Raw genomic sequence first — 56,511 nt, 5'->3', positions numbered from 1 at the left:
AGCCATGCCGGCTTAAAGTCATGGTTGGCACGAACTCCGCGGCTGCGGCGGAAATGGAGCTTGAGCTGGCTGTGACCGGGGATTAAGGCATCAAAAAGGCCGGTAAGTTCTCTTCCGTGCGTTTGAAGAGATAGATTCACTATGAACCTCTAACTACTTGCTTTATCGGCAGGAGTGGAGGTTCTTTTGTGTTTTTTGGTTTCCAGCTTATTTACAATATTGTCATCTCGTTGTTAATTTCCTGACAGTGCTATAAGGTAAAATTAGGATAACTGTGCGCTATCGGGGGCTGATTTTTTAATGATGAAGCATTCTTTTTGGCAGAAACTGCGCGAAAAGGCGGATACTGAAGCAAAACAGAGAAAAGGGTTTGTTACCAGAATGAACGTTTTTTTCTTCAGCTCATTCCTGCTTTTTACTGTCCTGATCGTGAGGCTGGCAGTTCTGCAGTTCGTTGAAGGAGAACAACTCAAGGAAGAGGAGACCGGTACGACTACGCGCAATGTGCCGCTGTCCCCGGTCAGGGGAACGATCTACGATGCGACAGGTAAGAACCGGCTGGCCTATTCCACTCCTGTGCAATCGCTTTATCTGACGCTGCAGAAGGACTACAGTAAAACCATGGAGGAAAAGCGCGACGAGGAGGACCGGATTCTTCCGGAGCTGGAGGCGCTGAGCCGGGATCTTGAGAAAGTATTTGCAGAATTTGGGGACAAAGATGCCGAGAAGCTGACGGCGAAAGAAATCATGGAGAGAATGGATAGAAATTATGTGACACATCGGGGTTTTACACCGCGCAAAATCAAAATGGGTTTAAGTCCTGAAGAAGTGGCCTACTTCCTTCAGCACAAGGACCGTTACCCCGGCATTGACATCGTGGAGGAGGGGCTTCGCCATTATGATCCCGATACAGTGGCTGTTCAGGCTGTAGGTTATATCCGGAGGTACAAGAACGCACGCACGAGTCTGGAGAAATATGGTGCCATTCATAATAAAGCAGATTCCCAGAACAATCCGGGCCGGGTGTACCAGGAAGAGGAGACGGTGGGTTATGACGGGCTGGAGCTGCAGTATCAGGATGAGCTGCGCGGCAAAAACGGCTTCAAAACCGTGACCATTAATCCACGCAATCTGCCGGATGGGGTTGAATCGGTCACACCGCCTGAAAAAGGCCATAATATCTACTCAACCATTCATAAGGAAATCCAATTGAAGACGGAGCATGCGATTCAGGAGCAGCTGCGATATTTGCAGACCCATGCCGTATCAGGCAAGGTTCACAGGGATGCGGTGACAGGTTATGCGGTCGCCATGGAGGTAGAGACCGGCAATGTGGTGGCGATGGCGAGCATGCCGGATTATGACACAAATGTGTGGCAGACTGGCGGAGTTGCCCCAAGTGTTATGGACGAAATAGTGCCAATGTACACAAACGGGACCATTAGGCCGGTGAAAGCGTATCGGCCAGGCGATCATCCGGAATCGGTGCTGCTGCTCGGTTCCACGATCAAACCGCTGTCCGTGTTGATTGGCCTGGAGGAAAGATTTTTTTCAACATGGGACACCTACTATGACAACGGTTCCGCTTATTATGGACGGAACAACTCTTCCCGTGTGGGCAACTCGGGCGGGCATGCCTACGGCCCCATGAGGCCGGCGAGAGCCATTGAGGTATCCTCCAATACCTTCATGGTCGACATGGTCGGCAAAAAGCTGTACAGCCAATACGGTTCTGAAGCCATTACGGTCTGGCACCAATATATGAAGCAGTTCGGACTTGGAGTTTCTACAGGTGTAGATCTTCCAAGAGAATATCTCGGATATCTGGAGTACAAAAAAGAGCATGAAAGTGTGCTGACACGCATGGTGCAGGGCTCGTTCGGGCAGCAGGGGAAATATACAACGCTGCAGCTTGCCCAATACGCCGCAACCATTGCGAACAAAGGAAAGCGAATGGAGCCGCATCTTGTGAGTGAAATCAGGGATGCTGATGGCAATGTGGTGCGGACCATCAAGCCCAAGGTGCTGAATGAGGTGGATTTTCCTGATGCTTATTGGAATGAAGTTATTCGTGGCATGAACACCAAAGTAGCGGCATTTAACGGATTTCCTTATGATTTTGCCCGCAAGACCGGTACCTCGGAGCAGTGGGTTAAAGGTAAAGGAATGGTGGATAACGGTGTATTTATTGCCTTTGCTCCCCGCCATAATCCCAAGCTGGCGGTAGCCGTTGTCATTCCTGAAGGGGGCTTTGGTGCGACAAGCGCAGCTCCTGTAGCGCGCAAAATCTTCGAGGCTTACGATGAGGTATACGGGCTTGACGGGGTGCCGAAGAAGACAGACGAGAATACACAAAATGAACAGCAGCAGCCTTGAATCAGATATGAGCAGAGAAAGCTTCCGGCCATTGATCCATTTAGGCGGGAAGCTTTTTTCTTTTGAGCTTCTTTTTATTTATGGTAAAATGTCGTTGGGCTGCAAAGCCTAACATAAGAAGAGATATAGATACATACCGGACATACAGGAGGAGAGGGACCATGGGAAAATACAAGCTGCTTGCACTGGATATGGATGGCACACTGCTGACGGATAACCACGAAATTTCACTGGAAACGACCAAATGGATTCATAAAGCGATGCAGGAAGGCATTCACGTCTGTCTGTCGACAGGGAGAGCGGCATCAAGCGCTCTGCCGTATGGGCAGGAGCTGGGGCTGGAAACGCCGATGGTCACGGTGAATGGCGGTGAGGTATGGAAATCTCCCCGTGAGCTGTGGCGCCGCCATCTGCTGGATAAAGAGCTGATCCGCCAGATGAAGGCAATAGCGGACGAGGCGGATTCCTGGTTCTGGGCCTACACCACTGAAGGGCTGTTCAATACAGAGAAGTGGCCTGATTCACTGGAAGGATTCGAATGGCTTAAATTCGGGTACAACACCGAAAATGATGAGCTCCGTCATGAAATTCTGATCAAGCTGCAAAATCTGGGCGGGCTTGAGATTACCAACTCCTCCCCTACCAATCTGGAAATCAACCCGCAGGGCATCTCGAAGGAAAGCGGAGTTAAGGAAGTATGCGGTCTGCTCGGCATTACGATGGAGGAGGTTGTTGCGGTCGGAGACAGCCTTAACGACCTGGCCGTTATTCAGGCCGTCGGCCTTGGTGTGGCGATGGGCAATGCCCAGCAAACGGTAAAGGAAGCCGCGGATCTGGTTGTGGCCAGCAATAACGATGACGGCATTGTGGAAGTCATCCGCGACCATATTCTCGTCTGATCCTGCCGGCCATGAACACTGGGTCATGGACAACCAGGCTATTATATTGAAGAGGAACGGAGGCCGCGATGGATATACTCGGTTGGGTGCTTGTTATCGCGTTGTTTGTCATCGGGATGGCAGGGGCGGTATACCCGGTTCTTCCGGGCGCGCTGGCAATTTATTTTGCGTTTTTTGTCTATGGATGGTTTTTCAGCTTTTCATCCTTTACGGTCTGGTTCTGGATTATCCAGACTTTGATCGTTGTTGTCCTCTTTGTGGCGGATTATATTGTAAATGCCTGGGGTGTGAACAAGTTTGGGGGCTCAAAGCTGTCCACCGTACTGAGTACGGTCGGTGTGATCATTGGTCCCTTTGTGATCCCGGCCTTCGGGCTTATTCTCGGACCGTTTATCGGTGCCGTGCTTGGGGAGCTTATTAACCGGCAGCCGCTGGATAAAGCGGTCAAGGTCGGATTCGGCTCACTCGTCGGCTTGTTCACCAGCACCGTGATGAAATTCATTTTACAGCTCGTGATGATTGTCGTATTCCTGCTTTATATATTCTAAATTACGGTTGGAAGGGAACATACATTGTCCAAGAAGGAAAGCTTTATTAAAGGCACATTGATATTGGCGGCGGCAGCCTTGGTGGCTCGGGTGCTGGGGCTCGTGCAGCGGGTTCCGCTGGAGCATCTGCTTGGAGATATCGGGGACGCGTCGTTCTCGATCGCGAACAGCGTATACCTCATGCTGCTTACAGTTGCAACCGCCGGCATACCAAGCACGCTTAGCAAAATGGTATCTGAGCGTTATGCGCTGAATAAGCCGCAGGAGGCGCGGCGCGTCTATCAGGCTGCTCTTATTTTTGCGGCCGGCGCCGGCATCGTTATTACAGCATTGCTGTATTTCGGCGCTCCATTTTATGCTCAGCATATTGCCAAGACGCCGGAAGCAGCGCTGTCGATCCAGGCGCTGGCGCCTGCCTTGCTGCTGTTTCCAACGATCGCGATGATGCGCGGGTATTTTCAGGGCAGAGGCAACATGACAGCAGGGGGCGTGTCGCAGATCGTGGAGCAGTTTGCCCGCGTTGGCGTTGCCATTCTGCTGGCATATTTCCTGCTGCAGGCCGGCTATTCGGATGCGCAGGTCGCGGCCGGGGCTTCCTTTGGCGGCGTATTCGGCAGCATCGGGGCATTTGCAATCATGCTGTATTATACGTTCAAGCTGCGGCGGTCCGATGCGGCGGACAGAATCAGGGAACCGCTGTCCGAGCAGCTGCCGCTTCTGCAAATTTATAAGAGCATCTTTACGCTCTCCATCCCGATCGTACTCTCTTCCCTTGCTGTTCCAGCGGTTAACTTTATCGACACCTCGATCGTCAAGACATTGCTGCTTGACAAGCTCGGTGAAGCAGCAGCTACGGAAACGCTGGGTATCCTGGGCAACAGGGCGCAGAGCATCGCGGGCATCCCGCCGATTCTCGCTATCGCGCTCAGTCAGTCCCTGCTGCCGATCATTTCCGCGGCCTTTGCACGCAAGGACAGCGATCATTTGCGCAATCAGATTACATCCGCCCTGCGTATTTCCATTCTGACAGGCATGCCGATTGTCATTGCGCTTTGTGCGGCAGCTTATTCAGTGAACGGTCTGCTGTTCAGCTCGTTGAATGGAAGCGGCATAATCGCTGCCTTGACCTTCGGCACCATATTCCAGATTACGATGATGACGACCAACTCCATTATCATCGGCATCGGCAAGCCGAATATTTCCATGATCAGCGTCGCAGCCGGACTGATCGTTAAACTTGCAGCCAGCTGGATATTGGCGACATGGTTTGGTATTTACGGCATTATTGCGGCTACGGCTCTCTGCTTCCTTGCCATCACCTATCTGAATCTGCGTGTATTGAAAAAGGTGGTTTCGTTTTCGATCCTGGGTGGCAGGTGGATGGGCTTTATCCTGACCGTACTTGCAGCAGGCGCTGCGGGCTACGGTGTTAATGCGCTCGTTCTGGCTGCAGCGGGAGCGACGCCGTCCAGAGTCGTTTTTTTCATGGCATGCATTCTATCCGGGCTGACCGTTGTCATCTCCTACCTCGTACTGCTTGTTCTGCTGCGCGTGCTGCGCCGGGACGAGCTGGGCAGCTATCCCCGGGTCATGCAAAGGGTGCTGCGCCCGCTGATGCGCCTTCAGCCGGGATCATCCGGCCAGCGGGGATAATATGGCTTCATTGGAATAGAAGTGCCTCCGTATCATGGCCGACGGCAGTCTTTTGAATGCCGAATTTGTGCTCATGGGTCATCTCGAACAAAAATGGCCGCCGGGGTTTGCTCAGATAAGACGGGTTCAGGTATCCCTCAAACCAGTCATACCTGGGAATGGGCTCGTAAGGAGTGTCTGACCAGACCTGCTCCAGTGCCGGACTGTATAGTTTGCGTCCTGAAATTGGCCATTCCCGGCTATGAAGCGCTGTGCTCTCGTGAGGAGAGTGCAGCGCTTTTTCAATGTCAGGCGTAAAGAGGCCGGGCCAGTATTCGCTGCGCGAGCCTCTGTGCGGAACCTTGCGGGCAAAGTCAAGGGTCCGGGTCAGCACTTGCTCGTAACCGAACAGCAGGGCATACAGGCATTTACCCAAGGCGATGCGCTCGCCCAAATCAGCGAATTGCTCGATAATGAGCCCGGCAAGCCCGCTGTCCTGACCAAGCGGAAACACAACCTGGTTCAGCTGGAGCCAATTGTGCATGCGAAAAGTAGTGCTGCGGGTAACATGTTTCCTGAAGTATGGGTTGCGCATAACCCTTCCCTCGATATAGTGCTGTTCGTTAATAATGAGCGCGACGGTCAGAAGCGGACTGTCCCGCAGCGTCCAAAACCGTTCCCAGAACGGGCTCATGAAAGCAGAGACGTGGAAGAAAGGCAGCAGGTGAAAGCAGCTGCGTCCAAGCCGGCGGCTGTGCGCGTACAGCAGCAGCTGGGGATACGCGTCTTGAAAAATGAGGGCATTGCATCTTTCGAGCAGGCGGTAGGTCCAATCTTTTTCTTTGCCGGTTACGAGATCAGCCATCAGGCCGCCCTTCAAATCGGTCATGTTATAACCGCCATTGCGGGATACCATGTGGGCCAGCAGGGCCCAATGCAGCTCCGGGCAGTTGTTATAACACTCCAGATATGCGGCTGTCCGTGTGACGTTGCTGCGGTTATGCTTGGCTGTCTCGCTGTGTATATGTTCCACGAGTTCCAGGTCTTCCTCGGAATGCAGGGTGTCCTCTGCCGGTGTGCGCATGCCGCGTCCGCTCATGGAAAGCATGCGTTCCGCTTCCGCCAGGGCCGCTGCGGCGGAGCCGGCGTTCCATGGCAGCTCCCGCAGCGGATGGCGGAGCTTGTTTGAGGCTTTCCATGCCGCATATTTGCCTCTCAACGCATCACCGGCCGTATGGGGCAGCGTTCCAAGCAGGCGCATGCCTGTGCGCAGCCAGTCTTCCTGCATAATGCCTTTCCTCCTTTCATAATATTCTTTTATTCAGTATGGCTCGCCAGCCAAAGTTCCAACCGAAAATCCAGGTGCTGTGCAAAAACCATTTTTCGGGTTAGAATAAAGACAAGCTTCGGTTTTAACAATCCTTGATGGCTGATTCATACATTGATTCGAAGGGATGGTGTGCAATATGCAGCAAATCAGAAACAAGGCGGAATTCGATCAGGCAGTGCAGGCTCCCGGGCTGACGGTGGCCGTATTTAAGGCTGACTGGTGCGGTGACTGCAAATTTATAGATCCGTTCATGCCGGATGTGGAAGAGAAATATGCGAATGCTTTGAAGCTGATCCAGGTTGATGTCGAGGAAGCGGAGGGCGTCAGCGAAGCCCATAACGTGCTTGGCATTCCAAGCTTCATCGCCTTCAGCAACGGCAAAGAAGTGGTGCGGCTTGTGAACAGATTGCGCAAATCCCGCGCGGAAATTGAACAGTTTCTCGACCGGGCCGTTGAAGTTCACACTGCATTAAAAGCATAAGCCGATCCAAGCGGAACGTCTCCCTTGTTATTCAAGGGGGACGTTTTTTTGTTTTCCGGAGACGTTAACATTTTGTCACAAAGCATTTATGTCAATGATGTATGTATCAGTTATAATTTTTAATAGCGAGAGGTTCTCAAGTAAAATATATGAAAACAGGTGAGATAGAGTGAAAAGTACACGGATTTTAAAATGGCTGGCCCTGGCGACCTGTATTGTCATGTTTTTGGCAACCTTTGGCGGCGGAGTGGTGACACGGACCGATTCCGGCCTGGGCTGCGGCAGGGAATGGCCAACCTGCAACGGCAAGTTCGTTCCGGCTCATACGATCGCTTCTGTCATCGAATTTTCACACCGTTCAGTCAGTGGATTGGCAGGGCTTCTGTCTATTGCTACTTTTGTCGGATTTATGATTTATTTCAAAAAGCGGCGTGATCTTCAGCTGTTCTCGTTTCTAACGCTGGCTTTTGTCATCATTCAGGGGATGATGGGAGCGCTGGCCGTCGTATTCTCTCAGTCCGCCGCAGTGATGGCGCTGCATTTTGGATTCTCTCTCATCGCCTTTGCGAGCGCGACGATGATGACGTTGGGCGCCTGGCAGGAAGATCGTGATACCCGTCGGGTACAATACCAGGATAAAAAGCCGGTCTCGCGCGGATTCCGCAATTTCATTTGGGCATCAACCGTCTATACGTATATCGCTGTGTATACGGGGGCATTCCTGAGCCACTCCACGGAGAACCGCATTAATTCCTTCCTCGGGATTGCACCGTTATCGCTGCACCAGATTGCAGCCGGCATCCTGTTTGTTGTCATTCTGGCGGTGGGGCATTTCTCTTATCGCAAGCATCCGGACCATGGGGATATCCGCGCCCTTGGCGTAACTTCCGTTATCCTCATTCTCCTTCAGATTGTTGTGGGGATTGCGCTGCTCTATACGGCTGGAAGACCGGAGCTGTACATGTTTGTCGTATTGTCGCATATGGTAATTATTGCAGCGCTGTTTGCAGTGTTGTGCTACATGAGCTTCCGGGTATGGCAGCTGTCGCCAAAGAAAGTTGCCGTACAGAACGCTTCCCTTCAGCGTACTTAAGGAGAACGCAATATCCTTGTTTTGCCCAAAAGGGGGTAAACCCCTATAATAAGATCAGAACAAGCAAAGTCCGCGGGCTGCTCGAGGGCTTTGTTTTTCTTAAGAAAAACTTCCGCTGTGCGCGGTCTGGCTTCCTTGGCAACTTCGTCGGCAGAATTTTTTCTTTAACCCTTAAAAAACCGGCCAGCCCCACCACCTGCGGCGGCTTTCAATATAGGAGGACTACATACCCGTGATCTATCAGAATCTGCGGCAGTTTATTGAAGCGCTGCGCAAAGAGAATGACCTGCATATCATTGAAGCACCAGTTGATCCTTATCTTGAGCTGGCGGAGATTCACCGCCGGGTGATTGAGCAGGAAGGCAAGGCTCTGCTCTTTACCAACGTGAAAGGAACGCCGTTTCCTGTCGTCACCAATCTGTTTGGTACCGACCGGCGGGTGGATATGGCTTTCGGCCCCCGTCCGGAGCAGTTGATGAAGACGATTGTCAATGCAACGAAGACGCTGCTTCCGCCCACTCCGAGAGCGTTGTGGAATGAACGTGGGCTGATTGGGGACATGATTAAGGTAGGGTTAAAAACGGTCTCCGGCGCAGAAGCTCCTGTGCTGGGCGTGCAGAGAACGGAGGCTCCGCTTGCGCCGCTGCCGCGTGTCACAAGCTGGCATGAGGACGGTGGCCCGTTTATTACGCTGCCGCTCGTGTACACCGAGAAGCCCGGCCAGCCTAAAGACCATAACCTGGGCATGTATCGGATTCAAATCTATGATGACTCTACAACGGGAATCCATTGGCAGATCCATAAAGGCGGCGGCTTCCACTATCATGAAGCGGAGCAGCGCAGCGAGCCCCTGCCTGTTACGATTTTCCTGGGCGGGCCTCCTGCGCTGATCGCTTCGGCGATCGCCCCCGCTCCCGAGAACCTGCCTGAACTGATGCTTGCGTCGCTGATTATGGGCGGCAAGCTGCCGATGGCCGAAGATCCCTTGGGCGGAAACCGCATTCCTGCAGAGGCCGAATTTGCCATCAGCGGTTATGTGCCTCCACATGTGCGGCGCCCGGAGGGACCGTTTGGAGACCATTTCGGTTATTATTCGTTAAAACATGATTTCCCGGTTTTTCATGTCAAACATATGCATCACCGCAAGGACGCCATCTATCCGGCGACGATCGTAGGCAAGCCGCGCCAGGAAGACTATTACCTTGGTGAATTCCTGCAGCGCCTGCTGTCACCGGCCTATCCGCTTGTCATGCCGGCCGTACGCTCTTTATGGGCCTATGCGGAGACAGGGGTTCACGCGCTCGCGGCTGCGGTTGTAAGGGAAAGCTACTCGCGTGAGGCGCTTGTATCCGCCTTTACGATCCTGGGACAAGGGCAGCTCTCGTTGACCAAGTTCCTGATGCTGACGGACAAATCGCTTGACCTGTCGAATTTTACGGTGCTGCTGGAGACGATTCTGGAGCGCTTCAATCCGGCGCAGGATTTGTTCATCATCAATCATACCTCGCATGATACGCTTGATTATACGGGGCGCAAGCTTAATCATGGGAGCAAGGCGGTGCTGATGGGCGTCGGCGAGCCGGTGCGTGAACTGCCGCGGGTGTATGAGGGCGGAGACCTGCCGGGCATCACCCGTATCGAGCCCTATTGCGGCGGGTGTCTTGTCATCTCCGGAGCCTCCTACGAGCAGGAACCCGAGCTGCCTGCTCAGGTGCTGCAGCGCATGTCTGCCTTGGAGCAAAAGTGGCCGCTCGTGTTTATTGTGGATCACGCCGAAGAGGTGGTGAAGTCACAGGCCTCCTTCCTGTGGACGGTGTTCACCCGCTTCAATCCGGCAACGGACATGTTTGCCGATCATGAAGTCAAGCTGCATCATTTGAATTACAAGCTGCCGATCGTAGTGGATGCGCGTATGAAGCCAGGCTATCCGGATGAGGTGCTGCCGCGTGAGGACATTGTCCGCCTGGTCGATGAACGGTGGAAGAGCTACGGTTTCTAAGCATAAGCAGGAACAAACTCCGGGAGGTTGAGCATATGCTGCGTGAGCTTTTGGGAGAACTGCCAAGGCAGGATAACGGAATACTGCTGCAGGCGATGAACAGTATGAAGGGGACGTTGGGCTTGCTGCAGCGCCAGATGGAGCAAAGCGGGGATCCGACGTTCGATTTCCGCAAGGCCGAAATATTGACACGCGGGCTGATGTCCTCCCTGACCGAGCTGGAAGAGAGCACGTTCGCTGCGGCTTTTTTCCGTAAGAAGGTGCATGCGAAGTTTTCCGAGGAAATGACCGAGCAGGAGCGTGCGGATTACGCCCGGTATGTGTATTTTTACAAAAACGGGTTTATCCGCGTGTTCTCCATGCTGGACAAGCTGGGCAATCTGCTGAATGACTTTTATGATATGAACACGTCCAGGGTCAAAGCTCATTATTCCTACTTTACCGTGCTGCGGCAGTTTCGGTATTTGAAAATCCACGACAGGCTTGCTGATTCTCTCTTTGAGCTTAAGGACCGCTTCAGGGAGCCCATTGGGCGGCTGCGCAAACGCAGAAATACGGAAGTGCACTACATGAATGTGGAAATGCAGGATGATCTGTGGCAAAAACAGCGGGCTTTGTACGGTAAAATCAAGCTTGAAGACCTGGATGAGCATCTTGATGATTTGCGGCAGGGTCTGGACATGGTATGCCAATCGGTAGCGGAAGCGTTTGATTATACGAATCAGCAGTGGGAAAGACATTCAGCACGCAAATAAAATCGCAGGAATGCAGCTGTTTTTTGCAACCGCCAGAAATTTTTCCGAATGTTTTCGCAAAATTACCTTTGACAAAGCTATGTAAAGTATCTATACTGAAATCTAGTTTAATGTCAGCTTTATGAGGATTATAGAACAGATATCCCGAACATAAAAAACTGAAACAACCATATATCTCTTATCGAGAGAGGCGGAGGGACTGGCCCGATGAAGCCCGGCAACCGGCTGCACCCCGGCGTGATTACACGCTTAGGGGCAGCGTCATGGTGCTAATTCCAACAATACCACTAAGATTAAGTAGTATTGGCAGATGAGAACCGGATTTTGCTGCACAGCAGGAGCCTTTTTCATTTGCGAAAAGGGCTCTTTGCTTTAATTGGACAAAATAGAGACAGACCCGGTGGGAAGGGGTAAAAGGAAGAGAAGGGGGACGTACCAACTTGATTGAAATCAGGAAGCTGACGAAGTTTTATGGCAAAGGCAGCCGGATGACACCTGCCCTGTCCAACCTGAACTTATCGGTCGGCAAAGGTGAAATCTTCGGCATTATCGGCCACTCCGGGGCGGGAAAAAGCACGCTGATCCGCTGTATCAATTTGCTTGAGCGTCCAAGCTCGGGTGAAGTGTGGATCGACGGAGTGAACATGACCGGCCTGAACCGGAAGCAGCTGCAGGCCAGACGTCGTAAAATCGGGATGATTTTTCAGCACTTCAACCTGCTGTCATCCGCGACGGTATACGACAATATCGCATTCCCGCTTCGTCTGGACAGCAGGCCAAAAGCGGATATCGACAAGAAGGTGAAAGAGCTGCTCGCGCTTGTCGGGCTGGAGCAGCATGCCAACAAATATCCGGCACAGCTGTCCGGCGGCCAGAAGCAGCGAGTCGGCATTGCCCGTGCGCTTGCCAGCGATCCGGATGTGCTGCTGTGTGATGAGGCTACGTCAGCGCTCGACCCGCAGACGACCGATTCCATTCTGAAGCTGCTGCTGGATATTAATCAGCGCTTCAATCTGACCATCATGCTGATTACCCATGAAATGCATGTGATACAGCGTATCTGCGACCGTGTCGCAGTTATCCATCAGGGCGGAATCGTAGAGCAGGGCCCGGTGGCTGAAGTGTTCATCAAACCGCAGCACCCGGTGACAAGGGAATTTATTATGAGGGAGACGGATCAGGGAGAAGAGCTGCGGGCGGCGATTGCCGCACCTCACCCGGCCGCCTCGCAGACCGTCAAAATTTCGTTCCTGGGCGATAAAACCTATGAATCGATTTTATCACGAACGGTCCGCCGGACAGGTGTGGATTTTGCCATCCTGCAGGGCACGATCTCCACGCTGAAAAACGTACCCTATGGGTTGCTTACCGTCCGCTTTGAGGGAGACGAGAAGGCGATCCGGGAAACGACACAGGAATTATTGGCACAGGGGCTTGATGTGGAGGTGATCGGCTGATGAATGGGCTTGATTTTTCACAAATTAACTGGAATGAGATCGGCTCCTCAACGGTGGATACGATCCAAATGCTGGTTATATCCGGACTGTTCACACTGATTCTGGGGCTGCCGCTCGGTGTTGTGCTGTTCCTGTCCAGCCGTTCTTCACTAGCCTTGATGAAGACGGTGTACACTGTGCTTTCATTTATCGTCAATATTCTCAGATCGGTGCCGTTTATCATTCTGATCGTGGCATTGATCCCTGTGACGAGGCTGCTCGTCGGTACCTCCATTGGCGTGACCGGCACGATTCCTCCGCTGGTGATCGGGGCGGCGCCGTTTTTCGCAAGGCTTGTGGAAACCTCCTTGCGTGAGGTGGATCGGGGCATCATCGAAGCGGCTCAAGCGATGGGGGCTTCGACTGGGCAAATCATCTTCCGGGTACTGCTCCGTGAAGCAAGACCGGGTCTGCTCGCCGCATTAACGATTACGATTGTCACACTCGTGTCCTATACGGCGATGTCCGGTATGATCGGCGGCGGCGGCTTGGGCGCGCTGGCGATCAACTACGGGTATTATCGCTACGACACGGCCGTCATGATCGTTGCCGTTGTGCTTATGGTTGTGCTGGTGCAGGTGCTGCAAATGGCGGGTGACCGACTGGTGCGGCATTATACAAGGAAATAAGGAAACATTATATATAGATCCTTATTCATACCCAATCTTTTAAAAATAAATTTTGGAGGGGTACATGTTATGAAAAAATGGTCATTTGCTTTGTTAAGCCTTGCATTGCTGCTGATTCTGGGCGCCTGCGGGAACGCTAAGACCAATTCCGGAGCAGCCGCGGACAATAATCCGGGAACACCGCGCAGCATTGAGTTGAAGGTCGGCGCATCCGCCGTTCCTCACGCCGAGATTCTTGAAGCGATCAAGCCAGAGCTGGAAAAGCAGGGCGTACGCCTGCAGGTCGTTACTTTTAACGATTATGTACAGCCTAATGTGCAGCTGTTTGACAAGCAGCTGGATGCGAACTTTTTCCAGCATCAGCCGTATCTGGACAGCGAGAACAAAGCACGCGGCATGAATCTGGTGCCTGTAGTTCCGGTACACGTCGAACCTATGGGTGCGTATTCGCAAAAATACAAATCCGTGGATGAAATTCCCGACGGCGCGATTGTAGGTATTCCGAATGATGCTACCAACGGTGGCCGTTCTCTGATGCTGTTGGCCAAGCAAGGTCTGATCACATTGAAAGACAATACGGATATTAACTCAACTATCGCAGACATCACTGCCAATCCGAAAAAACTGGACATCCGTGAAGCGGATGCGGCTATCCTGCCACGTCAGCTGCCTGACCTGGACCTCGCGATCATTAACACGAACTATGCGCTGGAAGCCAACCTGAATCCGACGAAGGATGCCCTGTTCATCGAAGACAAGGATTCCCCGTATGCGAATCTGCTGGTTGCCCGTCCGGACAACAAGGACTCCGAAGGCATTCAGCTGCTGGCTAAAGCTCTGCAGTCCGATGCAGTCAAAAAATTTATTGAAGATAAATACAAGGGAGCTATCGTTCCTGCGTTTTAATTGAACACACGTTATGCCTTATACCGCTGCTGCCTTCGGGCAGGGCGGTTTTTTGCATGCTGCGCTGCGGTAAGTTGAGGCATGAACCTAAATCTTTTATACTGATTCTGTGGCGTTCTCTTTGCAGAGGAGGAAGAAGTACGTTGAAACCAAAGGTTGCCCTGATTACAGGAAGCGCCAAAGGGCTGGGGAGAATGACAGCTTTACATTTGGCGGATCAAGGGTTCGATATTGCGATAAACTATGTGCACAGCCGCACGGAAGCTCTGGAGCTGGCACAAATTATTCAGGCCAAGGGTGTACGGTGTACGGCCGTTCAGGCGGACATTTCCAGGCAGCAGGATATTGAAAAGCTTGTGAACCAGGTGGAGCTTAAGCTCGGTGGTGTGGATATCATGGTAAATAACGCTGGGCCGTTTATACGCGAGCGCAAGCTGTTCGCGGACTATGCGCCTGCTGAAATTCATGCTATGCTGAATGGGAATCTTGTGGGCACGATGCTGCTTGACCATCTGGTGCTTCCGCATATGCGTAGTCAGCGATGGGGGAGAATTATCCATTTTGGTTTTGGACATGCTGCTGAGGGAAGAGCGTGGCCGCATCGGGCGGTATATGCAGCGGCGAAGGTGGGGCTGGTTTCTTTTACGAAAACATTGGCGGTTGAAGAAGCTCCGTCAGGAATTACGGTCAATATGATCTGTCCCGGAGACATTCGTGGTGACAATAAGGAGAAAACGATTGCCGAGGTCAGGGGGCTGCGGGATCATGAGACGCCCATGGGCAGACCGGGCAGCGGTGAGGATATCGCGCGCGTGATTGCCTATTTATGCGAGGATTCGTCCGATTTTATTACAGGCAATATTATGGACATTTCCGGAGGCCTTGATCCGATTCGTCCTTCGATATTGTAAATGAGCGGAAGTCTACAAAAAAGAGCCTTGGCTTCTTGCGAAGCCAAGACCCTTACATCAATATGCCTGAAGCATATTAGAATACCTGTATTACTTCTTGCACCCCGTCAACTTCTTCGAGAAGAGCGCGCTCGATACCGGCTTTCAACGTAATCGTCGAGCTTGGGCAGCTGCCGCAGGCACCCATCAGCTTCAGCTTCACGATGCCGTCTTCCACGTCAACCAGCTCTACGTCACCACCGTCACGCTGCAGGAACGGACGCAATTTATCCAAAACTTCCAACACTTCATCATACATGGTGATTGTGTTATCGCTCATTAGAACTCAACTCCTTTCCTATAAGGTTTATTATATTACAAACGAGAGCAAAATAAAATGCTCCCTTCAAAAGCAGGTGAAATAAAATCATGAGACCGATCATAGAATTTTGCAGCAGCAATATCAGCACCGAGGATGTCATGCCGAGACTTGAGGAGAATCCTGAATATGATGTTGTCGAGTACGGCTGTCTTAACAATTGCGGACAGTGTTATGCCCAGCCGTACGCGATGGTCAACGGTGAAATTGTGGCGGCGGATTCGCCCGAAGCATTGTATGATGCGATTATCGCCAAAATCAAGGAAGCCGAGGCATGGGAAAGTCTTGATATTGACTGATGGTCAGGAAAAGCATCACTACACTGTCGGATTAAAAGGGGGTGTCCCAAAAGGTCCATTGACCGGGGGCACTCTTTTCGTGCGTTTGTGAGACGCTCCGAGAACGAAGCATTCCTTCAATCTTCTGTTGACCCTCCGGGCCTGATAGGATAAATTTGGATGCCAGCGTAGTGTAATTCATTCATTAACTGAAGTGCGTCCCGGAAGCCTTGCAAATAGATTTCTCTTTCCAGGAGAGTTTGCATGGATAACTGGGTGTCTTCGTAAAGAAATATCGTATGGTTCAGCTTATCAGGCACTGCCTGGCGAATAGATCGGAAGTAACTGTCACATTCTTGGGTTAGTTGACTATAGTCTGGCTGCGAATGGGACAAATTATTGTATAATAGCTCTATGCGCGTTCGAATTAATGGTTCGGCCAAAGATTCGAGCGATTCTAGCATGTTCTCACCTCTTTAAAATGTCAGAATGTATAATCATCGCGGAGTCATCTTCCTGAGATCGCAAGAAAAACTACCGCTAAACGATAAACGTGGTATGTCTTCTTTGAATGTACGTCGATAGACGTTTATCTTAATAAAAGTTTCAAACATTAAGAAGTACAAAATGAACACTATAGTATTTGCTTTATCCACTTAAATATACATATCAGAGTGTGCATTGTCAACACTTTGGTGTTCATTTTTGTGAGGAGGGGAACGTATGATTAAAGTCCATTTATCTCGTCTTATGGGCGAAAAAAGAATTAACATTGCTGATCTATCCCGTTTAACCGGGTTACATAGAAATGGGATTGCCAAGCTGTACAACGAAGAAACAGATGGCGTAAAATTCGATACATTGAACAGAATTTGCGAGGCTTTGGACTGTGAGGTACAGGATATCATTGAGTATATTAAAGAAGAAAAAAATGATCAAAAATAAGAGGCTAAAAAAACAAACCTGCCTACAGAGGGCAGGTTTTAGTATGTTATATGGTACCGCAAGATTTACCCAAAATGACGCTTCGATTTCCAGAGGACACCGCTTTTGAGCAGACGTGGAATACGTCCGCGCAGGGCCGTTCCGCCAAGGAAGCCGTAGCCGAATCCGGCCTTTTTGCCCAATGATCCCAGGGTGCCGCGCAGCTTGATAGGGTGCACATGCGGCGACTCCCCTTTCCAGAGCGCCTGGACGATATGGGCAATCTGCTCGCCCTGGACTTCTGCCGCCTGCGCGCTCGGAGAATAAGGAAGACTTGCGCAATCCCCCACGACATATACCTCGGTATGATCCGGGATTTGATACAGCCCGTTCAGAACGATCCGTCCCTGCGGGTCCTTGGCTACCTTCAGATCCTGAACGATCTTCACCGGCTGAATCCCGGCCGTCCATACGACGGCATCGGTAGGAACGAGCTCATCACGGTTATAGATGGCGTTAGGTTCAACCCTTGTCACCGAGACATGGGACATAGCGTTCACATCATGCTCTTTGAACCATGCATGCACATAGGCGGACAGACGCTGCGGGAAAGAAGAGAGCACCCTTTCGCCCCGGTCCATGATGGAGATGTTCAGGTCCGGACGGCTCTCCCGCAATTCGGCTGCAATTTCCACCCCGCTCAGACCGCCGCCGACAATATGGACGCTTCCGTAGGGCTTGATTTCATTCAAGCGCATATAAGCCTGCCGTGTGCTGTTAAACGATTGGATTGTGGAGGCATACTCTTCAGCTCCGGGGGTGTTATGAAAACGGTCCGTACAGCCCAGGCCGATCACGAGCTGATCGTATTCCAGCGGCTCACCGTCTTGAAAGTGGACGGTTTTGGCATCCAGATCGATGGAGGTTACTTCCCCGTATCTGCGGGTAAGCTGATCGTGCTCCGGGAAGGTGACTCTCAGTTCAAAATCCGATACCGTTCCGGCAGCCAGCGCATAATATTCCGTTTTAAGTCCCTGAAACGGCATCCGGTCCACAAGCACAAGCTCGATATCTTTTGGCAGGGATTTGTCCAGCAATTCTTTTGCAATGGTGAGACCGCCGTAGCCTCCACCAAGAATGACGAATTTCTTCATGATAAGGTAACGCCCTTTCTAATCAACGATTGTGCCAACCTGAGTTGCTTGCAACAGATTACTCGTACACTTCAATTTCGTTATAGAAGGTGTCCCGCTCAACCGGAATGCGGCCGGCTCCCTTAACGAGCCAGATGAGCTCTTTGCGGGTCAGGCCGGCAGGCGTAAGCGCTCCGGCAGCATGGCTGATCTGCTCGCGTACGATTGTGCCGTGAACATCGGATGCGCCAAAGGAAAGCGCCACTTGTGTCAGCTGCGGACCAATGTTGATGAAGTAGGCCTTCACATGCTGGATGTTATCGAGCATGAGGCGGCTGATGGCGATCGTCTTGAGATCCTCGTAGGCTGAATTGCGCCGCATGATGCCGGCATTTTTGCTCTTCGGCTGCATGGACAGCGGGATAAACACCATAAAACCACCGGTTTCATCCTGAAGCTCGCGAATCTGCAGCATGTGATTAACCCGGTCCTCATAAGACTCAACCGATCCGTACAGCATGGTCGTATGGGTCTTCATGCCAAGCTTGTGAGCCGTCCGATGGACCTCAAGATAGCGTTCCACATTGGCTTTGGTGACTTTCATTTTCTGCCGGTATTGGTCTGATAAAATTTCAGCCCCGCCACCCGTCAGTGTTTGCAGTCCGGCCTTCCGCAGCTCCTGCAGCACTTCCTCTATGCTGAGTCCGCTGATGCGGGTGAAGAAATCAATCTCGGCAGCCGTATAAGCCTTAAGGGTAACATGAGGATATTTTTCATGGAGCGCCTTCAGCGAATCAACATAATATTGAAAAGGCACATGTTGATTATGCCCGCCAACGATATGAAATTCACGCACTCCGGGATGGATATGCTGTTCAACATAGTCGATCATTTCCTGACCGGACAATGTATAGGAGCCCTCCTCGCCCAGGTCCTTGCGGAAATTGCAGAACGCACAGCGGGCTTCACATACATTGGTGAAGTACAGGCTCATATTTTCAATGAAATACACTTTTTTGCCGTTCTTGCGCAAATTGGCTTCGTTAGCGAGCTGCCCCAAGGTCAGAAGATCGTCGGTTTCATAAAGGTACACGCCGTCTTCAAGCGTCAGACGCTCGCCATTGCGGACCTTCTCAACAATTTCCGCCATTCTTCGCTCTGTAAAGGGTGATACTAATGTGGACATACCTATTCCTCCTCCAAAATGCTGGGCGATCAGCCATTGTCAGCCGATACACACAGGATGTCCCGTTCCGTCGGTACGCTTCCGGCTTCGCGGAGCATGTTATGCTGTGAAAAATGTTACAAAACGAACGATATCGGTCTTATCTTTGACGAAATTCCGACATTTGTTTGTTACGCACCCATCTATTATAAACCTGACCTGCCGGGTGTTCAACCGGATCAGTGAGAAAAACAGTGCTTTTGTCCTTGGCGGACAGGCGCTTTCATGGCTTGAGGCCCTGCCGAAACTGGAGTATACTGAAGAAGTAGAATGCAAGGAAAAGGAGGAAAAGCAATGATTACAATTACAGATTCCGCTGCCGGGCGCCTGAAGGAAATGCTTGCACAGCAGGAAGTACCGAATATGTTCCTGCGTCTGGGTGTAACACCGGGCGGCTGCACAGGCTTCTCATATGCAATGGGTTTTGATGATCAGGAAAGCGATCAGGATATATATATGGACGTCCAAGACTTAAAGGTGGTAATGGAGAAGGAGAGTCTCCCCTACCTCAACGGTCTGGAAATCGACTTCGAGGAATCCGGCATGTCCGGTGGCTTCACCATCCATAATCCGAACGCCATCGCTACATGCGGCTGCGGCTCCTCTTTCCGCACACGCGACGACGCAGGCGCGCCGAATCCGGAGCAGTGCTGAGGCGGAGATGTAAGGTGTGCCTTGACTCTGTTATATAACGGTACAGTTAAAGACCTCCATAGCAGGATAGCACCCTATCTGCTTTATGGAGGTTTTTTGCGGCTACAAAGCTCTGTTGGACCATGTTATTCATAAGGAGAGGTAAACTTGAAAATAGTGATCACCCAGCAAATATCCGCCACAGGCGTAAAGGAATATACGAAGGTTGCCAGAACGTTCGAATCTTACAGTCTGCCAAGTACAGGACATAAAATAACCGATCCTGCCTTCGGGGATATGCTGTATTACGAGGTCGAGGATGTCTTGATCGATTACGCGGCGGACGAATGTCTGGTCGCCCTTCCCCCGGTCACGATCCATTCCGATGATGCGGAGGATTTGCGGGATGCGGTCCGGGAATACGAGTCCCACGGCTGGACATGCACCAAGCCTGTATAATGGAGATGTTTGGCCAAGTCTCCCTCAAGGTAAAAGCGATTGTTTTTCCGGCAATCGTTTTTTTCTTTACTAAAGGAGAACGAATAAGCGAACAACTTGTGGTGAAAAATAATGAAAATATTGATATAATTATGTAAGGTTCATCATAGGATTTCAGGTCGTCTCTTTTATGGGCCCATACGCAGCCAGAACAGCTTCCATGATTTGCACAAATTTTATGGTTGAACGAAAAGGGGACAGGACAAGTGAGAGTGAAACTGAAATTTACAAACAAAGGGAAGACAGCGATCGAAAAGTTCAGCAATGACGAGTTGATTGAAATTTTCTCCCGTTACAGCAACACGCTGACCAAAAAGTATGACGTAGAAGTCATGGTGCCCGAAGAAGCCAATCCGAGCATTATCGGCGATGGTTCTATAGAACTGCGGCTGGAGCGCGTGAACTGCGATGTGGAGACCTTTCTTAAAGAGCTGAGCCGGGATATCAAGGTCCCCTTGGTGAAAAGGCTGGGCGCAAAGCTGGACAATGTATTTAAACCGGAAGTAATAGAGGCCTAGTGAAAAATGGGATCAAGTCTTGGGTGCATCGCACGCTCAAGGCTTTTTCTGTATTGGTTAGGATGTGAGTCCAAATGAAAGTTAGCGTACTGGATCAAACGGTGCTGCGGGCTCAGGAATCGCCTGAGGAAGCTTTCCTGCAGACCGTGGAAACGGCGGTGCATGCGGACCGTTTGGGTTACGAGCGTTACTGGGTATCGGAGCACCACAGCACGGATGCGCTGGGAGGCTCCTCTCCCGAGGTGCTGATCAGCTTCCTGGCAGCCAGGACCGGGCGAATGCGCGTAGGCTCAGGCGGCGTCATGCTGCCGCATTACAGTCCGTACAAAGTGGCGGAGAATTTCCGCGTGCTCGGTGCACTGGCGCCGGGACGGATCGATCTGGGTGTAGGACGGGCTCCCGGTGGTGTTCCGCTGTCCACCAAAGCGCTGCAGGATTTGCAACTTCGTGATCCCGATACGTTTCCCGATCAACTGAGACAGCTGCAGGAATATTTGAAGGACATCCTTCCAGTGAAGCACCCGCTGCACGGTTTGATGACAACACCCAGAATCACAGTGAAGCCGCAGCTTTGGCTGCTTGGCACGAGCCCTTCCAGCGCCAGGCTGGCAGGGACGGCAGGCTTGCCTTACGCTTTTGCTTTCTTTTCCGAAGCCCAGCAGCAGAAGGCGCTGCTTTCCTTCCAGCGGTACAGGGACACGTTCCGCCCGTCGGATGTTATGGAACAGCCCTACAGCATGCTTGCCATACGAATCATTGCCGCAGATACAGACGAAGAAGCGGAGGAAGCGGCCGCAGGTTCGTTGCGTTTCAGCCTGATGCTGAATCAGGGGCGCATCGTGAGGCTGGCAGATCCGCAGTCAGCCAGAGCAGCGCTGGAGAACCTGTCCGCTGGCGAGCGGGAGGAGCTGGAACGAATCCGCAGCATTTACGTGATCGGCTCCCCTTCTACCATCCGCCGCAAAATTCGTGACATGAAGCAACTTTACCGCTTTGATGAGCTTATGGCGTTGTCACTGATTTATGATTTACAGCAGCGCAAGCGTTCGCTGGAGCTGCTGAAGGAAGCTGTTGATGATCTATAATTTTTAACGGAATATTATTTTTTCTGTATTTCGGGAAATTATTCATGAAAAACAAAAAAGACAGTTCGCGGCTTGTGAACTGCACCTCTACTGTTAGTCGTGTCTAACAATTTGGTGCAGTTCAAGCTTGGCGGACTGTCTTTTGCACATAGACTAATGAATGTTTAAACGTGAACCGGACGCAGCTTGGCGGGATCAAATGAAGGAACCAGGCCCTCGGCGGCAGCGCGGCCGAGCAGAGCCTCTATTGCGGCATAACCGCTCTCGCCAAGATCAGCCGTGAAATCATTAACGTACAGATTGATATGGGACTGCGCCACGTCAGGAGACATTTCCTGGGCGTGCGAAAGGACGTAATCGCGTGAAGCCTCGGGATGCTGCCATGCGTATTCTACGGATGTGCGGATCCAGTCGGCGATCGCTATCAAATCCAGATTGCGGCGGGCGATGATGGCCCCGAGCGGAATCGGCAGCCCTGTATCCTCTTCCCACCAGCTTCCCAGATCCACCTGCAGACTGAGCCCGTATTCCGGATAGGTAAAGCGCGCTTCGTGAATGACCAATCCGGCGTCCATCTGTCCATCCCGTACAGCCGGCATGATCTGGTCAAACGGCATGACAACGATCTCGCCCACGCCGCCCGGCACATGCTTGGCCGCCCAGAGGCGGAACAGCAGGTAGGCGGTGGAGCGTTCACTCGGCACAGCCACGCGCTTGCCGGACAGGGCCGCCGGGTCTGTGGAGCCGTCCAGCGTTAGCACGAGCGGGCCGCAGCCGCGTCCCAGCGCGCCGCCGCAAGGCAGCAGGGCGTAGTCGTCCAGCACCCATGGCAGGGCGGCGTAGGAGATTTTCATAACATCCAGGCCCTGGGGGGTTACGGCCAGATTGTTTGTAATATCGATATCGGCATACTTGACCTCAAACTCGGGTGCGCCCTCAACCAATCCGTGTACCAATGCGTGAAATACAAAAGTGTCGTTAGGGCAAGGTGAAAATGCAATCTTCATCTTATAAAACCTCCGTTAAAATCTTGAATGCAGCTTCAAGCGACTGCAGCGCCTCCTTGATCCGCCATTCGGCGCGGTTGCGGGGGCCGACGGCATTGGAGATGGCCCGCAGCTCAAATGCGGGCAGACCGGCATAGCGCGCGGCTATGGCGACCCCGTAGCCTTCCATCGCTTCGGCGGCGGCACCCGGTACCCGCTCGGCCAGCGCCGCCGCCGTGGCGGCTGTGCCCGTCACCGTAGACACGGTCAGCACCGGGCCGGCAGAGGCTTGCAGACCGCCGGCTGCAAGGAGCTGCGCCCAACGGGCGGCAGTCCCGGCGTCCACCGGCAGACGGCTGGAGCCGAAGCCAAGCTCGTCCACGCTGCTGAAACCTTCCGCCGTTTCGGCGCCAAGATCCGCAGCGATGATGGAGGTCGCCACCACGACCGATTCCACCGGCGCAACTCCGGCGAAACCTCCGCCGATGCCGGCGCTGATGACAGCGCGGTAGCCGCCAGCGGCCAGCCGCCCTGCCGTAAGGGCAGCTGCTGAGGCCGGGCCTACCCCGGCCAGCTGCACATCAAAGCGCGTGCTGCCGTTCAGGCCGCGCAGCACGGCCTCCCGCTCGGCTTCGACCGCCGTCATAATCAATATGCTTCCTTCCTGGACGGAAGGGTTAAAGGAAGATGTCTCTTGCACAAGTGATCCCTGCTTCCATAATTCGATTCGTTACTCATCATACACCTTTTGAAAGCAGCATTCAAAATAACCGCAGCTTATGAAAAAACAAAAAAAGCGCCTTCAGGCGCTTGCATAGCTGAAAAAAATCAGTACCCTAAAATTAATGAATACCCTGGAACATGGTGATGTCCCGGTCGAAATGACTTTTGCTGCCATCAGCATTGCGGACGCGTATAGTCGTATCCGAGAACATTTCAATAAGCCCGCTTCCGATCTCACAGTATACACCTGTCGGATCTTCCTGCCATACCGTAACGGGGGTTTGGGACAATGCGGCTATAAAAAAATCGATATTTTTTTGCAGAATGCGGGGTTTTTTCTTCGAATCCATAGATCGTCCTCCCGGATTTTGGCTTTGCTGGGCCAGTGACGCCACATAAAAAATTTGATTCAAGTAATGACTTTAACGTGTATAGGCTGTTTTGTAAAGAACAAAAGTTATGCGTTTACGCAGATTTTACATTTTGTTGATATACTGATGGTGAATGCAGACGGTACCGATAGTACAATAACCAGGTAAGATTTCGTTCTTCCGGCATTACAGGAACAAGCGGGAAACATTGAAGACTAAGACAATTCAATTATGGGGCAAATAATGGAGGTCACTATGATCAAAGAAGAAAGTCACGCCGAGAGCGACAAAGCAAGGGCAGCCCGTTATTTCAATCGTGATCTCAGCTGGATCGAATTTAACCGCAGGGTGCTGCAGGAAGCGCAGGCTCCGGATACTCCACTGCTGGAACGGGCCAAGTTTCTCGCAATCGTCTCCAGCAACCTGGACGAATTCATCTCTGTGCGCGTAGCGGAAACCCGGGAGAAAATCAAAGCAGGCTTCATGCAGAAGGATTTTACCGGCTACACCCCGTCAGGCTTGTACAAGCGGCTGATCAAAAGAATTTCGGAAATGGTATCCGAGCAATACAAGACCTTCCGCGAAGTGTCGCGCCAGATGGTCAAGAAAGGGCTTGTATTTCTGGATTACGAGGATTTGAACGCCACCCAGCGCAAGGCTTTGGACACCTACTACCATGACATTATTTTTCCGGTGCTGACGCCGATGGCGGTCGATCAGAGCCGCCCGTTTCCGCTTGTGCATCACAGATATATTTATCTCGCGGTTGTACTGCGGCGGAAGGGGGACGGCCCCGATGAGAAACCTTTTTTCGCCATTGTCCAGGTTCCTTCGAATATTCCGCGCGTCGTTGCCGTTCCGCGCCGCGCCAACAGTAAAAACAAGCATTTTATTCTGATTGAGGATTTAATCAAGCACCATATTCATACGTTATTCAGCGGTTACATCCCGGAATCTGTTCATGGCTTTCGGGTAACGCGCAATGCCGACCTGAGCATTAATGAAGAGGAAGCGGAGGATCTGCTGGAGGAGATCGAGAAGGAGCTGCGCAGACGGAGAAGGGGAGCCCCTGTAAGGCTGGAGGTTGAAAAGGGCATTCATCCCTATGCCCTGCTGGAACTGCAGACCGAATTCGAGCTGTTCGATCACGTATTCGAAACGGACGGGCCGTTGGATCTTGGATTTCTTTCCTCCTTTGCCGACGGTCTTGAAGGCTATTCGCATCTCCGCTTTCCGCAGATCAAGCCTCTGTATCCGCCGGAGCTGCTGCTGCGCGAGGACATGTTCGAGGTGCTGCGCAGCCGCGATGTACTGGTATACCACCCGTATGAATCGTTTGATGCCGTTACGGATTTTGTGCTGGAGGCTTCCGAGGATCCGGATGTGATGGCCATCAAAATGACATTGTACCGGGTAAACGGGGAATCCCGTCTTATCCCCGCTCTGGCGCATGCGGCCGAATCCGGTAAGCAGGTTACGGTAGTGGTTGAGCTGAAGGCAAGATTCGATGAGGAACGCAATATCGCTTGGGCGCGCAAGCTCGAAAAGGCGGGATGCCATGTCGTCTACGGGCTGGTCGGCCTCAAAACGCATGCGAAAATCATCCTTGTCGTAAGGCATGAGCAGAATTCCCTCAAACGCTACGTGCATGTAGGGACAGGCAATTATAATGCAAGCACGGCCAGAGCTTATACGGATGTCGGGCTGTTCACGTCCAATCCGGTCATCGGTGAGGATGCTTCAGGGCTGTTCAACGAAATCACCGGTTTTTCCACCGTTAAGCAGCTGCAGGCTCTTGCTGCCGCTCCGACAGGGCTCAAGCCGAAGCTGTTTGAATTGATCCGGCGGGAATCCGAACATGCCAGAGCAGGAAGGCCGGCTAAAATTATAGCCAAGGTAAACTCTTTGTCCAATCAGGAGATGATTGATGAACTGTATGAAGCGTCCCAGGCCGGGGTCAAAATCGACCTGATTGTGCGCGGAGTATGCTGTCTTCGTCCGGGGGTGCCGGGACTGAGTGAAAACATACGGGTAATCAGCATTGTTGACCGTTTTCTGGAGCATTCAAGAATTTTTTATTTTGAGAATGCAGGCCATCCGGAAGTGTTCCTGTCCAGTGCGGATTGGATGACACGCAATTTATCGCGCAGGATCGAGCTGATGTGCCCTGTGTTTGACGAAGGGCTTAAGCAGATGGTGGTTGACATTCTCCAGCTTTCCCTCAGTGACAATGTAAAAGCCAGACAACTGATGCCGAACGGAAGCTATCGTTTTGTGAAAAACGACAGCCCGCCCGTCCGCAGTCAATTTGAGGCGATGAAGGTCACGAATTGGAAGAAAGAAATACAGACCACGACAAAATAATGTCCCATGCTTTTTGCACATCCTTGGCCGCATTTTCCATGGCCTTGAGCTCCAGGATCGGCTCCTCGCGGCTGTACAGCCGCAAATGAAGCGATCCGTCATCGAAGGATGGAACCATCTTGTCCACCACACCGGTTTCACTGCGGTCCAGCGCGATCCCCAGCTGGAGCAGGGAACCGATGCGGTGGACTTTTTGCATGTCCAGCGGCTGCAGGATGTCTTTATGGGCATGAAGCAGACGCTCGGTCCGGTTTTTCGGATGGTAATCAGCAGCGATGGCAGCCAGAACCATCTCCCGGTGCGACAAGCCGCCCAATCCGGCACGCATGATCCAGTACACGCTGTGCTGCGTGTAATGATAATAATTCAGGGTGGTCCCGGCTTTGTAGAGCATGGCTGCGGTGCGGATCACCCGTTCATCAAGCAGGGAGCTCTCTCCAGTCAGAAGCCGGTACAGCTGCTGCGTATAGTTCAATACCCGGTCAAGGTGTTCCGGGGCGGCGGGAACGCCGAACTCCAGCACATTGCGCAGTGAGCTCTGAAGCGGATCAGGCAGCACGGGATTCGCCGGACGGATAAGCTCGTGAAAGAGCCCGTCGCGCAGGCCCGCCCCGCTGATCAGAAAGGATGCGCCCTGGGCTGCGCGGAAGATGGTCTGAAGTATAATCAGACCTGGAATAAAAATGTCGGCTCTGTCCTTGGACAGGCCGGCAATTTTTTTGCGCTGTCCGTTGCTGAGACGGGGCAGATGGGCGAACATCCGGTCAACCTCATCCGCTGCCATCTCATAATGGTGGGTCACCTGCAGGGAGTAATCCCGTGTCCGCTGGCTGATTTTGGCCAGTGTTCTCATCGTGCCTCCAAGACCGATAAAGGGCAGACCAGGATTCGAAGTGATCCATGGATGCTCCTCAAGGGCAGACTGAACATATTGTTCCAGCCTGGCGATCTGTTCTGCATCCCAGATTCCGTCCCTGCTCTCCTGGCCAAAGCGGAGGTTCATATTCACGGCTCCGAAAGGAAAGGAGAAGGTTTTGAGCCGTTTCCGCTCCCTGAACAGCGTAACCTCCGTGCTTCCCCCGCCAATATCAATGATCATGCCGTCGTGTACGTTCATCGAGTTGACCACGCCGAGAAAGCCTGCGTTACCCTCTTCTTCTCCTGAGAGCACCTCTATCAGCAATCCGGTTTCTTCTTCGATCCAGGCCACGACCTCTTCAGAGTTAACGGCATTTCGTATGGCAGCCGTTGCTCCGGCTCTAAGCCGGGACACGTTATTCTGCTCGCATATCACCTTAAATTGGCGCAAAAGGGGAGCGATGGCTAGCACCGCCTTCCGTCCCATTTTTCCGTCTGGTCCCACTTTCTCGCTTAGCCGTGCCGATTCCTTATATTCTCTCACGATACGGTAGGCCCCCGTATCCTTTATTTCATAGATAACCAGCCGGATAGAGTTGGAGCCGATATCCATGATGCCTATATTGCTGTGCATTATGTACATCCCCTTAACAGTGATTTGGCAGGTCGAAGGCTGGCGTGAAAGCCGCAGCCCTGTAGTGTCAAGCTGTAGCTTATATTGTACCAATACCGCAGCACAGATACTACTTTTTCAATTCTATGTGGACAAAACAGGCCCCAGCCTTGGACAAACATACAAGAAAGAAAGAGTCTATTTGAGTAGATATAGTATTAGGAGGACCGGAAAGGAGATTTGCTATGGCTAGACAGCTTGCAAGCAAATTGCTGAAGACGGAAGCGCTGCTGCAAAACGGACAGGTTGCTGCTCATATTCCCCAGACGGTTAAATATTCTCCTGAAGAGTTAAGACGGATGCTGGAGCGACACAGGTTCGTATTCATTAAGCCGGTGAAGGGAGGAGGAGGACACGGTGTCATCAAAGTCGGGCGGCACGCCGGGGGCTATTATTGTACACGTCTGTCCCAGACATACCGCTGTTCACGTTTTGAGGATCTTGTAAGGGTTCTGTCCTCCATTAAGCTAAAAAGATCCTATCTCATCCAACAGGGGATCGAGCTGGCAACCATTGGGGGCAGGCCGATCGATTACAGGGTCAAAACGGTCAAGAACGAAGGGCATTGGGAATTCCGCGCAATGGTGGGAAGGCTCGCCCGTCCAGGTCTCGTGGTCACCAATCTGTGCAAAGGAGGCACACTGCTTCCGGGCCGTGTAGGGCTGAAGAGATCATTGAGAGGTACTTCGGCTTCGGCCAAATTAAAAGAAATGAGGGCTCTTACCCGGCTTTGTATTTCTGTTCTGGAGACCCATTTTCCGGGTTTGGGTCAACTGGGCTTTGACTATGGCGTTGACCGCGGCGGAAGGATATGGATTCTGGAGGTCAATACACGTCCGCAGTAATAGCAGTATGGTGAGCTCGTTTATGGCAGCAGTTGCGAGGGTAATAGATTTCTGACAAGCTGATCCTAAAAATTTTTTTTATCCACATTTGCAATCGACAAGGTTGTGTATAATTTTTATCCACATTGTCCACTGTGATTTATCTAGCTTTGGACTACTTACCAACAAACTGTACACAGGATTTCCACAACTGCTTGTGGATAACAAGAACGCTTGTTCCTGTTTATCTATTTTGATAGAATAAGAGGCGAGGAAAAAAAAGGAAAGGTGTGTCGGAGATGGGTATGCTGACGGACGAGATGCTGCTGGAATCCTACCACTTGGCAATCGAGCTTGATCTAGAGGACGATTTTATCTCCTTGCTATTGGCAGAGATCTATAGAAGAAATCTGACCATTACGGATTATTCTCTTCAATAAGAAATCTTCAATGTTCTGTTGCTCAGGTAGAGGGTAGTCCGTTTATGCTGCCAGCCAGATGAACACCTAAATTAAAGGCGCTTTATTCCCAATGCTGAAAATGGGAGTAAAGCGCCTTTTCATGTCATATGCTAGGGTAACCCTGCTTTTAAAGCTTCATATTGCTGCTGTGTCCCGGAGACAGCTTGGCATCAGGATCAATATACACCTTGGCGTTATTTACGGCCGTAGGCGCTTCGCCAAAGCCAACGGCAATCAGCTTCAGCTTGCCGGGATAAGTTGTAATATCCCCTGCCGCGAACAGTCCGGGAATATTGGTTTGCTGGCGGGTATCGACCACAATGGAGTTGTTTTCGATTTCCAGCCCCCATTCGGCAATAGGCCCCAGCGAAGAAACAAAGCCAAAGTTGACGATCACATCATCTACATCAATCGTTTGCGTTTCCTTCGTTTTTACATGGGAGAGCGTAACCTTGGTAATCCGGTCTTCTCCGTGCAGCTCCGTAATCTCGGTAGGTGTAATCACCTGCACCTTGGATGCCATCAGATTTTCGACACTGTGCTCATGGGCACGGAATTTGTCGCGCCGGTGAATGAGCGTGACCTGCTCCGCAATCGGCTCCAGCATGAGCGCCCAGTCGACCGCCGAATCGCCGCCGCCGCTGATCAGCACTTTTTTGCCGGCAAAGCGGTTCAGATCGCTGACAAAATAATGAAGATTGCTCTTCTCGAAGCGGGCCGCTTCCGGAAGCTCAAGCCTGCGGGGCTCAAAGGCGCCTACGCCTGCTGTAATAATAACGGCTTTGCCGTGATATTCGGCAGCATCGGTCGTAACGACAAAGTGACGCTCCTCTTTCTTCTCTACGGACAGCACCTTTTCCTCAAGGCGAATCGTCGGTTTAAAGTGATTCATTTGCTGTACCAGGTTGTTTACAAGCTCCTGCGCAGTCACTTTTGGAAAACCTGCTACATCATATATGTATTTCTCAGGATACAATGCTGCAAGCTGGCCTCCGAGTTGGGGCATACTTTCTATCAAGGTGACGGATGCCTGACGCATGCCGCCGTAGAAAGCGGCGAATAAGCCTGCAGGGCCGCCTCCGATAATAATCAGATCGCTTATGTTAGCACCTGTTATTTGCTCTGTCACTGGTTCAACACCTCCACAATGTACATTGAATCATTCGTATATACGTTGTATCCGCCGAACGTTTGATTCAATTTCTATTATTATAAACGCACAACAGGCTGTTGCAAAGTTAACAGACTCACTGACAAAGAAAGCAAAACCGGAAGGGGTATCCGTATGGGCAGTGTTCCTAAAATTGTAATTCTCGGCGCCGGCTACGGCGGCATTTTGACCGCTCAGAGCCTGCAGAAGGAGCTCAGGCACAAAGAGGCCGAGGTGACGCTTGTAAACCGTCATGATTATCACTATATCACGACCCATCTGCATATGCCGGCTGCGGGCACAGACTCCATCGAGCACGCGAGAGTTCCCATTTCCAGACTGATTGATGAATTCAAGGTGGATTTTATCAAGTCTACGGTTCAGGCTATCAAGCTGGAAGAAAAGAAGGTGATGCTGGATCAAGGCTCGCTTGATTATGATTATCTGGTGCTGGGACTCGGCGGGGATCCCGAAACCTTTGGTATCCCCGGCATGCTGAAAAATGCATTTACGATCCGCAGCATCAATTCCGTACGGCTGATCCGGGACCATATTTCTTATCAGCTGGCCAAGTACAAAAATGACAACAATCCGGCCAGACTGACCTTTGTTGTCGGTGGAGCAGGTTTTACAGGCATTGAGTTTGTGGCTGAGCTGGCGGACCGGCTGCCGCAGCTGTGCAGGGAGTACGATATCCGTCCGCAGGACATTAAAATCATCAATGTCGAAGCAGCCCCGACGGCGCTGCCGGGCTTTGACACCGAGCTTGTCGAATATGCGATGGACGTTCTGAAGCGCAAGGGAGTTACCTTCAGAATCGGTATTCCCATTAAAGAATGTCTCGCAGACGGCGTCATCATCGGTGAGGGTGAGAAGATTCCTACGGGCATGGTTGTCTGGACCGGAGGCATCCGCGGCAATCACTTGATCGAGGAAGCTGGTTTTGAGGTCATGCGCGGACGGGTTAAGGTCGATGAATATTTGCGTGCTCCCGGCTATGATCATGTATATATGATCGGTGACAACTCCGTGTTTATGAACCCGGAAGGGCGTCCTTATCCGCCGACTGCCCAGATTGCGATGCAGCAGGGAGTCGTCTGTGCGAAAAATATCGCTGCCGCCATCCGCGGCAGGGAACTGCAAAAATTCAAGTTCAGCAATAAAGGGACGGTGGCTTCCCTGGGCCGTGGAGAGGCCGTTGCCGTCGTAGGCGGGAAAAAGATCAAGGGCTGGGTGGCGGCACAGCTCAAAAAAATGGTCGACATCCGGTATTTGTTCATCATCGGCGGCATTCCGCTGGTGCTGAAGAAGGGAAGATTCTTTTAAATGAATCTCTCTTCTGCAAGCTAAAAAGCCGTTCACGGTTAAATCTGTGAACGGCTTTTATGATGAACTTCGTTTTACAGCTTCATCATGTCTCCGAACGACTCCGTATCCAGCAGACTGCCGACGTAGAACGAGCCGAATTCGCCGAAGCGGGCACTGACTTCATCGAAGCGCATTTCATATACAAGCTTCTTGAACTGCAGCGCATCGTCGGAGAAGAGGGTAACGCCCCATTCCCAATCGTCAAGACCGACGGAGCCCGTAATAATCTGCTTGACCTTGCCGGCATAGCTGCGGCCGATCAAGCCGTGGCTGCGCATCATGCCTTTCCGCTCTTCCATGGACAGCATATACCAGTTATCGTTCAGATCGCGCTTCTTGTTCATCGGATAGAAGCAGATGTAACGGTTCTTCGGCAGGATCGGCTTCAGGCGTGCGACAATCTGCGGGTTCTGCATCGGGTCTTCGTCCTTGCCTCCAAGATAATTACTCAACTCTACAATACTTACATAAGAGTAGGCTTTTGTAGTATATTTGGCAAAGGTAGTTTTGTTGAACTCCGTTTCAAGCTTGTTCAAATCCTCAAGCGTCTCGCGCAGGTGCATCATGACGAAGTCGGCTTTCTGGCCGACGATAGCATACGCCGTCGAGCTTCCGGCAGCCGCTGCTTCCACATCGGACCATTCCTTCATAAAATCATTCAGCTCGTCCAACGCGCCAGCGCGTTCTTCATCATCGGCGGCCTTCCAGGCTGTCCAGTTGATGGACCGGAAATCATGGAGCGCATACCAGCCTTCCAGTGTGGCTGCCGCTTCATTTGTGGTAGATGCGGGTTGATTCATTCACGTTCACTCCTGTTCTTGGCATGTTTCACCCCTCCCATTCTATCCCATTTGAAAGCGGCGGGGCAAATGAAGTAATGGTGAACAATTCATATGGAACCGCAAAAAGGACGAATTCGTGAAATTTGACGAATGCGGGCGGCTGCGGCAGACAAAATACCGCAATTTTACCTTTATTTCCGCATCGAAGAGAGGCCCAAGTGTGATAGAATAGTAAAACATCTTGGAGAACGTGATGTGAGGAAAGGAAGAATGAACGATGCGCATGAAGAACCTGCTGCATTTTACCGAAAACCACCGTTACTGTGTATACCGGGAATTTGGCCTCGGCACCATGGATGAGGTCATGCTCGGCCAGGTATACCAGCCCCTTGTGGGCGCATTTGCCATCAGTCTGTACCGGCTGCTGTTCCAGCAGGTTCCTGCGGGCCGGATCGGCTATTCGCGGCCTGAACAGCAGCGCAGCCTGTTCCTGACGCTTGGCCTGGAGCCAAGCGAGAAGGGGCGCAAGTTCCTGATAGAGCAGACGTCCAGACTGGAAGCGGTCGGTCTTCTGCAGACTTCACGCCTGTACGTACCTGAAGCGGATGATTATATGTATGAATACGAGCTGCAGCCGCCGCTTTCGCCGCCGGAGTTTTTCCGCACTCAGCATCTTACACTGCTGCTGCGCGACAAAATCGGCAAATTTGCGGTACTGTCCCTGCGCTCCTCCCTGTGGAGCGAGGAGACGGCTGAATGGACGAGCACCACTCGCAGCAAGGAGAATATTTCTCTACCCTTTTACGAGCTGTTCGAGCTCAACACCCATGTTATCGATTATGAGCTGGAGCAGGCGCTGTCCGAAGTGTCCGTATCCCGACAAAAGGGAACGGTTCCCCTGGAAGAGGAGGAGAGCATCAATTATGCGGACATCATTCTCCGCTTTCCGCGGGAGTCGGCCAACCGCAAGCATGTGGAGCGGCTGCGTTTTGATCATGAGCAGTTCGGAGTCGTGAAGTACGTTGCCCGTAAATACTCGCTGACAGCCCAGGACGTCAGCCGCCTGCTGGACGAGGACGGAATATTTAACGCGCAGGGCGAACTGTTGCTGGACGAACTGCAGTATAAGGCCAGCCTGCAGTTCAGACAGGATTTGAAACGGCAGGAGGAGCAGCGGATCAAGGCGGCCAAAGTGGTTGCCCTCCGCCAGGAATTTAATGCCGTGACGGATGAACTGCCGGACGAGCAGCCTGTCGAAATGGAATTTTATGTGGAGGTACCTCCACAGTTTGCGGATAAATGTGACATTCATCAATATAATATGATGCTGCGCAATGAGCCGTATAACCGGCTGCTGCAAACTCTTTTCCCCGGCACAGTTCCGGGCAATCTCCTGGATATTTTCGAGAAGCTCGATTTAAGCTACAAGCTGCCCGGCGAGGTCATTAATGTGCTGATTCATTATCTGGTCACCCTGCTTACGACGGGCAATGAGCAGCGGATTAACCGCAATTTTGTGGAAGCAATCGCCTCCAATATGCTGCTGAAGCAGGTTCATACCTATGAGAAGGCGGTTGAATATATACGTGATCAAGCCAAGGTAAAAGGCAAGCAGACCGCCGGGGCTGCCCGCACTCGCGCGTATAAGGGAACATCGGGCAAACCGGCGATCCCCGTCATCCAGAATCAATCCGCAGGAGATACGGTATCGGAGGAAGAACTGGAGGAAGCCCTCCGCATGGCGGAACAGCTGCAGGCCGGACGGAAAAACAGTTAATGCAATAGATTAGAAAGGAAGATAGGTCATGGAATCGATGGGAGACTTGCTGCAGCAGATGCAGAGTCCCTCCTTCCGTCAGCGCTCCCGCAGCATTGCCGACCAGGTGATGAACGATCCGCTGGTTATGGAATTCCGCGCCGAGCACCCGGAACTGGAGGAGGAACTGCTGCGGCTTAACATGAGCCGGCTTTACCAGTATGCACGGGACCGCCGCAACTGCAGCCGGTGTCCGGGACTGGAACAGTGTCCGAATGATTTTCAAGGGCACTACTGCAAGCTTGCGGTTGAACAGATCAACGGACAAACGCAAATAGTGGATTCACGTACGCCGTGCGGTCTTCAGCTTGCGCATGAACATGAGCAGCAGGTTAAGCAGCGGATTCGCAGCTTTTATATTGACGAACGGGCACTGCGTGAAGGATATGATGCGGTGGAGATTGCCCGCAAGGATCCGCAGCGTGCTGCGGCAGTGACCCAGGTATTCCGTTATATTGCGGAAACGAAGGATAATGGGCTGCAAACGAGGGGCTTATATCTTGAGGGATCCTTTGGCACCGGGAAGACATACCTGATGGGATATATGCTGAATGAACTGGCTGCGGCGGGGTATAATGGAGTCATCGTCTATATGCCGGATTTTGTCGAGGACTTGAAATCGATGATCCAGGACGGACAGAAGCTGAAGGAAACAACGGAGCTTCTGAAAAATTGCGACCTGCTTGTGTTTGACGATATCGGGGCGGAAAATCTGAGTCCCTGGGTCAGGGACCATGTGCTGGGCTCCATCCTGAATTACCGTATGAACCGCAAGCCTACTTTGTACACCTCCAATTATTCGCTGCAGGATCTGGAGCGGCACTTGAGCTTTACGAGCCGGGACGGGGAGGAGCTGTACAAAGGGCAGCGCCTGATGGACCGGATTCGTCCTTTTGTGGATGTGGTTCCGGTGAAGGGTAAGAACCAGCGCGGCTCGCAGTAACCTTTGGAATACATTGATTGATATTTTTATTTCTATCGAAACAATTGTGTGCTATAATGTGTGAAGTGTCTTATCCGACACAACAGGTTATAATATACTTATACGACTTTTCCATAAGGAGGAATTTGCAATGGCTATTGTGAACGTGTCCGATCAGTCTTTCAATACAGAAGTTGAAGGTCAAGGAACAGTTCTTGTTGATTTCTGGGCTCCATGGTGCGGGCCTTGCAAAATGCTTGCTCCAATTCTGGAAGAACTGTCCACAGAAGTTGGCGACGACCTGAAGATCGCTAAAGTCAATGTGGATGAAAATCCGGAGTCCGCTTCCCGTTTCGGCGTGATGAGCATTCCTACCCTGATCGTTTTCAAAGACGGCCAGCCCGTTGACAAGGTTGTAGGTCTGAACTCCAAAGAAGCGCTGAAAAACATGATCAGCAAGCATCAGTAACAGCACCCGCATCCGGGGTCGGCATCGACCTCCGGTCGTCAGGGTCTGATGAATGCCCCCGGTGTTAGCCGGGGGTATTTTTTCGTATTATATAATAGAGGTAGTTCAAAAAGTCATCTTTTGATCACGAAGGAAATCAGGAGGCGGACTCGACATCGATTCTTGAATTCAGCCGGGACTTCCGGTGCTCACGTACCCCAAGTACGCTCCGCTCCTCAGTCCCTAGCTTCATCCAACCTTCTCGGTGCTGAAAACCTGACTTTTTGAACACGCACTAATAGAACAAGACCATCATGGGAGGAGAGACCGGGAGAATGGAATCCTATGCGGATGCCCTGCGGGAGCAGGAGAAGGCGCTGGAGAACATCAATAACAAACTGGCGCTGCTTCCGGACTCATCGGGCTGTTACCTGATGAAGAACCGGGAGGGCACCATCATTTATGTAGGCAAGGCCAAGGTATTAAAAAACCGGGTCCGCTCCTATTTCCGGGGCAGCCATAACGGCAAGACCCAGCGCCTTGTCTCCGAGATTCGCGATTTTGAATACATTGTAACCGCCAGTAACATGGAAGCCCTTATTCTTGAGTGCAATCTGATCAAGAAATATCAGCCGCGCTACAATGTGCTGCTGAAGGATGATAAAACATTTCCTTACCTCAAAATAACGAATGAACCGCATCCGCGCCTGGAGGTTACGCGGCGGGTGCTTAAAGATAAAGCGAAATATTTCGGGCCCTATCCCAATGCTTATGCGGCCCATCAGACGAAGAAGCTGCTGGACCGGATGTATCCCTTGCGCAAATGCGGAGCCATGCCCAAGGAGGTATGCCTGTATTATCACATGCATCAATGCCTCGGTCCGTGTGAATATGAAGTGAGCCAGGAGACGTACCAGCAAATCAGAGACGAAATCAGCTCGTTTCTCAGCGGCGGGCATGAGGAGATCAAGAAGGAACTGCAGCGCAAAATGCAGGAAGCGGCGGAGGAACTATACTTTGAACGGGCAAAGGAGCTGCGGGATCAGATCATCAGTATCGAAGCGCTTATGGAAAAGCAGAAGATTACGACCGCAGATACAAAGGACCGAGACGTGTTCGGCTTTGCCGTGGACAAAGGCTGGATGTGTGTGCAGATCCTGTACGTCCGCAAGGGCAAAATGATCGAACGCCATATGTCGACCTTCCCGTTTTATGGCGAGCCTTATAATGATTTTATCTCTTACGTGACCCAGTACTACAGCGACAATCCGGCGCTGCCGCAGGAAATTTTGCTGCCTGACGCGCCGTCCGCGGAGGAAGCTGCCTCCGGGGAAGAGCAGAGTGTGACAGGAGCAGAGTTGCAGCATGCTGATCAAGCAGCCGAATCGGCCGCTTCCTATACAACGGGTGAGAGCAAGCTGGCAGAGGCAGAGGAAGACCCGCAGCCATTGGCAGGCGGCGGGCTGGAGGACCCTCATACGGCGGCAGCCGCGCTGCAGCAATGGCTTGAGGTCAAAGTGCTGCTTCCGCAGCGTGGGCTGAAGCGCCAGATGGTCAGCATGGCAACAGAGAATGCACGGGTCGCGCTGGATGAGAAGTTCCGCCTGATCGCCAGAGATGAGGAAAGAACGTCCAAGGCGGCGGATAATTTGGGACGCGCCATCGGCCTGGAGAGCCTTCACCGTGTGGAGGCGTTTGATAACTCCAACATTCAGGGGGCCAACCCGGTATCTGCGATGGTTGTGTTTATCGATGGCAAGCCGGCCAAGAAGGAATACCGCAAGTACAAAATCCGCTCTGTACAGGGACCGGATGATTATGAAACGATGCGTGAAGTCATCCGCCGCCGTTATGAACGGGTGCTGAAGGAAAATCTGGAGATGCCCGATCTGATTGTGGTGGACGGGGGACGCGGCCAGATTTCGGCAGCGGTGGATGTGCTGCAGAACGAGCTGGGCCTGTTCATCCCGGTATGCGGCCTCGTCAAGGATGCCAAGCACAAAACGTCCCAGCTGCTGGTCGGCGATCCGCCGGAGACGGTGGCGTTGCCGCGCAACAGCGAGGAATTTTACCTGCTGCAGCGCATTCAGGAGGAGGTTCACCGTTTTGCCATCACCTTCCACAGAGAACAGCGCGGCAAATCCATGGTGACCTCAAGACTTGATGCAATTCCGGGCATTGGGGAAAAACGGCGTAAAATGCTGCTTAAGCATTTTGGCTCCATCAAAAAAATAAAAGAGGCCAGCGTTGAAGATTTCCGGCCTCTCTCCATTGGCGACAAGCTCGCCAGACAAATTATAACTGCCCTTCAGGATGAGGAGTCGTAATATACGGCTTCTCGTTTTTTTTAGGGTTAAAGAGGTACACCACGTAGCCGACAACAGCCGGCAGCACCATTCCGATGGCCCCTACGGCGATGTTGACGGGATCTCCCATCGACATCAGGCTGATTCCCATCAGAATGCTGTCGAATACGACATGACTGAACATTGCAGTAATAAAGCCGTATCTAAGGAAAATAAAGCTGAAAATCAGGCCAAGAAACAGAAGCTCGATCGGACGGGTAATGACAGGGTAAATCGGATACAGGGTATGCCCGAACGCCCAGATCAGCGAGCTGATGGCGCTTGCGGCCAGCGTGCTGCGCACGATCTTTCTCAGCATCGGGATGCCGAACAGCCTGTAAAGCGCCTCTTCCCCGATCCCCGCCATCCATGCCATGATCGGCAGCAGCCAGGCATAGGCCATATTATACGGCGACTGTGTCTCATCTATGGTAGACCAGCTGCCGATCAGCAGGTTGAGAATAACGAAGATGACGGACTGAACTCCCAGCAGGATGAAAGCCCACAGATATCCGGTGCCCATGCTGCGCAGCACATAAACTCCGTATCCGGGCTCTTTGGCCCGCGGCCACGGATTGAGACCAGCCTTTTTCCAAAGCCCGTTGCCTCCTACAAAGGAAAAATAAATGATAACCCCCATCATCAGATTAAAGATAATTTGCAGACCGATGCCGAAGATCAGAGCGTCCCTGTTGGCGGATTGAGCCTGCAAATAAGGCATCATGTTGAACAGAGTCAGCACCGAAATGGCAAAATAAATGAAGCTCAGCATAATACCGCGGGTAAATGAGGTATGACGCCGGGTCAAACTGCTGTATACCACGGCAAGCACGCCTAGCACAAAGGAAAACAGCATGTAGCCGATATAATACAGAAGGTTTGCAAGCTTTGTCTGCTGATCCACATATTCTGTTTGGGAAGGAGGCACAGCAAAGGAGGACGCTAGAGAGCGGACGCCCCCGTTTTCAAACGTCAGCCTGATCTGCAGCACGGCATCCCCGATCTTGCTTCCTTCATCCGAATAGGTGAGCCCTGGTTTGTCTTCGCGGCTTTCCACAGTCAGATTTTCCGTGTTATATCCCATCTGCTTCAGTATGGGCGCTGCCAATGCCTCTTTATCTGCAAGAGACAGGCCCGCTTCGTATGACCGCAGCAGCCCGCTTCGGGTTTCCCCTTCAGGAAGAGCTTCGGTGCTGTTATAAAATCCGTCGCTCATTTGAATAATAAAACCGGCAGGTTTTCCCGTCTGCAGCCCCACATCAACCATCACGGTACGATCCTGAGCCGGATCGGGCAGGCTGACCCGGTAAAATTCATAAGGAAATTTGCCGCTCCACACCCGGTTGTATTCGGGAAGCAGCTGCTCCCTGGAAAGGTAACCGTACAGCTCGGATTGTGCTTCATAGGCCGGGGCCGGAATTTCTTCCGCTGAGCTTTTATAACCCAAAACGGACTTGGCAAAAGCTTCAGCGCTCTCTATTGCCTGCTGTTTGCTGATTACCTCCCCTGGCTGATTCTGGTTTAAGGATGCAAGCACCGGCAGCAGCACCTGCAGCAGCAGAAACACGGCGAGGCCGACGATGCCCAGGATGCTCAGCTTTTTGAAATCAGCGGTTAATTTAACCGGTATTCCTATGGGATTCATCTAATACCTCCTTCATCTGAACCATTTAAAGATAACATAGTGTTCTGTTGACCGCCATCGCTTCATGAACGTGTGTAAATACGATGAAAAAGATGAAAGAATACAATAATGTAGGATTCATTGCAGCAGGACAGCATCTTTTGCACTGAATTGGCGTTATTTGAGTCTTTTTCATGAAAAGCCTCTTTTGTGATGTACAAGGAGAAGGTTTATAATTTGTTTGCAATTGCATAAATGCCGAATTTCGTTACGAAAACGGGGGAACCATTAAATTGGGGTGAATTTCGCACCTGGTCATGGCCGGGTCCGAATAGGACAATTCTGCAGTCCGAATCCGTCAGCTAACCTCGTAGGCTGCAGCAGGAACCTGGTCAGGCACTCGGTTTTCCGGTGTCTTTTTTTATGATTATGGAGCGGTCTATCTTTTGTGAGGTACATCGATGGACGTTTTTTTTATTGACTTTTTCTAGAGGTGTAGAATGATAATTCCAAAACTGAAGTGGCTGCATTTATCCCCACCGCGCATTCTTGTGTGCGGCTTTGCCCTTATTATTTTGCTCGGAGCGGGACTGCTTATGCTGCCCATCTCCAATACATCGGGGGTGCCGCTGCCGTTTATTGACGCCTTGTTCACCGCGACGTCGGCCACTTGTGTGACCGGTCTGGTCGTTGTGGATACTGGCACGCATTTTACCGTATTCGGCCAGATCGTCATCGCGCTGTTAATCCAGATCGGGGGGCTTGGCTTTATGACCATGGCCACCTTGGTGGCTCTCGTGTTCAAGCGCAGAATTTCACTGAAGGAAAGGCTCATTCTCCAGGAAGCGATGAATCAGACCTCCATGGAGGGCATCGTCTCACTGATCCGCAAGGTGCTGCTGTACTCGCTCATTATAGAAGCGGTGTGCGCCGTGGTGTTCGCGGCACGCTGGTCTTTTGACATGCCCGTGGGCAGAGCCATTTACTTCGGGGTGTGGCATGCCATTTCGATGTTTAACAATGCAGGCTTCGACCTGTTCGGTGAATTCCGCAGCCTGACATTGTACGTGAACGACCCGGTTGTCAACTTTACGGCCATGTTCTTGATTGTTACCGGCGGTATCGGTTTTGTGGTCATGTCGGATCTGGTGGAGTACCGCAAGAAAAGAAAGCTGTCCCTGCATACCAAAGTTGTGCTTACGATGACAGCAGTGCTTATTGTTACCGGCGCCTTGGTTATTATCGTCTTCGAATTCACCAATCCAAGGACGCTCGGCAGCCTGCCGTGGTCAGGCAAAGTTCTGGCTTCGCTTTTTCAGTCCGTTACGCCGCGCACGGCGGGCGCCAATACGCTGGATATCGCCGGACTCCGCCAGGCTACGCAGTTTTTCATTATTATACTGATGTTTATCGGTGCTTCTCCAGGCTCAACTGGCGGCGGTATTAAAACGACGACTTTTACGATTCTTGCAGGAGCCGTAGTGTCCATGGTGCGCGGAAGGGAAGATATCGTGATTTACCGTTACCGGCTGGCGCAGGAGCGTATTCTGAAGGCACTTACGATTACGATGCTAGCCCTTTTTCTGGTGATTACCGTTACGATGATTCTTACCACCACCGAGGATCATCATTTCTTGATGATTCTGTTTGAAACGACCTCCGCATTCGGAACGGTCGGGCTTTCGATGGGACTGACGCCGGACTTGACGGTGATCGGCAAAATATTGATCAGCTTCACGATGTTCGCGGGCAGGCTTGGACCGATCACGCTCGCATACGCTCTGGGAAAAAAGCAGGACAAAGAGCTTTACCGGCACCCGGAAGGCAAAATGATTATAGGATAAGGGAGTTACAGATCAGCAATGAAGACTCAGCAGTTCGTGATTATCGGTTTGGGACGTTTTGGCTCCAGCCTGGGATTGCAGCTTATGGAAATGGGATGTGAGGTGCTCGGCATCGACAGAGATGAAGATGTCGTGGAGGAAATGAGCGAGCATCTGACTCATGCGGTGGCCGGTGACGCAACCGATGAGCAGCTGCTCCGTTCCATTGGGGTCCGCAATATGGATTGCGGCATCGTGGCCATCGGAGATGATATCCAGATGAGCATTCTCGCCACCATTTTATTGAAGGAACTGGGCATCAAAACCGTGGTGGCCAAAGCGATCTCCAAGCTGCACGGAAGGGCGCTGGAAAAGCTGGGGGTAGACCGTATCGTATATCCGGAGCGGGATATGGGCATACGGGTCGCCCACCAGCTGGTCACCCCCAATCTGCTTGATTATTTGCAGCTTTCCAAGGACTACACCATCGCGGAGCTGAACGTGCCGTCATGCCTGGACGGCAAGACGCTGTCCGAGCTTAATACGCGAACCCGCTTCGGCTGCAGCATCGTGGCCATTCACACGAGCAACGGAGTACTGATTGCGCCTACGGCAATGGATAAGGTGCACTGCGATGACATCATGGTCATCATCGGCACAAACGATAATATCGGTCGTTTTGAAGAAGAAGTGGTCAACCGGTAATCATCCTGTCTATTTCTACTTGCAAAAAAGGTCAAGGACAAAATGCTGTCCTTGACCTTTTACTTCATACCATCCGGTAACCGGCAAAGGAGGCGCGGGTTTCCCCGATCCATTGTCTGGCCGCCGGACCGTGCTCGGCCGTTTCAGAATAGATGAGGCAGGTCGTGCGCCGGGTCTCCTTCAGTTCGGGAATATAGAGCGCCACCAGCCCGTTATCCCGCAGCAGCTCGGGGCGCAGATATGACTTCGGCAGCAGGGCTGCCGCCTTGCAGGTTGGAAGCAGCCGGACAATCGCCTCAAAGGAGTCGATTTCCATGCGGATATCGGGCATGATTCCGCTCAGCTGGAACAGTTCGTCGGTCAGCCGTCTGTACCAGGTGCCTTTGGAGAAGGTGATCATCGGCAGACTCTGCAGATGGGACATCCCGATCAGACCGTTTTGGGAAGTCAGAGGATGGCCGCTCGGAACGACCAGCTCCAGATGGTCGTCAAACAGGGGAACACAGCTCAGGCCCGGTTCTTCAATGGCGGAGCCGACAATACCGGCGTCGGCCTTCTTGTCACGCACAAAACCGACGATTTCATGCGTCTTGCCTGTCAGCAGCTTGAGCTCGGTGTGCGGATGCTTGTTCATGAAAGCTTCCACCAGTGTGGGCAGGGTCGTCTGAATCGTCGTGAGGCTCGCGCCAAGTGTCAATTCGCTGCCGCCATCGTTTTTATATTGCGACAGCTTTTGCAGGAAGCGGATTTGCCGCTGCCGCTGCTCCAGGGCAAAGGTATAGACGAACCGGCCGGGAGAAGTCAGCTCAAGGCGTTTTCCGCGGCGGTTGAACAGTTTGACACCCAGTTCCTCTTCGAGCTTGACGATTTTACGGGACAGGGCCGGTTGTGATAAATTTAACAGCTTTGAGGCTTTATTCAGGCTGGACTGTTCAACTACGATGGCATAGGCGTTCATTTCTTCAAACATAAAAACATTGCTCCTTTCTGCCGGATTTTCGGCTGTGCGGCCGGATTGGCAGGATTCAGAGGCCTTCTGGCCACATATGCATAAAAGGTATAAGTTTTAATAAATATATTGCAATTCCATTATAAGATAAAAAGGAGTAACATGTAAGCGACACAAGTTGTTCAAATTTGGACGTGTAAATTTATGGAACACTTTGTCGCATCCTCCCACCGGGGGTTGTTATAATGAATATGTCTTATGAAAACGCTGTTATTGGAAAGGGGTACACAACGTATGAAAGGGTATTATTCCCGCAAGATTCACTCCCTGCTTGGTGTCATTCCGCTCGCTCTGTTTTTCGTTGAGCATTTGATCACCAACTTTACGGCTGTGGAAGGCGGCAAGGAGGGCTTTAACAGGAGCGTGGCATTCCTGAACGGCCTGCCGCTCGTATTGGTATTGGAGATCTTCCTCATTTATCTGCCGCTGCTGTTTCATGGCATTTATGGTTTGTATATCGCATTTCAGGCCAAACCAAACGTAAACAATTACGGATACGAGCGGAACTGGAGATATCTCCTGCAGCGCATTACGGGAATCATCGCTTTCGTGTTTATCATCTGGCACGTGTACGATACACGCTTTCAGGTTGCGCTCGGCAATGTGACGCATGAGGAGCTTGGCGGAGTGATGCACAATATTGTGACCAATCCTCTGTACTTTACTCTTTATCTGATCGCTGTTGTATCCGTATCCTTCCATTTTGCCAACGGCCTGTGGTCCTTTTGCGTAAGCTGGGGCATTACGGTCGGACCGCGGGCGCAGCGTGTGTCCTCCTATATTTGCATGAGCATTTTCGCCATTATGTCGATTATGTTTATTGCAACGCTCTTCGCATTCCGCGGGGCGGAATTCCAGGAGGCAACGGCACTTGCGCAGTGGATTGGGACTTTTAAGGCTTAAATCCCGTTTCCGGGCAGGAAAACGTCCCGGAGCATATACCCATGCAATATTCAAGAAGGAGTGAGCAGTCATGGCAGCAACCAAAGTTATTATCGTGGGCGGCGGCCTGGCCGGTCTGATGGCGACCATCAAAGCGGCTGAGGCAGGGGTTCACGTAGATCTGTTTTCATTGGTTCCGGTAAAACGTTCGCACTCCGTATGCGCCCAGGGTGGCATCAACGGAGCAGTAAATACGAAAGGGGAGGGCGACTCCCCTTGGATTCATTTTGACGATACGGTATACGGCGGAGACTTCCTCGCCAATCAGCCGCCGGTCAAAGCAATGTGCGAAGCCGCACCCGGCATCATTCACCTGATGGACCGCATGGGCGTAATGTTCAACCGTACGCCAGAGGGTCTGCTGGATTTCCGTCGCTTCGGGGGGACCCAGCATCACCGTACGGCGTTTGCAGGCGCAACAACTGGACAGCAGCTGCTGTACGCCCTGGACGAGCAAGTTCGCCGCTGGGAATCGGCTGGTCTGGTCACGAAATACGAGAACTGGGAGTTCCTGCAGGCCGTCGTTGATGATGAGGGCATCTGCCGCGGCATCGTCGCTCAGGATTTGAAGACGATGGAAGTGCAGACGTTTCCGTCCGATGCGGTCATTCTTGCGTCCGGCGGACCTGGTATTATTTTCGGCAAGACGACGAACTCCGTCATCAACACAGGTACAGCCGCTGCAGCGGTGTACCAGCAGGGTGTACGCTATGCGAACGGCGAGTTCATCCAGATTCACCCGACGGCCATTCCAGGGGATGACAAGCTGCGGCTGATGTCCGAATCCGCGCGCGGCGAGGGCGGCCGGATCTGGACCTACAAGGACGGCAAGCCATGGTACTTCCTGGAGGAGAAATATCCGGCCTACGGCAACCTTGTGCCCCGCGATATCGCTACCCGCGAGATCTTCAGCGTTTGCGTGGATCAGGGGCTGGGCATCAACGGCGAGAACATGGTGTACCTGGATCTGTCACACAAGGATCCGAAGGAGCTGGACGTCAAGCTTGGCGGTATCATCGAAATCTATGAGAAGTTCGTAGGGGACGACCCGCGCAAGCTTCCGATGAAAATTTTCCCTGCGGTTCACTACTCCATGGGTGGCATGTGGGTTGACTACAACCAGATGACCAACATCCCTGGACTGTTCGCCGCCGGCGAATGCGAGTACCAATATCACGGTGCAAACCGTCTGGGAGCGAATTCCCTCCTGTCCGCCATCTTCGGCGGCATGGTTGCGGGGCCTAAAGCGGTCGAGTATATCAAAGGCCTGAAGAAATCGGCCCAGGATGTGTCCTCTTCCGTATTCGAAGGCTACAAAAAGAGACAGACGGATAAATACGAAAAGATTCTGCGCAACGAAGGCAACGAGAACGCTTATGTTATCCATAAAGAGCTTGGCGAGTGGATGACCAACAATATGACGGTTGTTCGTTATAATGATAAGCTGGAAGCGACGATCAACAAGATCAAGGAATTGAAGGAACGCTACACGAAAATCAATATTAACGATGCTTCGCGCTGGAACAACTCGGGCGCGGCCTTCACACGTCAGCTCTGGAACATGCTGGAGCTGGCCGAAGCGATGACCAAAGGTGCGCTGCTGCGCAACGAAAGCCGTGGCGCGCATTACAAGCCGGATTATCCGGACCGCAACGACGAAGATTTCCTGAAAACAACGATTGCTGACTGGACGCCTGACGGACCGGAAATTTCCTATGAGCCTGTTGACGTGTCGCTGATCCCGCCGCGGATCCGCGATTACTCCAAGAGCAAATAAGAGCTAAGTATTTAATAGCCTGTTTAATACATGCAGCCAAGCTGCCCGGTCCTGACCGCACTGTGCGGGAGACAGGGCCGGAGAGAAAGGATGAAGAAGCGATGTCCACAGTGACCAAAACGGTGAAATTTAACATTACCCGCCAGGACACACCGGAATCGGCACCGTACAAGGAAGAATTTGAAGTGCCGTATCGTCCGGGCATGAACGTGATCAGCGCGCTGCAGGAAATTCAGCGCAATCCTGTCAACAGCGGGGGATCCAACACGTCTCCGGTCTGCTGGGAGTCAAACTGTCTTGAGGAGGTGTGCGGTGCCTGCTCGATGGTCATTAACGGCAAGCCCCGCCAGGCCTGCGCCGCTCTGGTCGACAAGCTGGAGCAGCCGATCACCGTAGCTCCGATGAGCACCTTCCCTGTCGTACGGGACCTTGTCATCGACCGCAGCCGCATGTTCAGGGCGCTCAAGAAGGTGAAGGCATGGATTCCCATCGACGGAACCTATGATCTCGGACCCGGACCACGCATGGCTGAGACGAAGCGCCAATGGGCCTATGAGCTGTCCAAATGCATGACCTGCGGTGTCTGCCTGGAAGCCTGTCCGAACGTCAATGAGAAGACGAACTTTATGGGGCCTGCTCCCATTTCCCAAGTTCGCTTGTTCAACAGCCACCCTACGGGTGAAATGAACAAGGATGAGCGTCTGGACGCGCTGATGGAGGACGATGGCATCGAAGGCTGCGGCAACTCGCAAAACTGCGTGCGCTCCTGTCCGAAAGGCATTCCACTCACAACCTCGATTGCGGAAATGAACAAGGAAACGACAAAGCGTATGTTCAAGCGTTGGTTAACTGTATAAAAACTTGCCAGTTTCATGATGTTGTGATACTCTAACTGTAAAAATATGTGATGATGTGACAGAAGCACCGTTCACCAGCCCATACCAGTGGTTGATGAACGGTGCTTTTTAGCAGAGTGGGGTGACATAATCTCATTCTGCAGTTGCTCCTCGACCCGTTCCAAAGTGATGCAGTCCAGGCGGCAGCCGAATAAGGTGATATGTGGCGAAACCACGTTCACCTATAAGTTTCAGTTCCTGAACCGGAGTATTAAAAATGTGGGACAAGAATTTAGACCCCTGATGACCCTGTAGCTTATTTTAAGCAATCTTGATCCGATTCATATGGGGGGAATATGTTTCAGCCATTAGTAACGATACAAAGGATTCAGATATTAGACCTTTTCAAAAATTAGGGATTGGCACAGATATTACAACCATTCCAATCACGGCAGCTGGAAGGATACAGCAGTGTAGCCCAGGATAAGTATGGTCATGAATTTACAGCTCCGGAAAGGATGTTGTCTATTACTATGCGAACTTGTCCAGCTACGATGACTTTAGGTCCTCTGTAACTGATATAGTAAGACTTGTCAAGGAAGATAAGTCCCTCTACTGTGTTAGGTCTATTATGGTTACAATTTCATTCTGGTTTTTTGAAGGATGTTGTTCCAAAGAAGGGGAAGGCAGCAGTTTGTAGGCTGGAAAATGAGCAATAGGAAAGAACCGACTAATGCCGGTTCTTTAATGAAACCCTTCACTAATCGATTTTTTTGTCTTGGAGATCCATTGTTTTTGGGGGAGTTTGTGGGATCGTCCTGACCAGTAAGTTCATCGTCTTATCAAGCTGAGCCAATCGCTTCTCTAATCCCTCCATTTGTTTGTTAAACTTAACAAGAATGGTCTGCAGAAGAATGAGGGAAATGGCAATTGGAAATCCAACATTTCCAATTAACTGAACAGCAGCTTGTAGATCCATAAAATGCAACTTTTTTCCTCCCTTGCGTTCTTACATATATACCAAAACTTACAAGGAGGATTCAACTTAATGAAAAATCTCGCGCGCGGTATTTTATCTTTATGTTTAATCGGAACATTACTTCTCTCTGCATGCGGGAAATCAGATGACACTGACACTCTTTCCAATAGCGAAGAACCTACCAACACAACAAGCCCAGCACCTTCAACCAACAATACACCAACAAACACAGAAAGTCTGATCGACCCAGTCGAGCAAGAAGCAATTAAGGACATCACAGCAGCCGATTTTAAGAAAGGCGTCTTTATTGACTTTGACAAGTATAAAGGCAGATTCTTTGACGAAAACATTATCTCCAAGTTAAAGAACAATCTTGAATCGGTTGTGGAGAACAACAAAGAAAAGTTTAAAGAGAATTTGAATAAGGAGTCTTTAGAATCTATAAGAGAAGGCTTCTTTTACACAAACGAAAGCGATCAATTTATGTTCTATGATCTGGATCTTATAGAAAAAGTCGATGAACAAATTAGAGTAGGCGTGCGCTTTGCAAAAAAATCCTCAGACGGCAGTATTGAAAATCAAGGTATTACTTACTTCTTTACTAAGAACGAAACAGGCGAATGGGGGATTGAAAATATTGATTAAAACCTAATAGAGGCGGCTCCCTCGTAAGGAGCCGCCTTGTTGTTGCTTAAGGGGTCTGTCAATATTTTTGTGTAAACTCATTTAAAGTAGTCCCCCGAGGGGAATGCATCCTTATTTTTATTCAACTACTGTAATCGCAGGTGAATAGCCGACAGAAAAGAGAGGTTTGACGAGATATACACTTGTCAGACCTCTTTTTCTCATAAAAATTGTCATTTACTTCTTATGGGTACATCTCTACAATAGGTTGTATTCAACATAAAAAAAGGTAAAGGATGAATTAATTTGAAGAAGCTGACAATGGCGTTATGTAGTATTGTTTTGCTTACATTTACAGGTAACATGGCAATTGCAAGCCCCCTTACTCAAGTAAATGTTGACGGGAACTTACTAACAGATTTGAAAAGCCCTATTGTCAAGAACAGCACTACGTTTGTTCCTATACGTGTACTTGAACATTTGGGAATGAAAGTGAAATGGAATAATAAAACAAAAATCGTGAATATCTCTGATAGATCTAATAATCTACAGTTATCTGTAGGCAGTAAAACTGCTCTTAAGGATAAACAAAAAATAAGCCTTAGCACTCCACCATTTATAAACGGAGGGACCACATATGTGCCTCTAAGATTTATTGGTGAAAATTTTGGCTCTACTGTAGAGTGGGATTCTAAAAATAACGGGATTGTTATTATATCTCTAGACGTAGTGGCAGAGGCTAAAGAGTTAATTAAAAGTGGTGATTTGGCAAAGGCTAGATTAGGAGTTATTTCACTGCCAAGAGTCCAGTTTCATGAATCGACAGATCGGCCTGAAGGAGAAAGTTTCAGTTTTATTTTTCCGGAAAACGATTACTCCAAAATGTATTTCGTCTGGAGCGACAGTATTTATTATTATGAGCTGAAAAACGGTTATGTTAGTTTGTTGTGGGAAGGTAAAATTGATGTTTCTAAGCAAAACGACACCTCCAATCCCCTATCCAAGCTCTTGGGTGGTGGATTAAAAAGTGTATGGGGTGAGCAACCATCTGTCACCAAGAGATTGGCTTACTTTAACGATTCTTCCGGATCAGTTGGTACGAGAGGCGAATATGGGATTATCGATACACAAGGAAATATAATTGTTTCGAAAAAAATCCTTGATGCGAAGCAGCTCTCAGATGTTGTTGTTAATATACCAGAAGAAAAAAAATAACCTGTAAAACATAATAGGGTGTTCCCAAAGTTTACTTTTGGGACACCCTATTATGTTTTCGGATGGAAGTGCTCTAAAAGCCTTGTTTGGTCTGTTCAAGTATAATTATGATAAAATATACAGCAAGGCTGAGCCCGTCCGCTGCGCAAACAGCCTGCCGGTTATGGATATGGGATGAAACGGGTAATGGTGAGTACATCATCTGAAAGGGGTGTGCTTATGCATATCGGCATCCTGATCTTTAACATTATCGGTTTGATTGCGCTTGTCTACGGATTTTACCGGCTTGAAAAGCGGTTTACGAGCAAAGCCGTCCTGCTCGCGCCGATCCTGATCTATATGCTCGTCACGGCGGAGGACCTGCTCGGCCTGATCGACATCAGGAATTATGTGCCCGGCACCGGAGGGCTAAGAGCTTTAATTCTGCTGTTTTGCCTGGCTTCCGCAGTGTTTTACATACTGTATATTTTTAATAAAATAGCCGAATCCGCCCATGATCACGTGAATTTGAAATCGTTGATGGTCCGGATCAGTACGGCTACGGCCTGCTGCATCATTTTTTTTACGATGATCTATACGACCGTGTACAAGCAGTTCGGGGACAGCAGCTTTTCGGGGGACGGCATCGGTGAGGATACACTGAGCCAGTTTATTTCCTTCCTTTATTTCAGTGTGGCCACCTTCACGACTGTCGGTTATGGGGATATTGCGCCAAGGGATAACACGGCGCGGCTGGTTGTCATCATGGAAGTATGCTTCAGCTTTATTACGTTAACCTATGCGCTTTCCATGTACAGCATTTTTCGTAAAATTTTCAATGGAGATAAGCAAACAGAGAAAGAAGAGGATTGACGGGATTGGAGTGACGGACGAACGATGGGGAAAAGTCAGCATATTCATCGTCCGGCTGCGGATGATATGGAAGATACGGAAGATATAGCTTTGTCTGCACGTGCCGACAACAGGGCTGCTTCACGCACGGAAACGGAACGGCAAACGCGGATGTCCCGGCGCAGTTTTCTGAAGAAGGCTGCCGCCGCCGCAGTGGGAACGGCCGCTTTGGCCGGAGGTTATGCAGCGGTGTGGGAGCCGGGAAATTTGGAAGTTACACAGTTTACAGTCCATTTACCGAGGCTCCCGGCTAGCTTTAATAATATGCGGGTGTTCCATTTTAGCGACATGCATCTGGGCTTCTTCAAGGATGAAGATGATATGCGCCGCATTGCATCCGTGATCAACGGGCTGCAGCCGGATATGATCTGCTTCACGGGAGATATCGTTGATGATTATGCCGAGTCCATGGCCGGCTCCGTACCGATTTTGAATTCCCTGCATGCGCCCTTGGGCAAATTCGCCATTCTCGGCAACCATGATTATCGCGGAATCCCGGAAGGTGTAGAGGCTTTATACAAGAAGACAGGTTTTACGCTGCTGAAAAATGAGCATTATGTCATTCATAAAGACGGACAAAGTATGGCGGTCGTCGGACTGGAGGATATTTTCATGAGCGCTCCCGACCCTGAGGCGGCACTGCAGGGCCTGCCTGACGGCATGTTCAAGCTGCTGCTCATGCATGAGCCGGATTATGCCGATACGGCTGTCGGCTACGGATTTGACATGCAGCTCTCGGGCCACACCCACGGAGGGCAGGTCAGAATCCCGTTGCTGGGGGCTTTGCTGCCACCACCAGGCGGCCGTAAATATATCCATGGGCTATACAGGGTCGGAGCGGAGGCCATGCCGCTCTATGTCAGCAGAGGAGTCGGGACGACGAAGCTGCCGATCCGTGTGCTGTGCCGGCCTGAAGTTTCGCTTATAACGTTGAGAGCGGCACTTTGATCATAAGCGTTGTCCTGTCTGGCTTGAAGCCGGAGCATGGGCTGAGAAAGGGAATGATGAGGATGGAACGCGTTGCGGTTGTTTCGGATATACACGGGAATTTGGAGGCATGGAATGCCGTCGTGCAGGATATCGATGCCAAGGGGATAAGCCGCATCATTTGTCTCGGAGATTTGGTGGGGAAGGGACCGAATCCGGTGGAAGTGACGGATCAGGTACGCAGCCGGTGCGAGGTGGTCGTCCGTGGCAATTGGGATGAACTGGTCGGGACCAAACGGGACGATGACAACTTCACCTGGCATGCGCAGCGGCTCGGTCCCGAGCGCGTAGCTTATCTAGCTGGACTGCCCTTTCATCATGACCTGGTGATGAGCGGAAGACGCATTAGGCTGGTGCATGCGTCACCGCAAAGCGTATATCATCGGGTGCAGCCCTGGGACCCGGCCGAGAAACGGCTGGCAATGTTCGATTCGCTTCCGGACGAAAAAGGGGATGAAAGGTTTGAACCGGACGTTGTTGGATATGGCGATGTTCATAATGCCTTTTTACAGCATTTTCGCGGGAAGACGCTCTTTAATACAGGAAGCGTAGGCAATCCGCTGGATTTGATTCAGGCGTCGTATTGTATATTGGAGGGATTGCCTGGCAGCGAGGAGAATGCGCCGTTCTCCATTCAGTTCATACGGGTCCCTTATGATATCGAAAGGGCCGTTGTCCAGGCGGAGAAAGCCGGAGTTCCGTCACTCGATTATTACGTTCGCGAATTGAGAACAGCCATATATAGAGGGCTTCAGGATTAAGCATGGAATATTGCGAAGGAGGAGGCACATGCTGACGAGACAAAGCCTGCTCAGCGGGCTGCCCGAGCTTCACACGGAGCGTATAAAGCTGAGGCCGCTGGGTGTGGAGGACTACCAGCCGCTGCGGGCGCTTCTGTCGCTGCCGGACGTCATAAGGTATATGAACCGGAACCGCAGACCGCCGGTGGAACGGGCAGGCCGGCTGTTCCGGCAAATCCAATCCGGCTCCGCGTCGCTGGAGTCCATTCACTATGCGATCATCCCGCAAGAGATGGAGCGGATGGCAGGGCTTGTTTCGTTTCAGCATTGGCATGAGAAGAAGGGGGAAGCTCAGATCGGCTATTTGCTTGATCCGGCATGCTGGGGGCAGGGCCTCGCGGCAGAGGCTGCTGCAGGCCTGCTTTCCTTCGGGATAGAGAGCCTGGGGCTGAAGCGGATTGAGGGGCGCTGCCACGAGCGTAATAACGCATCAGCGAAAGTGCTGCTCAAGAACGGCTTTCGCTACATCCGCAGAATCGGATTGGCGGGGCCGCTGGATGACGGGGATGGAGTGCTCGTCTATGAGCTGACATCTGAAGTCTATTTTGCTATGGATGATCTTAAAAAGAAAAACTAGATTTTGTTACATAAATGAAACATGGATGTAAAAAAATTCTAACAGAAAGGGGGTACAATACAAACATGACCCCCTTTTGAATAATATATATGCTGTTGAGACCCGGCGAACGGGTCTCCTTTTTTTTGTCATGCAGACTGCGGTCTGTCTTCTGTGAAAGTACGTCGCTAGACGTTTTTTTACAAAGGCACTGTCTTTTTCTTCATTTCCTTATAATATACCCACTCGGTGAAGCCGATTTCCCGCAAACGGGTGCGGACCTGCTCCCATTCATCTCCGACACGGGACGGAATATGGGCGTCAGAGCCAAAGGTGACCTCCACCCCGTAATGCAGCGCCCGCTCCAGAATGGCGTCTGACGGATACCAGCCGCCCGCAAGCTTCGTTTTGCCCGAAGTGTTGATCTCGATAGCAACCCCGCATTCGGCGATAATCTTAAGCGCACTATCGATTGCTTCATCGGCGGCAATTTCCGAGAAAAGAGGATAGTTCCCTTTCATGGCGTCAATATGGCCGAGGATTTGAAACATGCCGCTGCGCGCTGATTGGGCAATCAGCTCATAATAACCTTCCTTTACGGCGATTTTCTGTGCCTTGGTGAGATTATTCCAGCGGTTTTTGTTGAAAATGCTGACCCCTTCGGTATTATGTACGGAACCGATCAGGTAATCAAAGGGGTATTTGGCCAGAGTGGAGCGGTACAGCTCCGCATATTCGGGGAAATAGTCCGTCTCCAGCCCGAGCAGAACGTCGATTCGTCCCTCATACTCTTTTTTCAGCTCTAGCACTTCCTGCACATACTCCGCAAGCTGGGATTTGGCCATATAGATATACGGGAAAGCCTGATCCTCCTCGCTGCAAAGGTAAGGGGAGTGATCGGAAATACCGATGACCTGCAGACCTGCCTGGATACCGGCCTCGATATAATCGCGGATATTGCCATCGGCATGGCCGCAGCGGAAGTGATGGGTATGCAGATCAAATTTCATAAGTTATGCGCCTCCTGTGTTTCATTCGGAACTGATAAAATGGGTTTCCGGCATACCTTTCAGGTCGCTGATAAACTGCCGCATGGCTGAGTTCAGGTAGCGGCTTGATTTATAGATGACACCGACAGGGTGACTGACCTCCAGCTCGCTGATCGGAATGATTTTGAGCGTCCCCGCCCGAGTTTCGGGGGTAACGGATTGCTTGGAAATAATGGCCGCCCCGAGATTGATCTCCACCATCCGCTTGATTTCCTCACTGCTGGACAATTCCATCACGACATGCGGTTCAATCCCGTATTTCTTGCATACATCATCCACGAACCGGCGTCCCACGGTGTCAGGCGAAAGCAGGATCAGCGGGATTTCCCGCAGCGATTCCATCGTGGCCGACGAGGCTTGGGAAGCAAGGGGATGACTGGGCGACACAACCAGCTCGAAGGTATCATAATAAAGCACCGAGGTATTCAAATTCGGATTGCGTTCAATCAGATATCCGATGCCAACGTCGATCATTCCATTCTCAACCTGCTGGTAGATTGCAGAGGAAGCCATGGATTGTATGGACGTTTTGATCAGTGGAAACTGGTCCTGAAAGTAAGAAAGCACACGCGGCAAGATCTGGATGGCAATGGAAGTTGTCGTGCCGAGCACGATATGCCCCTGCGGCGTCTCGTTCAAGTCGGAAAGCTTCTGGCGGAGCTCCTCCACCACATCGAGAATCCGTTCGGCATGCTCCAGAAACACCTTGCCGCGGTCAGTCAGTGTCACAGGCTGATTGCGGTCCACCAGTACGGTTTTGAATTCATCTTCAAGGCTTTTAATTTGCGCGGATACGGCAGGCTGTGTCAAGTTCAGCAGCTCTCCCGCTTTCCGGAAGCTCATCGTTTTGGATATCGTAATCAAAGTCTCCAGTTGGCTGATGTTCATATGGACACTCCCTCCTCTCTGTTACGCTCACTCTTTAAGAGGTAGTTCAAAAAGTCATCAACCTGACTTTTTGAACACACACTTTAACGGAATAGGGCAGTCTATGCTGTATTCGTTTTCTCTATATTCCTTAAATTATAGGGGATTCCCCGCAGCAGGGCAACGTAAAGAGCCTGGTCTGGCTCAGTAAGATTATGATCATCCATCCATAGACCAAAGACCTATTTTGAGTAAAATGATAAAATAATATGTGCCAATACTAGGACATTTATCACAAAAAAATAAAGCCTGCTATAACAAAACAGCAGTGATTTGACGATAAAGCATGGAGAAGGTTACACGGCATATCATTAGATTCCAGAAAGTATAAACTACTTGGTACAAGCTTCCTGGAATCGCAAGAAAAACTACTGCTAAACGCGGTCTGGCTTCTTTGAATGTACGTCGACAGACGTTTTTCTTATACCTGTTTCAACTTAAATATATGTTTTTATTTTAAAGATTAAAGTATAATATTTCTAACTGATTTAGGACTTTGGAAGTGTGACCAAAAACCCATTGCAAAGGGGCCGAGGATATCGTGAAGGCTGAAGTAATCAATCCGTTTCTGGAATCGGCACGGAATGTTATTGAACAACTGATTCAAGTATCTCCCTCTACGGGAAGCCTGGCTGTTAAAAATGTGGAGCTGATTGACGACCATATCTGGATCATGGTCGGCATGACCGGACAGATGAGCGGCAACGTGATGTTTGGCCTGCATGAACAGGTCGCGCTTCGTATTGTTTCCCTGATGATGGGCGGCTTTGTATTGACGGAGATGGATGAGATGGGACAGAGCGCCATATCCGAATTGGGCAACATGATCAGCGGCAACGCAAGCACCATTTTATCCAATCAGGGCGTCACAGTGGACATTACACCGCCACAGGTTTTGAAATCCGCCCATATGACAACTTTGGGCTCCGCCAAGGCATTGAGCATTCCGTTAATGATCGACGGGGTTGGTGAACTGGATATTCAAGTCATGATCTCCTAATATAAAAAGAAGAGATGTTTCTTTTGAAGAGGGGAGAGCCATGAGCAGCCTGAAAGGCAAAGTTGTTTTTATTACAGGAGCTTCAAGCGGCATTGGGGCTTTATGTGCCGGTATGCTGGCCGAAAGAGGAGCCGTTCCGATCCTGACCGCCCGCTCTGAGGACAGGCTGCAGCGTCTGTCCGCAGGCTTGCAGGGCCGGCATGAATGGTTTGCGCTGGATGTAACGGATAACGAGCAGGTTGCCCATATCGTCAATCTTGTACAGAGCCGATACGGCCAAATCGATATTCTGCTGAATAACGCGGGCTATGGAAAATTTGAACGGATCACAGAGATGGACATTCCCGTGTTCGAGAATATGATGGACGTCAATTATATGGGGGCCGTGCGCTGTATCAAGGCAGTCTTGCCCGGGATGCTGGAGCACAGGTCCGGCCAGATCGTGAATGTAGCTTCCATGGCGGGCAAAATCGGGACGGCAAAGTCTGCGTCCTACACGGCAACCAAGCATGCGCTGCTCGGTCTCAGCAATGCCCTCCGGCAGGAGCTGCGCGGGACAGGCATCACGGTTTCGACCATTAATCCGGGACCGATTGACACGCCGTTTTTTGATCTGGCGGATCCATCCGGCGGATATGTCGGCAGCATCCGCTGGTTCATGATGAAGCCGGAAAAAGTGGCGAAGCATATCGTCCTTGCCATGGAGAAGCAGAAGGAAGAGGTCAATCTTCCGTATTTGGCTGCTGCTGGCATCAGGCTGTATCATTTGTTTCCGAGGCTGGCCGACAGGCTGACGTACAGGATGATGAATAAGAAATAAGCGGGAAGTTCAGTTGACCTGAAAGCCCTTTTTTTCAGGTGTTGAGGCGCTCCGTGCATATTCCTCACTAAAAAAAGGAAAAAACTTTCAATCAAAGGACCTTCCTGCGATTTCCGGTGTGGGGTAAAAGGTCGAGAACAGGTTCAAGT

57 protein-coding genes and 2 riboswitches (1 of these 59 cut by a window edge) are annotated in these 56,511 nt (G+C 51.2%); of the genes, 42 read left to right on the top strand and 15 right to left on the bottom strand.

Annotation, left to right across the window (positions count from 1 at the left end; genetic code table 11):
* The 5 genes from ACE5KN_RS19620 to ACE5KN_RS19600 all read left to right on the top strand — a co-directional run.
* Positions 1-86: the end of a glycoside hydrolase family 3 N-terminal domain-containing protein gene (locus tag ACE5KN_RS19620; RefSeq protein ID WP_375524288.1), read on the top strand. The gene continues 2,233 nt to the left of window position 1, outside the view; the window shows 86 of its 2,319 coding nt (coding positions 2,234-2,319); its start codon lies beyond the left edge, outside the window; its stop codon occupies positions 84-86.
* A 217-nt stretch (positions 87-303) separates the two neighbouring features.
* Positions 304-2,376 carry a peptidoglycan D,D-transpeptidase FtsI family protein gene (locus ACE5KN_RS19615; RefSeq protein WP_375524289.1) on the top strand — a complete coding sequence of 691 codons (2,073 nt, stop codon included), beginning with the start codon at positions 304-306 and terminating at the stop codon, positions 2,374-2,376.
* 161 nt (positions 2,377-2,537) lie between these two features.
* Positions 2,538-3,275, top strand: coding sequence for a Cof-type HAD-IIB family hydrolase (locus ACE5KN_RS19610; protein ID WP_375524290.1), 738 nt, complete (start codon positions 2,538-2,540; stop codon positions 3,273-3,275).
* A gap of 68 nt (positions 3,276-3,343) precedes the next feature.
* Positions 3,344-3,823 (top strand): DUF456 domain-containing protein, encoded by a 480-nt coding sequence (locus ACE5KN_RS19605; protein WP_375524291.1) that lies wholly within the window; start codon positions 3,344-3,346, stop codon positions 3,821-3,823.
* A gap of 24 nt (positions 3,824-3,847) precedes the next feature.
* Positions 3,848-5,476 carry a putative polysaccharide biosynthesis protein gene (locus ACE5KN_RS19600; RefSeq protein WP_375524292.1) on the top strand — a complete coding sequence of 543 codons (1,629 nt, stop codon included), beginning with the start codon at positions 3,848-3,850 and terminating at the stop codon, positions 5,474-5,476.
* A gap of 7 nt (positions 5,477-5,483) precedes the next feature.
* On the opposite strand, the gene ACE5KN_RS19595 is transcribed toward ACE5KN_RS19600, so the two are convergent.
* The gene (locus tag ACE5KN_RS19595) at positions 5,484-6,743 is read right to left on the bottom strand and encodes a DUF2515 family protein (protein WP_375524293.1); all 1,260 of its coding nucleotides are present in this window, start codon (positions 6,741-6,743) and stop codon (positions 5,484-5,486) included.
* A 178-nt stretch (positions 6,744-6,921) separates the two neighbouring features.
* Here ACE5KN_RS19595 and ACE5KN_RS19590 point away from each other — a divergent pair, with 178 nt between their 5' ends.
* The 8 genes from ACE5KN_RS19590 to ACE5KN_RS19555 all read left to right on the top strand — a co-directional run bounded on the left by ACE5KN_RS19590 (position 6,922) and on the right by ACE5KN_RS19555 (position 15,055).
* On the top strand, positions 6,922-7,266 hold the full coding sequence (locus tag ACE5KN_RS19590; protein ID WP_375524294.1) for a thioredoxin family protein: 345 nt from the start codon (positions 6,922-6,924) through the stop codon (positions 7,264-7,266).
* A 169-nt stretch (positions 7,267-7,435) separates the two neighbouring features.
* The gene (locus ACE5KN_RS19585; protein WP_375524295.1) at positions 7,436-8,359 is read left to right on the top strand and encodes a COX15/CtaA family protein; all 924 of its coding nucleotides are present in this window, start codon (positions 7,436-7,438) and stop codon (positions 8,357-8,359) included.
* Positions 8,360-8,591: 232 nt separating this feature from the next.
* Positions 8,592-10,358: a UbiD family decarboxylase gene (locus ACE5KN_RS19580; RefSeq protein ID WP_375524296.1), complete on the top strand. Its 1,767-nt coding sequence runs from the start codon at positions 8,592-8,594 to the stop codon at positions 10,356-10,358.
* 35 nt (positions 10,359-10,393) lie between these two features.
* Positions 10,394-11,113: a Cthe_2314 family HEPN domain-containing protein gene (locus ACE5KN_RS19575; RefSeq protein ID WP_375524297.1), complete on the top strand. Its 720-nt coding sequence runs from the start codon at positions 10,394-10,396 to the stop codon at positions 11,111-11,113.
* A gap of 175 nt (positions 11,114-11,288) precedes the next feature.
* A riboswitch (SAM riboswitch) is annotated at positions 11,289-11,430 on the top strand.
* A 123-nt stretch (positions 11,431-11,553) separates the two neighbouring features.
* Positions 11,554-12,570, top strand: coding sequence for a methionine ABC transporter ATP-binding protein (locus ACE5KN_RS19570; RefSeq protein WP_375524298.1), 1,017 nt, complete (start codon positions 11,554-11,556; stop codon positions 12,568-12,570).
* Positions 12,570-13,238: a methionine ABC transporter permease gene (locus ACE5KN_RS19565; RefSeq protein ID WP_375524299.1), complete on the top strand. Its 669-nt coding sequence runs from the start codon at positions 12,570-12,572 to the stop codon at positions 13,236-13,238. The genes ACE5KN_RS19570 and ACE5KN_RS19565 overlap by 1 nt, the downstream gene beginning before the upstream one ends.
* A 69-nt stretch (positions 13,239-13,307) precedes the next feature.
* Entirely contained in the window at positions 13,308-14,144 is an 837-nt protein-coding gene (locus tag ACE5KN_RS19560; RefSeq protein ID WP_375524300.1) for a MetQ/NlpA family ABC transporter substrate-binding protein, read from the top strand.
* A 143-nt stretch (positions 14,145-14,287) separates the two neighbouring features.
* A complete protein-coding gene (locus tag ACE5KN_RS19555) occupies positions 14,288-15,055 on the top strand; it encodes an SDR family oxidoreductase (protein ID WP_375524301.1) in 768 nt (255 codons plus the stop codon).
* A gap of 76 nt (positions 15,056-15,131) precedes the next feature.
* On the opposite strand, the gene ACE5KN_RS19550 is transcribed toward ACE5KN_RS19555, so the two are convergent.
* Positions 15,132-15,374, bottom strand: coding sequence for a NifU family protein (locus tag ACE5KN_RS19550; protein WP_355322210.1), 243 nt, complete (start codon positions 15,372-15,374; stop codon positions 15,132-15,134).
* Between the two features lie 89 nt (positions 15,375-15,463).
* Between ACE5KN_RS19550 and ACE5KN_RS19545 the strand changes: the two genes are divergently transcribed.
* Both ACE5KN_RS19545 and ACE5KN_RS19540 read left to right on the top strand, forming a co-directional pair.
* Entirely contained in the window at positions 15,464-15,712 is a 249-nt protein-coding gene (locus tag ACE5KN_RS19545; protein WP_375524302.1) for a YuzB family protein, read from the top strand.
* Between the two features lie 702 nt (positions 15,713-16,414).
* On the top strand, positions 16,415-16,636 hold the full coding sequence (locus ACE5KN_RS19540) for a helix-turn-helix domain-containing protein (RefSeq protein ID WP_375520898.1): 222 nt from the start codon (positions 16,415-16,417) through the stop codon (positions 16,634-16,636).
* A gap of 65 nt (positions 16,637-16,701) precedes the next feature.
* Here the strand turns inward: ACE5KN_RS19540 and ACE5KN_RS19535 are convergent, their stop codons facing one another.
* Positions 16,702-17,769, bottom strand: a complete 1,068-nt coding sequence (locus ACE5KN_RS19535; protein WP_375524303.1) for an NAD(P)/FAD-dependent oxidoreductase — start codon at positions 17,767-17,769, stop codon at positions 16,702-16,704.
* Between the two features lie 58 nt (positions 17,770-17,827).
* The gene (gene mqnE / locus ACE5KN_RS19530) at positions 17,828-18,934 is read right to left on the bottom strand and encodes an aminofutalosine synthase MqnE (protein WP_375524304.1); all 1,107 of its coding nucleotides are present in this window, start codon (positions 18,932-18,934) and stop codon (positions 17,828-17,830) included.
* 106 nt (positions 18,935-19,040) lie between these two features.
* Here mqnE and ACE5KN_RS19525 point away from each other — a divergent pair, with 106 nt between their 5' ends.
* The 6 genes from ACE5KN_RS19525 (at position 19,041) to ACE5KN_RS19500 (ending at position 21,707) form a co-directional block, all read left to right on the top strand.
* Entirely contained in the window at positions 19,041-19,271 is a 231-nt protein-coding gene (locus ACE5KN_RS19525; protein WP_375524305.1) for a hypothetical protein, read from the top strand.
* Positions 19,268-19,627 carry a HesB/IscA family protein gene (locus tag ACE5KN_RS19520; protein WP_375524306.1) on the top strand — a complete coding sequence of 120 codons (360 nt, stop codon included), beginning with the start codon at positions 19,268-19,270 and terminating at the stop codon, positions 19,625-19,627. The genes ACE5KN_RS19525 and ACE5KN_RS19520 overlap by 4 nt, the downstream gene beginning before the upstream one ends.
* 156 nt (positions 19,628-19,783) lie before the next feature.
* Positions 19,784-20,065 carry a hypothetical protein gene (locus ACE5KN_RS19515; RefSeq protein ID WP_375524427.1) on the top strand — a complete coding sequence of 94 codons (282 nt, stop codon included), beginning with the start codon at positions 19,784-19,786 and terminating at the stop codon, positions 20,063-20,065.
* The gene (locus tag ACE5KN_RS19510) at positions 20,065-20,202 is read left to right on the top strand and encodes a hypothetical protein (RefSeq protein WP_375533136.1); all 138 of its coding nucleotides are present in this window, start codon (positions 20,065-20,067) and stop codon (positions 20,200-20,202) included. The genes ACE5KN_RS19515 and ACE5KN_RS19510 overlap by 1 nt, the downstream gene beginning before the upstream one ends.
* A 108-nt stretch (positions 20,203-20,310) precedes the next feature.
* Complete coding sequence (locus ACE5KN_RS19505) at positions 20,311-20,622, top strand: hypothetical protein (RefSeq protein WP_375524307.1); 312 nt, start codon at positions 20,311-20,313, stop codon at positions 20,620-20,622.
* Positions 20,623-20,696: 74 nt separating this feature from the next.
* Complete coding sequence (locus ACE5KN_RS19500) at positions 20,697-21,707, top strand: LLM class flavin-dependent oxidoreductase (RefSeq protein WP_375524308.1); 1,011 nt, start codon at positions 20,697-20,699, stop codon at positions 21,705-21,707.
* A gap of 164 nt (positions 21,708-21,871) precedes the next feature.
* Here ACE5KN_RS19500 and ACE5KN_RS19495 read toward each other — a convergent pair whose 3' ends face one another.
* From ACE5KN_RS19495 to ACE5KN_RS19485, 3 genes are all read right to left on the bottom strand, one after another.
* The gene (locus ACE5KN_RS19495) at positions 21,872-22,714 is read right to left on the bottom strand and encodes a 1,4-dihydroxy-6-naphtoate synthase (RefSeq protein ID WP_375524309.1); all 843 of its coding nucleotides are present in this window, start codon (positions 22,712-22,714) and stop codon (positions 21,872-21,874) included.
* 1 nt (position 22,715) lies between these two features.
* On the bottom strand, positions 22,716-23,393 hold the full coding sequence (locus tag ACE5KN_RS19490) for a futalosine hydrolase (protein ID WP_375524310.1): 678 nt from the start codon (positions 23,391-23,393) through the stop codon (positions 22,716-22,718).
* A 142-nt stretch (positions 23,394-23,535) separates the two neighbouring features.
* Entirely contained in the window at positions 23,536-23,766 is a 231-nt protein-coding gene (locus ACE5KN_RS19485; protein ID WP_355322192.1) for a hypothetical protein, read from the bottom strand.
* Positions 23,767-24,042: 276 nt separating this feature from the next.
* Between ACE5KN_RS19485 and ppk1 the strand changes: the two genes are divergently transcribed.
* On the top strand, positions 24,043-26,151 hold the full coding sequence (gene ppk1, locus ACE5KN_RS19480; RefSeq protein WP_375524311.1) for a polyphosphate kinase 1: 2,109 nt from the start codon (positions 24,043-24,045) through the stop codon (positions 26,149-26,151).
* On the opposite strand, the gene ACE5KN_RS19475 is transcribed toward ppk1, so the two are convergent.
* Positions 26,111-27,643 carry a Ppx/GppA phosphatase family protein gene (locus ACE5KN_RS19475; RefSeq protein ID WP_375524312.1) on the bottom strand — a complete coding sequence of 511 codons (1,533 nt, stop codon included), beginning with the start codon at positions 27,641-27,643 and terminating at the stop codon, positions 26,111-26,113. The two genes, ppk1 and ACE5KN_RS19475, sit on opposite strands and share 41 nt — an antisense overlap.
* A 224-nt stretch (positions 27,644-27,867) precedes the next feature.
* Here ACE5KN_RS19475 and ACE5KN_RS19470 point away from each other — a divergent pair, with 224 nt between their 5' ends.
* Both ACE5KN_RS19470 and ACE5KN_RS19465 read left to right on the top strand, forming a co-directional pair.
* On the top strand, positions 27,868-28,527 hold the full coding sequence (locus tag ACE5KN_RS19470; protein WP_375524313.1) for a YheC/YheD family protein: 660 nt from the start codon (positions 27,868-27,870) through the stop codon (positions 28,525-28,527).
* A gap of 278 nt (positions 28,528-28,805) precedes the next feature.
* Positions 28,806-28,946 (top strand): sporulation histidine kinase inhibitor Sda, encoded by a 141-nt coding sequence (locus ACE5KN_RS19465; RefSeq protein ID WP_355322184.1) that lies wholly within the window; start codon positions 28,806-28,808, stop codon positions 28,944-28,946.
* A 148-nt stretch (positions 28,947-29,094) separates the two neighbouring features.
* Here the strand turns inward: ACE5KN_RS19465 and ACE5KN_RS19460 are convergent, their stop codons facing one another.
* Positions 29,095-30,096: an NAD(P)/FAD-dependent oxidoreductase gene (locus ACE5KN_RS19460; RefSeq protein ID WP_375524314.1), complete on the bottom strand. Its 1,002-nt coding sequence runs from the start codon at positions 30,094-30,096 to the stop codon at positions 29,095-29,097.
* A 156-nt stretch (positions 30,097-30,252) separates the two neighbouring features.
* Here ACE5KN_RS19460 and ACE5KN_RS19455 point away from each other — a divergent pair, with 156 nt between their 5' ends.
* Positions 30,253-31,443 carry an NAD(P)/FAD-dependent oxidoreductase gene (locus ACE5KN_RS19455; RefSeq protein ID WP_375524315.1) on the top strand — a complete coding sequence of 397 codons (1,191 nt, stop codon included), beginning with the start codon at positions 30,253-30,255 and terminating at the stop codon, positions 31,441-31,443.
* A gap of 74 nt (positions 31,444-31,517) precedes the next feature.
* Here the strand turns inward: ACE5KN_RS19455 and hemQ are convergent, their stop codons facing one another.
* Positions 31,518-32,285: a hydrogen peroxide-dependent heme synthase gene (hemQ, locus tag ACE5KN_RS19450; RefSeq protein WP_375524316.1), complete on the bottom strand. Its 768-nt coding sequence runs from the start codon at positions 32,283-32,285 to the stop codon at positions 31,518-31,520.
* A 259-nt stretch (positions 32,286-32,544) separates the two neighbouring features.
* Here hemQ and ACE5KN_RS19445 point away from each other — a divergent pair, with 259 nt between their 5' ends.
* From ACE5KN_RS19445 to uvrC, 4 genes are all read left to right on the top strand, one after another.
* Positions 32,545-34,044, top strand: a complete 1,500-nt coding sequence (locus ACE5KN_RS19445) for a DnaD domain protein (protein WP_375524317.1) — start codon at positions 32,545-32,547, stop codon at positions 34,042-34,044.
* 28 nt (positions 34,045-34,072) lie between these two features.
* On the top strand, positions 34,073-35,026 hold the full coding sequence (gene dnaI, locus ACE5KN_RS19440) for a primosomal protein DnaI (protein ID WP_375524318.1): 954 nt from the start codon (positions 34,073-34,075) through the stop codon (positions 35,024-35,026).
* 130 nt (positions 35,027-35,156) lie between these two features.
* A complete protein-coding gene (gene trxA / locus ACE5KN_RS19435) occupies positions 35,157-35,474 on the top strand; it encodes a thioredoxin (protein ID WP_355322172.1) in 318 nt (105 codons plus the stop codon).
* Between the two features lie 314 nt (positions 35,475-35,788).
* Positions 35,789-37,780 (top strand): excinuclease ABC subunit UvrC, encoded by a 1,992-nt coding sequence (gene uvrC, locus ACE5KN_RS19430; protein WP_375524319.1) that lies wholly within the window; start codon positions 35,789-35,791, stop codon positions 37,778-37,780.
* On the opposite strand, the gene ACE5KN_RS19425 is transcribed toward uvrC, so the two are convergent.
* Positions 37,749-39,443, bottom strand: coding sequence for a CPBP family intramembrane glutamic endopeptidase (locus ACE5KN_RS19425; RefSeq protein ID WP_375524320.1), 1,695 nt, complete (start codon positions 39,441-39,443; stop codon positions 37,749-37,751). The two genes, uvrC and ACE5KN_RS19425, sit on opposite strands and share 32 nt — an antisense overlap.
* Positions 39,444-39,668: 225 nt before the next feature.
* Positions 39,669-39,814, top strand: a riboswitch (cyclic di-AMP (ydaO/yuaA leader).
* A gap of 108 nt (positions 39,815-39,922) precedes the next feature.
* Here ACE5KN_RS19425 and ACE5KN_RS19420 point away from each other — a divergent pair.
* Positions 39,923-41,266, top strand: coding sequence for a TrkH family potassium uptake protein (locus ACE5KN_RS19420; protein ID WP_375524321.1), 1,344 nt, complete (start codon positions 39,923-39,925; stop codon positions 41,264-41,266).
* An 18-nt stretch (positions 41,267-41,284) separates the two neighbouring features.
* Complete coding sequence (locus tag ACE5KN_RS19415; protein WP_375524322.1) at positions 41,285-41,950, top strand: potassium channel family protein; 666 nt, start codon at positions 41,285-41,287, stop codon at positions 41,948-41,950.
* A 64-nt stretch (positions 41,951-42,014) separates the two neighbouring features.
* Here the strand turns inward: ACE5KN_RS19415 and ACE5KN_RS19410 are convergent, their stop codons facing one another.
* Entirely contained in the window at positions 42,015-42,920 is a 906-nt protein-coding gene (locus ACE5KN_RS19410) for a LysR family transcriptional regulator (RefSeq protein ID WP_375524323.1), read from the bottom strand.
* Positions 42,921-43,193: 273 nt separating this feature from the next.
* Here ACE5KN_RS19410 and ACE5KN_RS19405 point away from each other — a divergent pair, with 273 nt between their 5' ends.
* From ACE5KN_RS19405 to sdhB, 3 genes are all read left to right on the top strand, one after another.
* Entirely contained in the window at positions 43,194-43,862 is a 669-nt protein-coding gene (locus ACE5KN_RS19405; protein WP_375524324.1) for a succinate dehydrogenase cytochrome b558 subunit, read from the top strand.
* Between the two features lie 70 nt (positions 43,863-43,932).
* Positions 43,933-45,678: a succinate dehydrogenase flavoprotein subunit gene (gene sdhA, locus ACE5KN_RS19400; RefSeq protein ID WP_375524325.1), complete on the top strand. Its 1,746-nt coding sequence runs from the start codon at positions 43,933-43,935 to the stop codon at positions 45,676-45,678.
* Positions 45,679-45,779: 101 nt separating this feature from the next.
* Positions 45,780-46,535, top strand: coding sequence for a succinate dehydrogenase iron-sulfur subunit (sdhB, locus tag ACE5KN_RS19395; RefSeq protein ID WP_375524326.1), 756 nt, complete (start codon positions 45,780-45,782; stop codon positions 46,533-46,535).
* Positions 46,536-47,274: 739 nt separating this feature from the next.
* Here sdhB and ACE5KN_RS19390 read toward each other — a convergent pair.
* A complete protein-coding gene (locus ACE5KN_RS19390) occupies positions 47,275-47,493 on the bottom strand; it encodes a YvrJ family protein (protein WP_511215702.1) in 219 nt (72 codons plus the stop codon).
* Positions 47,494-47,562: 69 nt separating this feature from the next.
* Here ACE5KN_RS19390 and ACE5KN_RS19385 point away from each other — a divergent pair, with 69 nt between their 5' ends.
* The 6 genes from ACE5KN_RS19385 to ACE5KN_RS19360 all read left to right on the top strand — a co-directional run bounded on the left by ACE5KN_RS19385 (position 47,563) and on the right by ACE5KN_RS19360 (position 52,587).
* The gene (locus ACE5KN_RS19385; RefSeq protein WP_375524328.1) at positions 47,563-48,138 is read left to right on the top strand and encodes a hypothetical protein; all 576 of its coding nucleotides are present in this window, start codon (positions 47,563-47,565) and stop codon (positions 48,136-48,138) included.
* 285 nt (positions 48,139-48,423) lie between these two features.
* Entirely contained in the window at positions 48,424-49,332 is a 909-nt protein-coding gene (locus ACE5KN_RS19380; RefSeq protein WP_375524329.1) for a copper amine oxidase N-terminal domain-containing protein, read from the top strand.
* 219 nt (positions 49,333-49,551) lie between these two features.
* Complete coding sequence (locus ACE5KN_RS19375) at positions 49,552-50,184, top strand: potassium channel family protein (RefSeq protein ID WP_375533135.1); 633 nt, start codon at positions 49,552-49,554, stop codon at positions 50,182-50,184.
* A gap of 24 nt (positions 50,185-50,208) precedes the next feature.
* Positions 50,209-51,171 (top strand): metallophosphoesterase, encoded by a 963-nt coding sequence (locus ACE5KN_RS19370; RefSeq protein WP_375524331.1) that lies wholly within the window; start codon positions 50,209-50,211, stop codon positions 51,169-51,171.
* 62 nt (positions 51,172-51,233) lie between these two features.
* A complete protein-coding gene (locus tag ACE5KN_RS19365) occupies positions 51,234-51,971 on the top strand; it encodes a metallophosphoesterase family protein (RefSeq protein WP_375524428.1) in 738 nt (245 codons plus the stop codon).
* Between the two features lie 28 nt (positions 51,972-51,999).
* Positions 52,000-52,587 (top strand): GNAT family N-acetyltransferase, encoded by a 588-nt coding sequence (locus ACE5KN_RS19360; RefSeq protein ID WP_375524332.1) that lies wholly within the window; start codon positions 52,000-52,002, stop codon positions 52,585-52,587.
* A 179-nt stretch (positions 52,588-52,766) separates the two neighbouring features.
* Here the strand turns inward: ACE5KN_RS19360 and ACE5KN_RS19355 are convergent, their stop codons facing one another.
* Positions 52,767-53,576: a histidinol-phosphatase gene (locus ACE5KN_RS19355; protein WP_375524333.1), complete on the bottom strand. Its 810-nt coding sequence runs from the start codon at positions 53,574-53,576 to the stop codon at positions 52,767-52,769.
* 21 nt (positions 53,577-53,597) lie between these two features.
* Entirely contained in the window at positions 53,598-54,503 is a 906-nt protein-coding gene (locus ACE5KN_RS19350; RefSeq protein ID WP_375524334.1) for a LysR family transcriptional regulator, read from the bottom strand.
* A gap of 580 nt (positions 54,504-55,083) precedes the next feature.
* Between ACE5KN_RS19350 and ACE5KN_RS19345 the strand changes: the two genes are divergently transcribed.
* Positions 55,084-55,542 carry a chemotaxis protein CheX gene (locus ACE5KN_RS19345; RefSeq protein WP_375524335.1) on the top strand — a complete coding sequence of 153 codons (459 nt, stop codon included), beginning with the start codon at positions 55,084-55,086 and terminating at the stop codon, positions 55,540-55,542.
* Between the two features lie 40 nt (positions 55,543-55,582).
* The gene (locus tag ACE5KN_RS19340; RefSeq protein ID WP_375524336.1) at positions 55,583-56,362 is read left to right on the top strand and encodes an SDR family NAD(P)-dependent oxidoreductase; all 780 of its coding nucleotides are present in this window, start codon (positions 55,583-55,585) and stop codon (positions 56,360-56,362) included.
* The last annotated feature ends 149 nt before the right edge of the window (positions 56,363-56,511 follow it).

The organism is Paenibacillus terreus, from assembly GCF_042138595.1.
GTDB classification, from domain to species: Bacteria; Bacillota; Bacilli; order Paenibacillales; family Paenibacillaceae; genus Paenibacillus; species Paenibacillus terreus.
The sequence above is the reverse complement of the archived record's forward strand: the minus strand, read 5'-3'. Positions and strand labels throughout refer to the sequence as shown.

What these genes read in the sequence shown, in the direction of transcription:
- ACE5KN_RS19355 (WP_375524333.1), bottom strand. Translation starts at nt 53,576, where the DNA reads ATGAAATTTGATCTGCATACCCATCACTTCCGCTGCGGCCATGCCGAT.
- ACE5KN_RS19540 (WP_375520898.1), top strand. Translation starts at nt 16,415, where the DNA reads ATGATTAAAGTCCATTTATCTCGTCTTATGGGCGAAAAAAGAATTAAC.
- ACE5KN_RS19360 (WP_375524332.1), top strand. Translation starts at nt 52,000, where the DNA reads ATGCTGACGAGACAAAGCCTGCTCAGCGGGCTGCCCGAGCTTCACACG.
- ACE5KN_RS19385 (WP_375524328.1), top strand. Translation starts at nt 47,563, where the DNA reads ATGAAAAATCTCGCGCGCGGTATTTTATCTTTATGTTTAATCGGAACA.
- ACE5KN_RS19455 (WP_375524315.1), top strand. Translation starts at nt 30,253, where the DNA reads ATGGGCAGTGTTCCTAAAATTGTAATTCTCGGCGCCGGCTACGGCGGC.
- ACE5KN_RS19485 (WP_355322192.1), bottom strand. Translation starts at nt 23,766, where the DNA reads ATGGATTCGAAGAAAAAACCCCGCATTCTGCAAAAAAATATCGATTTT.
- ACE5KN_RS19610 (WP_375524290.1), top strand. Translation starts at nt 2,538, where the DNA reads ATGGGAAAATACAAGCTGCTTGCACTGGATATGGATGGCACACTGCTG.
- ACE5KN_RS19495 (WP_375524309.1), bottom strand. Translation starts at nt 22,714, where the DNA reads ATGAAGATTGCATTTTCACCTTGCCCTAACGACACTTTTGTATTTCAC.
- ACE5KN_RS19520 (WP_375524306.1), top strand. Translation starts at nt 19,268, where the DNA reads ATGATTACAATTACAGATTCCGCTGCCGGGCGCCTGAAGGAAATGCTT.
- ACE5KN_RS19575 (WP_375524297.1), top strand. Translation starts at nt 10,394, where the DNA reads ATGCTGCGTGAGCTTTTGGGAGAACTGCCAAGGCAGGATAACGGAATA.
- ACE5KN_RS19475 (WP_375524312.1), bottom strand. Translation starts at nt 27,643, where the DNA reads ATGCACAGCAATATAGGCATCATGGATATCGGCTCCAACTCTATCCGG.
- ACE5KN_RS19465 (WP_355322184.1), top strand. Translation starts at nt 28,806, where the DNA reads ATGGGTATGCTGACGGACGAGATGCTGCTGGAATCCTACCACTTGGCA.
- hemQ (WP_375524316.1), bottom strand. Translation starts at nt 32,285, where the DNA reads ATGAATCAACCCGCATCTACCACAAATGAAGCGGCAGCCACACTGGAA.
- ACE5KN_RS19405 (WP_375524324.1), top strand. Translation starts at nt 43,194, where the DNA reads ATGAAAGGGTATTATTCCCGCAAGATTCACTCCCTGCTTGGTGTCATT.
- ACE5KN_RS19350 (WP_375524334.1), bottom strand. Translation starts at nt 54,503, where the DNA reads ATGAACATCAGCCAACTGGAGACTTTGATTACGATATCCAAAACGATG.
- ACE5KN_RS19415 (WP_375524322.1), top strand. Translation starts at nt 41,285, where the DNA reads ATGAAGACTCAGCAGTTCGTGATTATCGGTTTGGGACGTTTTGGCTCC.
- trxA (WP_355322172.1), top strand. Translation starts at nt 35,157, where the DNA reads ATGGCTATTGTGAACGTGTCCGATCAGTCTTTCAATACAGAAGTTGAA.
- ACE5KN_RS19590 (WP_375524294.1), top strand. Translation starts at nt 6,922, where the DNA reads ATGCAGCAAATCAGAAACAAGGCGGAATTCGATCAGGCAGTGCAGGCT.
- ACE5KN_RS19445 (WP_375524317.1), top strand. Translation starts at nt 32,545, where the DNA reads ATGCGCATGAAGAACCTGCTGCATTTTACCGAAAACCACCGTTACTGT.
- ACE5KN_RS19545 (WP_375524302.1), top strand. Translation starts at nt 15,464, where the DNA reads ATGAGACCGATCATAGAATTTTGCAGCAGCAATATCAGCACCGAGGAT.
- ACE5KN_RS19340 (WP_375524336.1), top strand. Translation starts at nt 55,583, where the DNA reads ATGAGCAGCCTGAAAGGCAAAGTTGTTTTTATTACAGGAGCTTCAAGC.
- sdhA (WP_375524325.1), top strand. Translation starts at nt 43,933, where the DNA reads ATGGCAGCAACCAAAGTTATTATCGTGGGCGGCGGCCTGGCCGGTCTG.
- mqnE (WP_375524304.1), bottom strand. Translation starts at nt 18,934, where the DNA reads ATGTCCACATTAGTATCACCCTTTACAGAGCGAAGAATGGCGGAAATT.
- ACE5KN_RS19500 (WP_375524308.1), top strand. Translation starts at nt 20,697, where the DNA reads ATGAAAGTTAGCGTACTGGATCAAACGGTGCTGCGGGCTCAGGAATCG.
- ACE5KN_RS19510 (WP_375533136.1), top strand. Translation starts at nt 20,065, where the DNA reads ATGGAGATGTTTGGCCAAGTCTCCCTCAAGGTAAAAGCGATTGTTTTT.
- ACE5KN_RS19410 (WP_375524323.1), bottom strand. Translation starts at nt 42,920, where the DNA reads ATGTTTGAAGAAATGAACGCCTATGCCATCGTAGTTGAACAGTCCAGC.
- ACE5KN_RS19390 (WP_511215702.1), bottom strand. Translation starts at nt 47,493, where the DNA reads ATGGATCTACAAGCTGCTGTTCAGTTAATTGGAAATGTTGGATTTCCA.
- ACE5KN_RS19595 (WP_375524293.1), bottom strand. Translation starts at nt 6,743, where the DNA reads ATGCAGGAAGACTGGCTGCGCACAGGCATGCGCCTGCTTGGAACGCTG.
- ACE5KN_RS19375 (WP_375533135.1), top strand. Translation starts at nt 49,552, where the DNA reads ATGCATATCGGCATCCTGATCTTTAACATTATCGGTTTGATTGCGCTT.
- ACE5KN_RS19470 (WP_375524313.1), top strand. Translation starts at nt 27,868, where the DNA reads ATGGCTAGACAGCTTGCAAGCAAATTGCTGAAGACGGAAGCGCTGCTG.
- ACE5KN_RS19550 (WP_355322210.1), bottom strand. Translation starts at nt 15,374, where the DNA reads ATGAGCGATAACACAATCACCATGTATGATGAAGTGTTGGAAGTTTTG.
- ACE5KN_RS19565 (WP_375524299.1), top strand. Translation starts at nt 12,570, where the DNA reads ATGAATGGGCTTGATTTTTCACAAATTAACTGGAATGAGATCGGCTCC.
- ACE5KN_RS19425 (WP_375524320.1), bottom strand. Translation starts at nt 39,443, where the DNA reads ATGAATCCCATAGGAATACCGGTTAAATTAACCGCTGATTTCAAAAAG.
- ACE5KN_RS19615 (WP_375524289.1), top strand. Translation starts at nt 304, where the DNA reads ATGAAGCATTCTTTTTGGCAGAAACTGCGCGAAAAGGCGGATACTGAA.
- ACE5KN_RS19560 (WP_375524300.1), top strand. Translation starts at nt 13,308, where the DNA reads ATGAAAAAATGGTCATTTGCTTTGTTAAGCCTTGCATTGCTGCTGATT.
- dnaI (WP_375524318.1), top strand. Translation starts at nt 34,073, where the DNA reads ATGGAATCGATGGGAGACTTGCTGCAGCAGATGCAGAGTCCCTCCTTC.
- ppk1 (WP_375524311.1), top strand. Translation starts at nt 24,043, where the DNA reads ATGATCAAAGAAGAAAGTCACGCCGAGAGCGACAAAGCAAGGGCAGCC.
- ACE5KN_RS19605 (WP_375524291.1), top strand. Translation starts at nt 3,344, where the DNA reads ATGGATATACTCGGTTGGGTGCTTGTTATCGCGTTGTTTGTCATCGGG.
- sdhB (WP_375524326.1), top strand. Translation starts at nt 45,780, where the DNA reads ATGTCCACAGTGACCAAAACGGTGAAATTTAACATTACCCGCCAGGAC.
- ACE5KN_RS19370 (WP_375524331.1), top strand. Translation starts at nt 50,209, where the DNA reads ATGGGGAAAAGTCAGCATATTCATCGTCCGGCTGCGGATGATATGGAA.
- uvrC (WP_375524319.1), top strand. Translation starts at nt 35,789, where the DNA reads ATGGAATCCTATGCGGATGCCCTGCGGGAGCAGGAGAAGGCGCTGGAG.
- ACE5KN_RS19365 (WP_375524428.1), top strand. Translation starts at nt 51,234, where the DNA reads ATGGAACGCGTTGCGGTTGTTTCGGATATACACGGGAATTTGGAGGCA.
- ACE5KN_RS19535 (WP_375524303.1), bottom strand. Translation starts at nt 17,769, where the DNA reads ATGAAGAAATTCGTCATTCTTGGTGGAGGCTACGGCGGTCTCACCATT.
- ACE5KN_RS19420 (WP_375524321.1), top strand. Translation starts at nt 39,923, where the DNA reads ATGATAATTCCAAAACTGAAGTGGCTGCATTTATCCCCACCGCGCATT.